Source organism: Xenorhabdus indica (genome assembly GCF_014467235.1).
Lineage (GTDB): Bacteria > Pseudomonadota > Gammaproteobacteria > Enterobacterales > Enterobacteriaceae > Xenorhabdus > Xenorhabdus indica.
Genome location: NZ_NKHP01000015.1, coordinates 57,672 through 114,204, shown reverse-complemented (window position 1 = coordinate 114,204; position 56,533 = coordinate 57,672). Strand labels below are relative to the sequence as shown.

46 protein-coding genes and 2 pseudogenes are annotated in these 56,533 nt (G+C 43.1%); 30 read left to right on the top strand and 18 right to left on the bottom strand.

Translation table 11 applies throughout. The features are described from left to right. From Xind_RS12910 to xerD, 7 genes and pseudogenes are all read right to left on the bottom strand, one after another. A partial coding sequence (locus tag Xind_RS12910) for an IS110 family transposase (RefSeq protein WP_187650185.1) occupies nt 1-817 on the bottom strand: 817 nt, incomplete at its 3' end. 208 nt (nt 818-1,025) lie between these two features. Then, nucleotides 1,026-1,175 (bottom strand): annotated as a pseudogene (locus tag Xind_RS12905) (transposase); the annotation flags it as partial. A 318-nt stretch (nt 1,176-1,493) separates the two neighbouring features. Then, nucleotides 1,494-3,008 (bottom strand): lysine--tRNA ligase, encoded by a 1,515-nt coding sequence (lysS, locus tag Xind_RS12900; RefSeq protein ID WP_187650184.1) that lies wholly within the window; start codon nt 3,006-3,008, stop codon nt 1,494-1,496. 9 nt (nt 3,009-3,017) lie between these two features. Continuing rightward, nucleotides 3,018-4,116, bottom strand: a protein-coding gene (gene prfB / locus Xind_RS12895) for a peptide chain release factor 2 (RefSeq protein WP_187650183.1) whose coding sequence is annotated in 2 segments (ribosomal slippage) — nt 3,018-4,040 and nt 4,042-4,116 — 1,098 coding nt in all. Because the reading frame shifts where the segments join, the coding sequence is not laid out codon by codon here. A gap of 218 nt (nt 4,117-4,334) precedes the next feature. Continuing rightward, complete coding sequence (gene recJ, locus Xind_RS12890) at nt 4,335-6,068, bottom strand: single-stranded-DNA-specific exonuclease RecJ (RefSeq protein WP_187650182.1); 1,734 nt, start codon at nt 6,066-6,068, stop codon at nt 4,335-4,337. A gap of 50 nt (nt 6,069-6,118) precedes the next feature. Continuing rightward, on the bottom strand, nt 6,119-6,820 hold the full coding sequence (gene dsbC / locus Xind_RS12885; protein WP_047681676.1) for a bifunctional protein-disulfide isomerase/oxidoreductase DsbC: 702 nt from the start codon (nt 6,818-6,820) through the stop codon (nt 6,119-6,121). A gap of 75 nt (nt 6,821-6,895) precedes the next feature. After that, nucleotides 6,896-7,834 (bottom strand): site-specific tyrosine recombinase XerD, encoded by a 939-nt coding sequence (gene xerD / locus Xind_RS12880; RefSeq protein WP_052189545.1) that lies wholly within the window; start codon nt 7,832-7,834, stop codon nt 6,896-6,898. A gap of 106 nt (nt 7,835-7,940) precedes the next feature. Between xerD and fldB the strand changes: the two genes are divergently transcribed. Continuing rightward, nucleotides 7,941-8,459 (top strand): flavodoxin FldB, encoded by a 519-nt coding sequence (fldB, locus tag Xind_RS12875; protein WP_187650193.1) that lies wholly within the window; start codon nt 7,941-7,943, stop codon nt 8,457-8,459. Between the two features lie 83 nt (nt 8,460-8,542). On the opposite strand, the gene Xind_RS12870 is transcribed toward fldB, so the two are convergent. Next, nucleotides 8,543-8,923, bottom strand: coding sequence for a DUF4354 family protein (locus Xind_RS12870; RefSeq protein WP_187650181.1), 381 nt, complete (start codon nt 8,921-8,923; stop codon nt 8,543-8,545). Nucleotides 8,924-9,132: 209 nt separating this feature from the next. Between Xind_RS12870 and Xind_RS12865 the strand changes: the two are divergent. Beyond that, nucleotides 9,133-10,153: pseudogene (locus tag Xind_RS12865) on the top strand (IS630 family transposase). Between the two features lie 91 nt (nt 10,154-10,244). Then, a complete protein-coding gene (galE, locus tag Xind_RS12860) occupies nt 10,245-11,264 on the top strand; it encodes a UDP-glucose 4-epimerase GalE (protein ID WP_047681912.1) in 1,020 nt (339 codons plus the stop codon). On the opposite strand, the gene Xind_RS20670 is transcribed toward galE, so the two are convergent. The 3 genes from Xind_RS20670 to Xind_RS12850 form a co-directional block, all read right to left on the bottom strand. Next, the gene (locus Xind_RS20670; RefSeq protein ID WP_222941796.1) at nt 11,249-11,353 is read right to left on the bottom strand and encodes a type II toxin-antitoxin system HicB family antitoxin; all 105 of its coding nucleotides are present in this window, start codon (nt 11,351-11,353) and stop codon (nt 11,249-11,251) included. The genes galE and Xind_RS20670 overlap by 16 nt on opposite strands. Nucleotides 11,354-11,412: 59 nt before the next feature. After that, the gene (locus Xind_RS12855) at nt 11,413-11,868 is read right to left on the bottom strand and encodes a membrane-associated Zn-dependent protease 1 (RefSeq protein WP_187650180.1); all 456 of its coding nucleotides are present in this window, start codon (nt 11,866-11,868) and stop codon (nt 11,413-11,415) included. Between the two features lie 64 nt (nt 11,869-11,932). Then, nucleotides 11,933-12,853: a lipase family protein gene (locus Xind_RS12850; protein WP_047681700.1), complete on the bottom strand. Its 921-nt coding sequence runs from the start codon at nt 12,851-12,853 to the stop codon at nt 11,933-11,935. A 287-nt stretch (nt 12,854-13,140) separates the two neighbouring features. On the opposite strand from Xind_RS12850, the gene Xind_RS12845 reads away from it, so the two are divergent. The 4 genes from Xind_RS12845 to Xind_RS12830 all read left to right on the top strand — a co-directional run bounded on the left by Xind_RS12845 (nt 13,141) and on the right by Xind_RS12830 (nt 17,121). Continuing rightward, a complete protein-coding gene (locus Xind_RS12845; protein WP_047681703.1) occupies nt 13,141-14,511 on the top strand; it encodes a pyridoxal-phosphate dependent enzyme in 1,371 nt (456 codons plus the stop codon). A 20-nt stretch (nt 14,512-14,531) separates the two neighbouring features. Then, nucleotides 14,532-15,686, top strand: coding sequence for a trans-sulfuration enzyme family protein (locus Xind_RS12840; protein ID WP_187650179.1), 1,155 nt, complete (start codon nt 14,532-14,534; stop codon nt 15,684-15,686). A 259-nt stretch (nt 15,687-15,945) separates the two neighbouring features. Further along, a complete protein-coding gene (def, locus tag Xind_RS12835; RefSeq protein WP_047681709.1) occupies nt 15,946-16,452 on the top strand; it encodes a peptide deformylase in 507 nt (168 codons plus the stop codon). 270 nt (nt 16,453-16,722) lie between these two features. Continuing rightward, nucleotides 16,723-17,121: a hypothetical protein gene (locus tag Xind_RS12830; protein ID WP_047681712.1), complete on the top strand. Its 399-nt coding sequence runs from the start codon at nt 16,723-16,725 to the stop codon at nt 17,119-17,121. A gap of 101 nt (nt 17,122-17,222) precedes the next feature. Here the strand turns inward: Xind_RS12830 and Xind_RS12825 are convergent, their stop codons facing one another. The 5 genes from Xind_RS12825 to leuA all read right to left on the bottom strand — a co-directional run bounded on the left by Xind_RS12825 (nt 17,223) and on the right by leuA (nt 24,301). Beyond that, complete coding sequence (locus Xind_RS12825) at nt 17,223-19,394, bottom strand: ornithine decarboxylase (RefSeq protein WP_187650192.1); 2,172 nt, start codon at nt 19,392-19,394, stop codon at nt 17,223-17,225. Nucleotides 19,395-19,956: 562 nt separating this feature from the next. Continuing rightward, the gene (gene mutH, locus Xind_RS12820) at nt 19,957-20,646 is read right to left on the bottom strand and encodes a DNA mismatch repair endonuclease MutH (protein ID WP_187650178.1); all 690 of its coding nucleotides are present in this window, start codon (nt 20,644-20,646) and stop codon (nt 19,957-19,959) included. 733 nt (nt 20,647-21,379) lie between these two features. Then, the gene (locus Xind_RS24595) at nt 21,380-21,589 is read right to left on the bottom strand and encodes a hypothetical protein (RefSeq protein ID WP_420856070.1); all 210 of its coding nucleotides are present in this window, start codon (nt 21,587-21,589) and stop codon (nt 21,380-21,382) included. Beyond that, nucleotides 21,561-22,682, bottom strand: coding sequence for a 3-isopropylmalate dehydrogenase (leuB, locus tag Xind_RS12810; protein WP_187650177.1), 1,122 nt, complete (start codon nt 22,680-22,682; stop codon nt 21,561-21,563). The genes Xind_RS24595 and leuB overlap by 29 nt, the downstream gene beginning before the upstream one ends. Nucleotides 22,683-22,684: 2 nt before the next feature. After that, complete coding sequence (leuA, locus tag Xind_RS12805; protein WP_187650176.1) at nt 22,685-24,301, bottom strand: 2-isopropylmalate synthase; 1,617 nt, start codon at nt 24,299-24,301, stop codon at nt 22,685-22,687. A gap of 1,053 nt (nt 24,302-25,354) precedes the next feature. Between leuA and leuO the strand changes: the two genes are divergently transcribed. The 21 genes from leuO (at nt 25,355) to lpxC (ending at nt 50,552) form a co-directional block, all read left to right on the top strand. Beyond that, nucleotides 25,355-26,308, top strand: a complete 954-nt coding sequence (gene leuO / locus Xind_RS12795; protein ID WP_047681724.1) for a transcriptional regulator LeuO — start codon at nt 25,355-25,357, stop codon at nt 26,306-26,308. A 209-nt stretch (nt 26,309-26,517) separates the two neighbouring features. Then, the gene (locus tag Xind_RS12790) at nt 26,518-28,317 is read left to right on the top strand and encodes an AMP-dependent synthetase/ligase (protein WP_420856072.1); all 1,800 of its coding nucleotides are present in this window, start codon (nt 26,518-26,520) and stop codon (nt 28,315-28,317) included. Between the two features lie 303 nt (nt 28,318-28,620). Next, nucleotides 28,621-30,348: an acetolactate synthase 3 large subunit gene (ilvI, locus tag Xind_RS12785; RefSeq protein WP_047681730.1), complete on the top strand. Its 1,728-nt coding sequence runs from the start codon at nt 28,621-28,623 to the stop codon at nt 30,346-30,348. Between the two features lie 2 nt (nt 30,349-30,350). After that, complete coding sequence (ilvN, locus tag Xind_RS12780; protein ID WP_047681733.1) at nt 30,351-30,842, top strand: acetolactate synthase small subunit; 492 nt, start codon at nt 30,351-30,353, stop codon at nt 30,840-30,842. Nucleotides 30,843-30,931: 89 nt separating this feature from the next. Next, nucleotides 30,932-31,939, top strand: coding sequence for a catabolite repressor/activator (cra, locus tag Xind_RS12775; protein WP_187650174.1), 1,008 nt, complete (start codon nt 30,932-30,934; stop codon nt 31,937-31,939). 647 nt (nt 31,940-32,586) lie between these two features. Further along, on the top strand, nt 32,587-33,045 hold the full coding sequence (gene mraZ, locus Xind_RS12770; protein ID WP_047681738.1) for a division/cell wall cluster transcriptional repressor MraZ: 459 nt from the start codon (nt 32,587-32,589) through the stop codon (nt 33,043-33,045). A 2-nt stretch (nt 33,046-33,047) separates the two neighbouring features. After that, complete coding sequence (rsmH, locus tag Xind_RS12765) at nt 33,048-33,992, top strand: 16S rRNA (cytosine(1402)-N(4))-methyltransferase RsmH (protein WP_047681740.1); 945 nt, start codon at nt 33,048-33,050, stop codon at nt 33,990-33,992. Then, a complete protein-coding gene (gene ftsL, locus Xind_RS12760; protein ID WP_047681743.1) occupies nt 33,989-34,309 on the top strand; it encodes a cell division protein FtsL in 321 nt (106 codons plus the stop codon). The genes rsmH and ftsL overlap by 4 nt, the downstream gene beginning before the upstream one ends. A gap of 27 nt (nt 34,310-34,336) precedes the next feature. Beyond that, nucleotides 34,337-36,091 (top strand): peptidoglycan glycosyltransferase FtsI, encoded by a 1,755-nt coding sequence (locus Xind_RS12755; RefSeq protein ID WP_047681746.1) that lies wholly within the window; start codon nt 34,337-34,339, stop codon nt 36,089-36,091. Nucleotides 36,092-36,120: 29 nt separating this feature from the next. After that, nucleotides 36,121-37,608: a UDP-N-acetylmuramoyl-L-alanyl-D-glutamate--2,6-diaminopimelate ligase gene (murE, locus tag Xind_RS12750; protein WP_187650173.1), complete on the top strand. Its 1,488-nt coding sequence runs from the start codon at nt 36,121-36,123 to the stop codon at nt 37,606-37,608. Next, complete coding sequence (murF, locus tag Xind_RS12745) at nt 37,605-38,987, top strand: UDP-N-acetylmuramoyl-tripeptide--D-alanyl-D-alanine ligase (RefSeq protein ID WP_187650172.1); 1,383 nt, start codon at nt 37,605-37,607, stop codon at nt 38,985-38,987. The genes murE and murF overlap by 4 nt, the downstream gene beginning before the upstream one ends. After that, the gene (mraY, locus tag Xind_RS12740; protein WP_047681754.1) at nt 38,981-40,063 is read left to right on the top strand and encodes a phospho-N-acetylmuramoyl-pentapeptide-transferase; all 1,083 of its coding nucleotides are present in this window, start codon (nt 38,981-38,983) and stop codon (nt 40,061-40,063) included. Before murF ends, mraY begins: the two co-directional genes overlap by 7 nt. 14 nt (nt 40,064-40,077) lie before the next feature. After that, entirely contained in the window at nt 40,078-41,448 is a 1,371-nt protein-coding gene (gene murD, locus Xind_RS12735) for a UDP-N-acetylmuramoyl-L-alanine--D-glutamate ligase (RefSeq protein ID WP_187650191.1), read from the top strand. Further along, nucleotides 41,448-42,641: a cell division protein FtsW gene (gene ftsW, locus Xind_RS12730; protein ID WP_047681757.1), complete on the top strand. Its 1,194-nt coding sequence runs from the start codon at nt 41,448-41,450 to the stop codon at nt 42,639-42,641. The genes murD and ftsW overlap by 1 nt, the downstream gene beginning before the upstream one ends. Next, a complete protein-coding gene (murG, locus tag Xind_RS12725) occupies nt 42,638-43,723 on the top strand; it encodes an undecaprenyldiphospho-muramoylpentapeptide beta-N-acetylglucosaminyltransferase (protein WP_187650171.1) in 1,086 nt (361 codons plus the stop codon). The genes ftsW and murG overlap by 4 nt, the downstream gene beginning before the upstream one ends. Nucleotides 43,724-43,813: 90 nt before the next feature. Continuing rightward, nucleotides 43,814-45,289 carry a UDP-N-acetylmuramate--L-alanine ligase gene (gene murC, locus Xind_RS12720; protein WP_187650170.1) on the top strand — a complete coding sequence of 492 codons (1,476 nt, stop codon included), beginning with the start codon at nt 43,814-43,816 and terminating at the stop codon, nt 45,287-45,289. Continuing rightward, a complete protein-coding gene (locus tag Xind_RS12715) occupies nt 45,282-46,202 on the top strand; it encodes a D-alanine--D-alanine ligase (RefSeq protein WP_187650169.1) in 921 nt (306 codons plus the stop codon). Before murC ends, Xind_RS12715 begins: the two co-directional genes overlap by 8 nt. A gap of 1 nt (nt 46,203) precedes the next feature. Further along, nucleotides 46,204-47,010: a cell division protein FtsQ gene (gene ftsQ, locus Xind_RS12710; protein WP_047681768.1), complete on the top strand. Its 807-nt coding sequence runs from the start codon at nt 46,204-46,206 to the stop codon at nt 47,008-47,010. 35 nt (nt 47,011-47,045) lie between these two features. Beyond that, nucleotides 47,046-48,302, top strand: coding sequence for a cell division protein FtsA (gene ftsA / locus Xind_RS12705; RefSeq protein ID WP_047681771.1), 1,257 nt, complete (start codon nt 47,046-47,048; stop codon nt 48,300-48,302). Nucleotides 48,303-48,368: 66 nt separating this feature from the next. Beyond that, on the top strand, nt 48,369-49,532 hold the full coding sequence (ftsZ, locus tag Xind_RS12700; protein WP_047681774.1) for a cell division protein FtsZ: 1,164 nt from the start codon (nt 48,369-48,371) through the stop codon (nt 49,530-49,532). A gap of 99 nt (nt 49,533-49,631) precedes the next feature. Continuing rightward, entirely contained in the window at nt 49,632-50,552 is a 921-nt protein-coding gene (lpxC, locus tag Xind_RS12695) for a UDP-3-O-acyl-N-acetylglucosamine deacetylase (protein WP_187650168.1), read from the top strand. Nucleotides 50,553-50,669: 117 nt separating this feature from the next. Here lpxC and Xind_RS12690 read toward each other — a convergent pair whose 3' ends face one another. Further along, nucleotides 50,670-51,221: a DUF721 domain-containing protein gene (locus tag Xind_RS12690; RefSeq protein ID WP_047681780.1), complete on the bottom strand. Its 552-nt coding sequence runs from the start codon at nt 51,219-51,221 to the stop codon at nt 50,670-50,672. Between the two features lie 36 nt (nt 51,222-51,257). On the opposite strand from Xind_RS12690, the gene secM reads away from it, so the two are divergent. After that, a complete protein-coding gene (gene secM / locus Xind_RS12685; protein ID WP_047681783.1) occupies nt 51,258-51,794 on the top strand; it encodes a secA translation cis-regulator SecM in 537 nt (178 codons plus the stop codon). 104 nt (nt 51,795-51,898) lie between these two features. Beyond that, on the top strand, nt 51,899-54,607 hold the full coding sequence (gene secA / locus Xind_RS12680) for a preprotein translocase subunit SecA (protein WP_187650167.1): 2,709 nt from the start codon (nt 51,899-51,901) through the stop codon (nt 54,605-54,607). Nucleotides 54,608-54,671: 64 nt separating this feature from the next. Here secA and Xind_RS12675 read toward each other — a convergent pair whose 3' ends face one another. Then, nucleotides 54,672-56,261 (bottom strand): ATP-binding cassette domain-containing protein, encoded by a 1,590-nt coding sequence (locus tag Xind_RS12675; RefSeq protein ID WP_187650166.1) that lies wholly within the window; start codon nt 56,259-56,261, stop codon nt 54,672-54,674. Between the last annotated feature and the right edge of the window lie 272 nt (nt 56,262-56,533).

Sequence of the window (56,533 nt, the reverse complement as noted above, 5' to 3'; positions counted from 1 at the left end):
AAGGATTAACGCCACAGAGCGCCGCTAATGCGGCTTCATTTTTTAGCCGTTCAGGATTATCACCCGCCACCGCAAGCAAAGTCGCCGCTGTCTGCGGGCCGACACCATACTGGCTCCGCAAATTTTTTGCATATTGTTTTGTGAGTTCATCCTGTAATTTATCCAGTTGAGCCACTTCGACAGCCAAGAGTTTCCATCTCTGTGCCAGCCCGCCCAGTATTTGCAATAAAATTTGTGAGGACAAAGAATTAGCCTGTTCAGTTTGCATTAAACACGCATTAACACATTCACGAGGGTTACTTTTCCAGAGCGCATCGCGGATATCTTGAGGAGCACTGACCAATAAGGCACGTATCTGATTGATAGCCTGTGTTTTAGCTTTGACCGCACTGCGTCTGGCAACGTCGGTGATCCGTAATGCCTCACAGATACCGGATTGTTGTTTAGGAATAGCCTGCGTTCTGCCTGCCAGCACCGTCCGGGCCGCACATTCTGCATCCAGTGGGTCAGACTTTCCATTCTGTCGTCGCATTGAACGATCTGGGCGCGTGATCTCCAAGACTTCAATACCCTTTTTGATCAAAAAACGGGTCAGGCCCGCCCCATAAGTTCCGGTTCCCTCGATGTCGGCCTGATTCACGGTTCCCCATGTTTGCGCCCAGCTCAGCAATTGCTGATATCCTGCCAGATTAGTTTCAACGGTTCGGGTACCGAGTAATTTGCCGGTACAATCGATAATCGCACCCACGTGCATCTCTAAATGGGTATCGACCCCCAAAATGACGCTGTCTTGCGGTTGTTGTGATGAATTCAACATACGGATCTCCTTTAATGAGAGCGGTATTACCATTCCCATCGTAGGACATGACACTCAGGGGGCAGGGGCAAGGCTCCTATTAGGTCACTGACTCTGGGCCCGGTAATCAGAGGAAACCGAAGTAAACGACAGGTCAACAGAAAGGCACGTAACCAATCCCAGCACGGGTCAGTTCACTCCGGTATTCGTCAGTACAGTAAACTGAGTGTCGCTCCTGTTTTAACTGGCGAACCCAGGACTCCATTGCCGATTTACTCACATTCATCGCCTTCGCAGCGTCTCTGATGCTGTAATATTGGTCAAGGACTAGCTGGGCAGATTCCAGTTTAAATTCGGGGCTGAAACGTCTTTTCATCATGTCACCTATTTGCGTGTTGAAGTGAGAATATCACCTCTATAACGGTGACCAAAATCATTGGACCACATCATTCCGTCTTGTGACAGTAACGACAAACCACATCAACTTTAGCCATCTTTCACCCATAATAAAAAACGGAAAGTTTATCACAGCATCTAATCATTGGACGCTTAACCGAATATAGTCATTTTGGCCTATTCAACGCACTACTGACACGCTACGCTTGCCTTTTCCTCACTTTTTATTTTCCTCACTGCAAAAACGCCCCGCTCAACAAACTGAGCAGGGCGTTATTTATTGATTTTAATCAAAAAACGATTATTTATTCGGACGCATAGCCGGGAATAAGATCACGTCACGAATGGTATGGCTATTAGTGAACAACATCACCATACGGTCGATACCAATACCCAAACCCGCTGTTGGCGGCATGCCGTGTTCCAATGCAGTTACGTAGTCATCATCGTAGAACATGGCTTCGTCATCACCTTCGTCTTTCTGACGAACCTGCTCTGCAAAACGTTCTGCCTGATCTTCTGCGTCGTTTAGCTCGGAGAAACCATTACCGATTTCACGTCCACCAATGAAGAATTCAAAACGGTCAGTAATGAATGGATTATCGTCATTACGACGCGCCAGTGGAGAAACTTCTGCCGGATATTCAGTAATAAATGTCGGCTGAATCAGATGGCTTTCCGCAGTTTCTTCAAAAATTTCACACTGAACACGGCCTAATCCCCAACCTTTTTCAACTTCAATACCAAGAGATTCAGCGATAGCAACAGCTTTAACCATATCATCCAGATCCGCCACGTTGGTTTCCGGGCGGTATTTGCAAATTGCTTCTTTCATGGTCATTTTCACGAAAGGTTTGCCAAAATCGAACTCTTGTTCGCCGTATTTGACCAACGTCGTACCCAACACTTCCTGAGTCAGTGTGCGGAACAATTCTTCAGTCAGAACGATCAAATCCTGATAATCAGCATAGGCCATGTAGAGCTCCATCATGGTGAACTCTGGATTATGACGTGGTGAAACGCCTTCATTTCGGAAGTTACGGTTGATTTCGAACACACGTTCAAAACCACCCACCACCAGACGTTTCAGGTAAAGCTCTGGCGCTATACGCAGATACATGTCGATATCCAGCGCATTGTGGTGAGTAATAAATGGACGCGCACTCGCTCCGCCAGGGATCGCCTGCATCATCGGCGTTTCAACTTCCATGAAGTTTTTGCTGATCATGAAATTACGCAACGCAGACATCACACGGGAACGGATCTGGAATGCTTTACGCGATTCATCATTCGAGATCAGATCCAGATAACGCTGGCGGTAACGGGTTTCCTGATCCGCCAGACCGTGGAATTTATCCGGCAATGGGCGTAATGCCTTAGTCAGTAAACGCAGTTCACTACAATGAATAGAAAGCTCGCCGGTTTTGGTTTTAAATAATTTACCGCGTGCACCTAAAATGTCACCTAAGTCCCATTTTTTGAACTGCTCGTTATAAATGCCTTCCGGCAGATCGTCACGGGAAACGTAGATCTGAATACGGCCGCCCATATCCTGCAAGGTCGCAAAAGATGCCTTACCCATGATACGGCGGGTCATCATACGACCTGCAATAGTTACTTCAATGTTCAGCGCTTCCAGCTCTTCCTGAGTTTTATCATCGTATTTTGCATGCAGATCTTCAGAAATGTTTTCACGACGAAAATCATTCGGGAATGCAATACCGTTGCTGCGCAGTGTAGCCAGTTTTTCACGGCGTGTTTTCAGTTCGTTATTTAAATCAGGAGCCTGTTCAGCCCCCTGCTGTTGTTGTGACATTTTAGTTCCTCATAGGCCAGCTTTTAAGCTTGCTTCAATGAATTTGTCCAAATCACCATCCAGCACAGACTGCGTATTGCGGGTTTCGATACCTGTACGCAAGTCTTTAATGCGGGAATCATCCAAAACATAAGAGCGTATCTGACTACCCCAACCGATATCCGATTTGTTCTCTTCCATAGCCTGTTTATCAGCATTTTTCTTCTGCATTTCCAGCTCGTACAGTTTGGCTTTCAACTGTTTCATCGCCTGATCTTTGTTTTTATGCTGAGAGCGGTCTGTCTGACACTGAGTAACAATACCTGTCGGTACGTGAGTAATACGCACCGCAGATTCGGTTTTGTTGACATGCTGACCACCCGCACCAGAGGCACGGTATACGTCGATACGCAAATCAGCAGGATTGATTTCGATATCAATGTCATCGTCAACTTCCGGGTAAATAAAAGCTGAGCTGAATGATGTATGACGGCGACCACCAGAATCAAACGGGCTTTTACGTACCAGACGATGTACACCAGTTTCTGTACGTAACCAACCGTAGGCATATTCACCGATAATTTTGATGGTAGCAGATTTCAGACCGGCAACATCGCCATCAGATTCTTCAATAATTTCGGTCTTAAAGCCTTTGGATTCCGCCCAACGCAAATACATGCGCATCAACATACTCGCCCAGTCTTGTGCTTCCGTACCACCAGAACCTGCCTGTAGATCCAAATAACAGTTTGCACTGTCATATTGGCCAGAGAACATGCGACGGAATTCAAGCTGGCCTAATTTTTCTTCCAATTGTTCCAATTCAGCTACCGCTTCATTGAAAGTTTCTTCATCATCAGCTTCAATGGCCAGTTCCAACAAGCCGTTTACATCTTCTAAGCCTTGCTCAAGCTGATCAATCGTTTCTACAATGCCTTCCAGCGATGAACGCTCTTTACCCAACGCCTGTGCCCGTTCCGGTTCATTCCAGACATCAGGCTGTTCCAATTCAGCATTGACTTCTTCTAAACGTTCTTTCTTGGCATCATAGTCAAAGATACCCCCTCAGAACTGCTGTCCGCTCAGACAGGTTCTGAATATGGTTTTTTACCGGATTAATTTCAAACATATTTCGTGTCTTATACGTTGTGTTTTTATAAAAAACGATGTTTTTTACAGAAAGATGATCGTATGGATATTTTCGAACCGCGTATTGTAACGGATCTGGCAAAGGGTTTATAGCATTTCAAGTGACTTGCCACATAATCATACGTGATTATGTGGCAATGGATAGATGGTTAATCACACTACCTTAGCCAATTGATCGACTCAGCCAGTAAGGCCAATTCAGTGAGGCCAGATGTGCTGGATTAAAAGCTGAACATCACGGTTACCGCGAAATTCGTTGATATCCAGTTTATAAGCCAGTTCCACCGTCTTAACGCTGTTATCTGGCCAGAATTTTGTATCGATGTTAAACGCAATACCATCCAACATCGGCCCTCCGTTTAACGGTTCAAGCATGACTTTCAGATGATTTTCACCAACAATCCTCTGTTGCAGGAGCTTAAATTTACCGTCAAATACCGGCTCAGAAAATGCCTGCCCCCAAGGACCTCCATCCCGCAGGATCTCAGCAACTTCCAGTGACAACTCTTTTAATGTCAGTTCACCATCACTCCAGATAACACCTTCAAGTTGAGCGACATCCAGCCAGTCTGCCACCAGTTCAGAGAAACGGCGCTGAAACTGGCCGAATTTATCCTGCTCAATCGATAACCCGGCTGCCATAGCATGGCCACCAAATTTCAGCATTAATCCCGGATATAAGGTTTCAAGGCGCTCAAGGGCATCTCGCATATGGAGCCCATTGACGGAACGACCTGAACCTTTTAGTGTTCCGTCTCCCGCAGGAGCAAAAGCGATAACCGGACGATGAAAACGTTCTTTAATACGAGATGCTAAAATGCCCACAACTCCCTGATGCCATTCAGGATGATAAATAGCCAGCCCGTAAGGTAATTCAGTATGAGTACGTTCAATTTGGTCACAGATCTGCAAGGCTTCCTGCTGCATACCCTGTTCAATTTCACGGCGAGTTTGGTTCAATCCATCTAATTCACAGGCAATTTGTCGTGCCTGTACAATATCATCAGTCAACAGCAATGCGACGCCAACGGACATATCATCCAGTCGCCCTGCTGCATTTAACCGTGGGCCCAGGGAGAATCCCAAATCACTGGCAACCAGCTTTCCTGATTCCCGTTTGGAAACCTCCAGTAATGCACGAATACCGGCACAACAGCGCCCTGCCCGGATCCGGTTCAATCCCTGATACACCAGAATACGGTTGTTGGTATCGAGAGGAACGACATCTGCTACTGTTCCCAATGCCACCAAATCAAGCAATTCTGCCAGATTCGGCAAAGGGATACCCTGTTGCTCAAACCACCCTATTTTACGTAGTTCCGCTCTGAGTGCGGACATCAGGTAAAAAGCAACACCAACACCGGCCAATGCTTTTGAAGGAAAGGAGCAATCCACCAGATTGGGGTTAATAATGGCATCTGCGGCTGGCAGTGTTTCCCCCGGCAAATGGTGATCTGTGATGATCACTTTAATACCGTACTGATGTGCTGCCGTAACACCCTCATGGGAAGAGATCCCATTATCGACGGTAATGATCAGATCAGTCCCTTTTTTGGCGACATCATTCACGACCTGCACACTTAATCCATAACCATCGTCAAAACGATTAGGCACAAAATAATCCAGATTCCGATATCCCATTGCACATAATGCACGGATGCTTAATGCGGTACTGGTTGCTCCATCAGCATCAAAATCACCGACAACAACAATGCGCCAATGTTGGTGCAATGCTGTAATAAGCAAGGAAACAGCCTCTTCAATGCCATTGAGAGATTGATAATTAAGTAACCCTTTCGCTCCGCGTTCTAACTCATCAGCCTGGCGTATACCACGTGTAGCATATAAGCGGCGTAATAACGGATGGATACTATCGGGAAGGTGGCTATCATCCGCCGCTGGGCGGCGGCGGAGTTGTGTTTTTCTATTCACTGGGCTTAATTCACTACCTGTTATTCACTAAATCAGGATCGGTTGGATGGTTATTCAGCATGCTGCGCTAATGCGTCAGCTAAATCTTTTGGCGGCATAAAACCACTAATCATACTGCCATCTTTGAGTATCATAGCTGGTGTTCCACTGACACCAAACTGTAAGCCGAGCTCATAATGTTTGGCAATATCCTTTTTACAACTTTCAATAGGTGAAATTTTCTCGTCTTTAAAAGCATCATCCAATGCCTTAGCAGGCTTCGCACTGCACCAAATAGATTGCATATCTTTCGCTGATTGGTGTTGCAGACCATGACGAGGGAATGCCAGATAACGGATAGTTATTCCCTCATCATTATATTTCTTAATATTTTCATGTAACTTACGGCAATATCCACAAGTAATGTCTGTAAATACAGTCACGACATGTTTTTCTTTTGGAGCCTTATAAATGATCATTTGATCTTTCAAGGCTTCCAGTTTTTTTACCAAAGCCTGATTAATCACTTGTTTTGGTACTTTTCCACTGAGATCGTAAAGTGGCCCCTGGAACAGATATTTACCGTCATTGGATATGTAAAGAGTCCCATGCGGGGTTAAAGCAGTACTTACCCCGGTAATATGTGATGGCGTGATACTTTCTGCCTTAAGTCCCATTTTTGACAATGAGTTATTAATCATGCTGTCGTCAGCAAAAGTATTGTTAGCAAAAGCAGTTAGTATTAAGGAAAGACAAAACGCAATTTTCTTCATTACTTTGTTCCTTTTTGCACCTTTCTTCGCAAACTATTCATAAACAGTGCTCAATGAACGGCCATTTATGAATTGTTATCCGCGAGGATGATGTTGTTGATGCAGCACTTTAAGACGTTCAGTTGCCACATGTGTATAAATTTGTGTTGTGGAGAGATCACTGTGTCCGAGTAACATCTGCACAACCCGTAAGTCAGCGCCATGATTGATTAAATGTGTTGCAAAAGCATGGCGTAAAACGTGCGGGGATAAACGCTCGGAATCAATACCAGCCAATACAGCATAATGTTTGATCCGATGCCAGAAAGTCTGGCGCGTCATCTGTGTTCCCCGTTTACTGGGAAAAAACACATCGGAAACTATGCCATTCAATAACCATGGGCGTCCATACTCTAGATATTGCTCCAGCCAGTAGAGAGCTTCTTCACCTAAAGGAACTAATCTTTCTTTGTTCCCCTTACCTATGATCCTGACAACGCCCTGACGTAAGCTCACATCTGATAATGTTAATCCAACCAATTCAGATACGCGTAATCCACAGGCATAAAGCACTTCAAGCATCGCTTTATCCCGCAGTTCTATTGGTTGCTCAGTCGAGGGCGCGTTTAGCAAATCTTCAACCTGTTTTTCGCTTAAATCTTTTGGTAAGCGCTTAGGTAATTTGGGGGCAGATAACAGCGCGGTTGGATCATCCGTCCGCATTTTTTCACGATAGAGATATTGAAACAATCTGCGCATGGCACTCAACAAACGCGCAGAGCTACTGGCTTTATAACCGCCATCTACCCGTTCAGCCAAAAATGATTGTAGTTCGATAGACTGTACAGAAAGCAAATCATAGCCACCATACACCAGCCAATTATTCAAAGATTGTAAATCAAGCCGATAAGAAGCCAATGTGTTTTCTGCCAGATCTTTTTCCAGCCAGATCGTATCCAAAAATTGTTCTATCAGGGGATTAGCCGATGGGCTCTGTTCCGATACATCAGTTTTTAATACGTGTTTGCTTGGCACAAGCCCTCCTTTATATCTGCGCCTTCCGATCGGCTATTATGCCTGAAAAAGCAATTCTTCTGTTACAATACCCCCTCTCATATTAGAAATTCTCTGATAAATAATGATGAAAATTGGTCTCTTTTACGGCTCTACCACTTGTTATACTGAAATGGTAGCAGAAAAAATACGCGATATTCTTGGTGAGGATCTGATCGACCTACACAACGTCAAAGATTGTGATCCTAAATTGATGGAAGAATATTCTGTCTTGATCCTCGGCATTCCTACATGGGATTTCGGTGAAATACAGGAAGATTGGCTGGCTATTTGGGATCAACTTCCATCACTGAATTTGACAGGGAAAATTGTTGCCATGTATGGCATGGGCGATCAAATTGATTACAGCGAATGGTTTCTGGATGCTCTAGGAATGCTGTATCACCATTTACTTCCTACGGGCGTGCAGTTTATCGGTTTCTGGCCGACTGAAGGTTATGAATTCACTAGTCCGAAGCCATTGACGGAAGATGGCAAACAGTTTGTCGGCCTTGCTCTGGATGATGTGAACCAGTTTGAAGAGACTGATGAGCGTTTGAATCAATGGAGTATACAGATATTGTCAGAAATGGAAGCACTGTTTTAGCATCACTTAAGTTTCCTTAAGAGTTCAGAGCGAGCCTGAAAAGCTAATCCAGATAAAGCAGCCAGGAAGGCTGCTTTATCTGGTTACTTGCAATTATCAGAAATTTTAATAAGAGCGGCTTTATGAACTACGTCATTTTCAGAAGCAAACACGGCAATGCCTTTGACGGATTTACCCGCTTTCAGTGTGCCCTGATTCAGCTCTTCATCAACCGTATCCAGCCTAAATTCTTTTTTATCAGGTGAGTAAGCTTTCAAACAAAGCTTTGACAAATCAATATCCTTACCGGATAAGTTCGCTACTGCAACTTCGAAGGATTTAGTGTAAGCATTTTTGCTACCCACTGACATAGAGCCGTTAGATTTCTCTGTAGAATAAACTACAACATTATCAAGAGTAGAGGCGTTTGCAACAAAGCAAAAGCCAGCCAAAGCAACTGATACAACAAGTGTGGAAACCTTCATATAAGTCCCTTCTTTAAGATGAAATTTCGTAATAACTGTACGTATGCAAGATACAATCTCAATTATAATACTACCTTTAAGTAACTAATCCATCAGAAAGTGGCATTTTAAATAAGCTTGCAAAATAGCAGATCACTGGGGGGAACTCAGTCCAATTTTTGCGATCTGATTAATCGCCAAACCAAAAAAATCCCAAAATTGACTGGGTGATGCCAATCATAGCACCAGTACCCCGAAGTGAACGACGTCAGATGAAAAAATTTATTCATAAAACCAGAGATAAAGATTATGCCCGCCGACTCATGGCACTCTTAATGTTACATGAAGGTCAGACCGTTTCTTACATCGCCGAACCCTTCATTGTTCACGTTCTTCCATTCATCGTTGGATAAATTGGTTGACGTTATATGGGCTGGAAGGATTAAAAAGCTTGCCGCGAGGAAGGCCTGCTCGATGGAATTTAGCCCCGCTTTTTAGTTTGCTGTCGTTCTTATTATCATATTCCCCGCAAAATTTTGGCTGTCTACGTTCACGCTGGAGTATTGAACTTTTGACTCAAATCATCAAATGAATTATTAGGATTATCACTGTCGAAAAGTACGCTTTATCGTTACTTTTGTCAGGTGGGTATTGTCTGGCGAAGAGCGGCGCCTGCCGTCAAAAAGCCTGATCCGGAGTATGACGAAAAAATGGCAAAAATCACCGAGGCCTTAACCAACGTATCGGAGCAACATCCTGTTTTTTTATGAAGATGAAGTCGATATCGCTCTGAATCCTAAAATCGGGGCAGACTGGTGTCTAAAAGGACAACAAAAACGTGTCATGACGCCGGGGAAAAACCAAAAACACTACCTTGCAGGCTGCCTTGATGCACGCACAGGTCAAATGACCTATGTCCGCGGTATAAAGAAAAACTCTGATTTATTTATCAATATGTTAAAGAAACTGAATAGCCAGTATCGTTCTGCAAAAAGCATCACGTTAATTTTAGATAATTATGGTATTCACAAAAGCCGGAAAGTCAGGGAGTAGCTAAAACAAAATCCTCAATTTAACCTGTTATTTTTACCGGTCTATTCGCCATGGCTAAATAAGATTGAACGCCTGTGGCAATCATTGCTGTCAGTCTATCTATGTGGCTAACTCTTAGCGTGCGTTGAAGGATTTATGACCGCATTTTCATTAGGACAACAACCGGGAGTGAGAAAAATGAGTGTATCATTATTATGAAAGCTATTTATATCGATAAGAAGCTGAAAAGCGATATTATTCTGTTGATTGTATGGATGTTTTAATCAGTCTAATTGAAAAAGAGGTAAATGTGGAAATATTAGTGACAGGTGGAATGGGGTACATTGGCAGCCATACCTGTGTCCAGATGATTGAAGCGGGAATGACGCCGATTATTGTCGATAATCTGTGTAATTCTAATTGTGAGGTTTTGAACCGTATTGAAGCACTGACTGGTGTCAAGCCGCTGTTTTACGAAGGTGATATTCGTGATGAAGCATTCCTGGATTCTGTTTTCTCCCGTCACTCAATTGAGTCAGTTATCCACTTTGCTGGCTTGAAAGCAGTTGGGGAATCAGTCGCAAAACCGCTTGAATATTATGATAATAATGTTAATGGAACGCTGGTATTGGTGCGTAGCATGCACAAAGCAGGTGTGAAAAGCATCATTTTCAGCTCATCGGCAACTGTGTATGGCGATCCTGCGATTGTGCCTATCACAGAGCAATCTGCGGTGGGTAATACCACAAATCCTTATGGCACAAGTAAATATATGGTGGAACGTTGCCTGTCTGATTTCCATCATGCGGAAAATGACGGGTCAGTGGTATTACTACGCTATTTCAACCCAGTCGGGGCACACCCTTCTGGTACGATGGGAGAAGATCCGCAAGGCATTCCTAATAATTTAATGCCGTATATCGCCCAAGTGGCGGTAGGGCGCCGGGAAAAACTGTCTGTTTATGGTAATGATTATCCTACACCGGATGGAACAGGCGTCCGTGATTATATCCATGTCATTGACTTAGCTGATGGACATATTGCGGCATTGAATGCAGTTGGCAGGAAATCAGGTTTGCATATCTACAACTTGGGAACTGGCAAAGGAACGAGTGTATTGGAAATGGTGGAAGCATTCGGTCAGGCATGTGGTAAGTCTGTTCCTTATGAAATTTGCCCACGTCGTCCGGGAGATATTGCTGAATGTTGGTCAAGCCCGGAGAAAGCTGAACGTGAACTGGGCTGGAAAGCAAGCCGTACCATTGTAGAAATGACCCATGATGCATGGCGTTGGCAGTCACGGAATCCCAATGGTTATAAGGCCGGATAACACATCGAATTAGCATCAAGTACAGAGGGCATAACCACGCTGTAAGCGTGGTTCGCAACACCAATTTCAATCGCAATAGGATATAACACTTATATTCCTCCCATAATTTTAAAAATTTAATGAGTGTGGAGTATCTTCTGCATTTTCTTCATTTATGAGTAACTTTTGTTTCTCGTGCCAACTGGCATGCCTTACGTTCATTGGGTTCACGATCTTTGATGATTTTGGCTGTTTCATCCACAGTGGGAAGAGAAAAACCCATGTCATCATAAGCCACAAAACCCATTAAATGATAACTACTGAGCGGGGTATCTACAGGAATGCGAAATGTCTTTTTTTCCTCAGGGGCCAGGGAATCAAATGAGTACACGATCAGGGATTGTGGTTCACATTGAATATTAAGAGGCAAAATCGCCAGGTAACCACCTGCTACAGGTTGATCACCTTTATTTTGCAGTGTTCCTCCCACAAAGAATTTTCCATTAGCTCCCAATCCCATGTGGAATAACAAATGAGTTTCCCCTTGTGCCCGTAAGATCGGGCTGAACAGAAAACTTGTCAGTAATATCAGTATTGTTCTGTATGTGTAACCACGCCCTCTCATTTTTCTTCTCCTGTTTATTAGGTTTTTATATCAATCAGTTGCCTATTGTTATTTTATTAGATGATTATGTTAATGAGATGCAAGACGATACCATTTTATGCTTTTCTGAATCTGGAGTTTTAGATTCTAAGATCAGGTGCCTGAATTGATTTGGATCCAATATTGCAATGTAACTGGCTAAATAATGATTACATCCCAAACTGTCAGCTATGTTCAGGCCATCTGGTGGTTTGAGTAAGGTCACTTTTGACAGGGATTCATATTCCAGTATGAGTGGAATATGCAGGGGAAGATGGGGAACCAGATCTTTTTCGTAGTTGAAGACTGCATAATTGGAGAAATGGTGGTCAATATAGGTAACAAATTCATGGTTTCCCGGTTTTGGGCTGGCGAATAAACAGGCTTTATGTTTATCACCAAGTAACGGAATATCTCTCATAAGATAAGCAGCAATGGTAGCGCCAAGGCTATGACCAAGTATGGTATATGGCGTGTTGATTCCGATGAATTGTGCAATTGCGTTGCAGAATCTGAGATATTGGAGATCACCTTTATATTCAGGATCAACAATATTAAGTTTTAATGAATTATAAATGCTATAGAAACCGATACTGACTTTTTGTTCCGGAGTATCTGCCCATGGTGAGGTGAAAACAGGAACAAGATCATGTAGAGCTTCAAATAGGTTTGAAATATCTGTCCCGCGAATAACAATAACATACTCTTTTGGCGTTTTTTTATTCTCTGCGATATATCCATAACAGACACTAACAGGCAACATAATTAAAAATTGCTTATTAGTTTTTGGATCTACAGAGAAGGACAGATCATTACCACTAATATAACCGACAAGTTTCCAGCCATCTTTTTCTATACGCGGGTCAGGAGGAGGAGTTGGATTATTGTAATATTGTATGTTCATATCTGCTGCGTACAGTATTAATGATGCCAATTGGGCTTCTCTGGATAATGTTATGTTATACATAATCTATTTCCTCTTTATCATTGTTGGCTGTGTGTATTATGCATATCTCTGACATACTGCAATTCGAATATCTTGCAGCATAAAAAGTATAAAAGGGATAATTTAAGCGTATATCATTCTGACAGAATTTCTGGGAATTTGATCGCGTTATGTTTTTAGCCAGAAATTAATTACATTTTGTTATATATAGTTTTGATTTGTTCTTTTAAATCTGCCGCTATGCAGCGTTATCCTTTATTAATCTGTAAGTATTATTTTTAAATATTACTGAATATTAAGAGGCTAATATGTCAGCACCACGTTCGGTTCTGGAACTGATTGGAAATACACCATTACTGGAACTGACCCATCTGGACACTGGCCCATGTCAGTTATTTATTAAGTTAGAAAACCAAAATCCAGGTGGTTCTATTAAAGACAGAGTTGCACTCTCAATGATTGAGCAGGCGGAAAAGCAGGGTTTGCTAAAGCCTGGTGGCACTATCATTGAAGCTACAGCGGGTAATACTGGTATCGGGTTGGCGCTGGTTGCTGCTATGAAAGGCTATAAGCTGATTCTGGTTGTACCGGATAAGATGAGCAGGGAGAAAATATATCACCTGAGAGCACTAGGGACGGATGTTCGTTTGACACGTTCTGATGTGTGTAAAGGACACCCGGAATACTACCAGGATTATGCCTTACGTTTGTCAAAGGAAATCAGCGGAGCCTATTATATCGATCAGTTCAATAACTTTTCGAATTCGCTGGCCCATACGACAACGACTGGCCCTGAAATATGGCAGCAAATGGAACATGACGTGGATGCGGTGGTTGTGGGAGTCGGCTCTGGTGGAACATTGGGCGGCTTAAGCCAATACTTCAAAGAAGTTTCTCCTAATACTGAATTTGTTCTTGCTGATCCCAAAGGTTCTATTCTGGCTGATTACGTTGAATACGGCCACTACGATGAAGCAGGAAGTTGGTTTGTCGAAGGTATTGGGGAGGATTTTATCCCTCCGCTTGGGGATTTCTCCCAGATTCGTCATGCTTACCGGATCATGGATGCAGAAGCATTTTCTTGTGCAAGAAAGTTGCTGTTACAGGAAGGTATCCTGGCTGGCTCTTCTTCAGGTACGTTATTGGCGGCTGCTTTACGCTATTGTCGTGCGCAAAAAGCACCAAAACGGGTGGTGACTTTAGCTTGTGACAGTGGCAATAAATATTTGTCCAAAATGTTCAATGACTATTGGTTATTGGAGCAGGGATTGCGTTCACAGCAGAAAGAAAACGATTTAAGCGATTATGTAACGTATCGTTACCGGGATGGTGCGACGGTTTTTGTTTCTCCACAGGATACCTTGCAAATTGCTCATGGACGAATGCGGTTGTATGACATTTCACAGCTCCCTGTGCTCGATAATGAGCAAGTTGTCGGCATCATAGATGAGTGGGATTTAATGCATGCTATTCAGGCTAATTCCCGTAATTTCTCTTTGCCTGTCAGTCAGGCAATGACCAGTCAGGTTAATACTCTTCATAAAAAAGCGCCATTAGAGCAGTTGGTTGCGACTTTTGATGCGGGTCATGTAGCGCTGATTGTTGATGATGGTAATCACTTCATCGGCCTTGTTACTCGTACGGATGTGCTGAACGCATGGCGTCAACAACTCAATTAACCTCTTTCAGGAATAAATTAATGACTAAATTTGATACTAAAAGCGTTCATGCTGGTTATATCCCTGACCATACTGGTGCTGTAATGCCTGCAATTTATGCTACATCCACTTATGCACAACCAGCACCGGGTCAGCATACAGGGTATGAGTATTCCCGCAGTGGGAATCCTACACGTGATGCTTTGGAGCGTGCAATTGCTGAGCTGGAAAATGGTAGCCGGGGTTATGCTTTTGGCTCTGGCCTGGCGGCCAGTTCGACTATTCTGGAATTGCTGGATAAAGACAGTCATATTGTTGCCGTAGATGATCTGTATGGCGGAACTTATCGTCTGCTGGAAAAAGTACGTCGCCGGACGGCTGGTTTGCGCGTCACCTATGTTGAAGCGGGAGATATTGAGGCATTGGAAGCGGCCATTCAACCAGATACCCGAATGATTTGGGTTGAAACACCCACAAATCCACTACTCAAACTGGCTGATTTAGCGGCGATTGCCTGGATAGCTCAACGCCATAAGATTATCAGTGTTGCGGACAATACATTCGCTTCGCCTTATATTCAACGTCCGCTTGATTTAGGGTTTGATGTTGTTGTTCACTCTGCGACTAAATATCTGAACGGCCATTCGGATGTTGTCGCAGGGCTTGCGGTGGTAGGTGATAATCCTGAACTGGCAGAGCAGGTTGCTTTTTTGCAAAATTCGATTGGCGGAATTCTTGATCCTTTTAGTAGTTTTCTTGTTCTGCGTGGAATACGGACATTGGCCCTGCGTATGGAGCGACATATCAGCAACGCAGAGAAGATTGCTCATTGGTTAGAGCAACAACCACAGGTAGAAAAAGTTTTTTATCCCGGTCTTATCGCTCATCCTCAGCATGAACTGGCGAAACGGCAGATGAAAGGGTTTGGTGGCATGATTTCTATCGTGCTGAAAGGTGATTATGGTTATACGAATAGGGTAATTAAGGCTCTGAAATTATTTACGTTGGCAGAAAGTTTGGGAGGCGTAGAAAGTTTGATTGGTCAGCCATTTACGATGACCCATGCTTCAATTCCGTTGGAAAAACGTCTGGCGGCAGGTATCACACCACAATTAATCCGTATCTCAGTAGGCATTGAAAATGTAGATGATTTGATTGCTGACTTATCACAAGCATTGGAAACAGCAAATCTGTAGAAAAAATATAATGTTACAATATAAGTAAATAAAAAATCGTATGCCGGCCGGGTTTCTCGGTTGGCATTTTTTATCACTATAATTTACCGATATTAATTAAAATTGCCTGTATCTTCTATCTTGAAATCCATTGGGTATAGCGTGCTTGCCTTTTAGTGGTAAAGTATTTTTCAATCCATCTGGATGGGAAGAGATACTACTTTTTCTGAATCAGACGTAAGAGGTGTTTTAGCCGCTTCGTGAATAAAGGAGAATGGTTATGGCTGTTTTAGATATACTCACAATTCCTGATGAAAGATTGAAGCAGAAATGCGTTGATGTCACTGATGTAGAGGATGTCCAAACTCTGATTGATGATATGTTGGAAACAATGTATGACACGGGTAATGGTATTGGGTTGGCAGCTCCTCAAGTGGGAAGAAAAGAGGCTGTGTTAGTCATTGATATTTCGCCGGAACGCAATCAACCTCTGGTTTTAATTAACCCTAAAATCGTTGAAAAAGAGCGTCGGTCTGTAAATCAAGAAGGATGCTTATCTATTCCCGGATATTACGCAGACGTAGAGCGATTTGAAAAAGTAAAGGTGGAAGCTCTGGATCGGCATGGTAAAGCGATTACAGTGACAAGTGAAGATTTTTTGTCTATCGTTATGCAACATGAAATTGACCACCTGCATGGTATTATCTTTATCGATTACTTATCGCCATTAAAAAGACAGATGGCGCTGAAAAAAGTGAAAAAGTATTTGAATAGCAGAGAAAACTAACTGATTGTTACCAGTGAAAATAGTATCTTTAGTTTCATTTTAAGACTATTAAATAATGTGATTTATATATTGTTATTATTTAAATTATTAATTATAAATATATATAAAAGGTTTAAAATCTATACTAATAGATTTCAAACTACATTGCTAAGCACAATAATACTGCATAATTTTATGCAGTATTTTGTACAGTTTTGAACCATCGCAGCAATAAAATGGTTTTGGTTTTTGAGTGATTGTTTAGATGGTGAAATAAACAGGGGAGTTATTGTGATTGAGACAAGTGAGATTGTATTTTATCAGCAATCTAATTTTATTATCAGCCTGAGCTTGATAGATACCACTGATGCTAAGGACGGTAATTATGTGATGATGATTGATGCAGAAGGTATTAATCATTTGAAGGTTTCTTCGGTTAAGACCGGAAATGACATCAAGTATGCCCACATTCCTTCAATAGCGAGTAGTAATCGAATCACCTGTTCTATTTATATTCAGAACAGAGAGAATGGCAGTTATCCACTGGTTGGAACTATTTATGTTCACTATCATCCATCTTCGGGACATATTGATATTACCGAAATCAAGATATTGCCCAACTCTCTGCTCGACTTAGCCATTGATCAAGTGGATAACACTAAATTTCATTTTATACTGAGAAAAAGATAGTGACTTTGGTTTATTATGTCGAAAGTTAAGTAAGGTGGTCATACACAGACCACCGCAGGATGATAATAAATCAGACAGAAAATAATCGTGTCCTTGTGAATTTAGCTTGTTTTGGGTTTTATAGCGTATCCATAAATACGAGTGGAGCCATCAGGTTCTTTTTGGGAATAAACCCCCTGCAAATTTTGTTCGAAACCTGGCAATTGATTGATACATTCTTCCAAAGTAAGAAAATAGCTTAATACAGAACCTCCCCAAATTTCACCAGGTACGATACAACATAAGCCAGGGGGATAAGGTATTGCACCTTCTGCTGCAATTTTCTTGTCAATATTTTGCAGGGGAATTAATTCCACATTATTACGGATAAACTCAATATTGGCTTGTTGAGGACTCATGGCTATTTTGGGAAAGTGAGATTTTCGGAATATCTCTTTTTGTAATTGTTTGACGTTGTTACGTACATATAGATCATGCATTTCCTGACATAATTGGCGAATAGTGTAGTTAAGATAGCGTGTTTTATAAGTGCGATAGAGTGTAGGTAACATAATTTCTAAGGGGGCATTTTGTTCCAACATGTGCTCAAAACGAGCAAGTTGGGAGACAAGGTGGGTCATTTTGGCCATATTTTCGGCAGGGGTGAGCACAAACAGGATCGAATTCAAATCACATTTTTCTGGAATGATACCATTTTCGCGCAGGAAGTATGCCAAAATAATCGCAGGTACACCGAATTGAGTGTATTCTCCAACATTGATATCAATTCCCGGAGTGATAAGTAAAAGTTTGCAAGGATCAACAAAGTATTGATGCTTGTCATGACTCTCAAATGAATGCCATTTTTCTCCCGGCAGAAAATCAAAGAAACGCAGGTTATTTGCGATTTCATCTGTATCATAATGCGCCCAATGACAGCCATCGATGGTATCTGGAATAAACGGTTTGATATGTTGACATTGTTGTAAGATCAATTTCCGTGTTTCAATGCCAATTTTCACGCAATCCATCCACATTTGCCGGCCACTTTCTCCTTCATGTATCTTGGCGTTGACGTCAAGGGCAGCAAAAAGAAGATAGAATGGGCTGGTAGATGCATGGGCGATAAAGGCGTGGTTAAACCGTTTGTGGTTTACATAACGTGGCTGTCCTTTGATGTGCCGATCTTTTTTATGGATCTGTGATGTCTGAGAGAAACCGGCTTGTTGTTTGTGGACAGATTGTGTGACCAGAATGCCGGGATCATTTTCATTAAGTTCCAATAATAATGGTGAATAATTTGCCATCATCGGAATGAATTGTTCGTAACCAAGCCAGGCAGAATCGAACAAAATATAATCACAAAGATGACCAATTTTATCCACGACCTGTCTGGCATTATAGACAGTTCCGTCATATGTCCCCAATTGGATGATGGCCAGACGAATTGGGCGTTTTTCTTCTGCTCGTTCAGGGGAAACTTCTTTTATCAAGTTACGCAGATAATCTTCATCAAAGCAATGAGCATCTATACCTCCAATCAGACCAAATGGATTGCGGGCAGTTTCCAGATAAACGGGCGTTGCTCCTGCCTGAATAAGAGCGCCGATGTGATTAGATTTATGATTATTTCTATCGAAAAGCACCAGATCACCGGGAGTTAATAAAGCATTCAATACGACCTTATTAGCAGAAGAAGTGCCGCTGAGGATAAAGTAGGTTTTGTCAGCATTGAAGACTTTCGCTGCATTCTTTTGGGCAGAGCAGGGCGCGCCTTCATGAGTGAGTAGATCTCCCATAAAAACATCGGAGCTACATAGATCTGAATGAAACAAGTTTTCACCGAAATAATTGAAAAATTGTAATCCAGTGGGATGACGGCGAAAAAATTGTCCGCCTTGATGTCCTGGGCAATCAAAGGCAGAATTACCCTGTGAAACATATTGGATTATGGCACCAAAAAAAGGAGGCAATAAGTTGTTTTCATATTTCTCTGCTTCTCTATCCAGTTGTTTCCCATAAAATTTTTCATTGCCTTTTTCTGGTTGAAATATACCAGTAATACGAGATAAAAGATTGGGCGGTATAGATTCATCCGGTGATATGACAAGATAAATAGGAAGTGGATAACCTGTTTTTTCAATACGTTTTAATTCACCATTTAATGTATCTTCCAATGAAATAACCACAGCGGATACATCAATAAAATTAGTTTCATTAATATTGATAGTTTCTCTTTCACTATTAAAAAAATCGCATACATTGTTACTGCATGCAATATTAAGTTTTTTTATCATTTCAATCTTCCTATATTAAATCTAAATCAAAACGGAATTATGGAAGAGTGGTATTAGGTATAATGATTAACTGTTTTATACTCTGCGTTTTTCCGGTTGCAGTTTCATGAGCTGTAATTACCCCAGTCATATTAGAGATACTGAAGGGGAATCCTTTGTGGTTGTACTGTATTTTGAAATTTATGTAGCCTTAAGCCAGAGAGTAAACCATAAGAGATAAATATTAATCTCTAATTAGTAATAAATAGTAAGTAGTGAAAAGTAATGGCTGAAAGAATGAGATTACTATGCCACAAGAAAAACTAAATAGCCAAAAAAATTATGTTAGTAAAAAATTCTGTTTTTATATGTATTCATTCAAATGTAAATTTATTAGAAATAGTTTCAAATACCTGACGAGATTATCAGATTGGTTTTTTATCAGTATAGATTATCTTATGTTTTATTTGGTTTTTATCAATATCAGGATACGAGAGATAAATATTATATAAAGTATTCTCCTATTAATACTCAAATATTGATACCCGTCATCTTTCAGGTTGCAGCTTTGTTGATTGCGTTAATCAGATCCTACGAAAAAATGACGGGCCAATAATGGTGCTGTAAAACTTTTCTTTAAATAGAAACCGCGGGGAAGTGTCATAATGGGTTGACCATATTCACCAATAGCTTCTGTTAATGCCCGGCTATTTGCCGCCTTCGGACGTAATTGGAGTACTTCACCGTGACGGGCGGTAATATTCTCAACTTTACCTAAGACGATTAAGTCCATTAATTCTTCCCAATCACATCTTAGTCGTTCTTCTTCAACCGGATTTGGGCTCCAGAGGAGTGGAGAACCAATGCGACGTTCGGAAAGGGGAATTTCTCTTTCTCCTTCAACAGGTACCCATAGAACACGTGACAGTTTGCGTCTGACATGGCAATTTTCCCATGTGATACCACTGTTACCGGTTAAAGGTGCGACACAGACAAAGGTTGTTTCCAGAGGTGTACCTTTTCTGTCCACTGGGATCGTTTTCAATTCAACACCGATATGCTCGAAATCCTGTTCAGGTTTACTGCCCGCATTTGCGCCCAGATAATATTCAAGCAACATGCCTACCCAACCTTTATCACGTTTCAAGTTAGGTGGTATAGGGAGATTGGCTTGTGCGGCTAGCTCTCCCAGGGTTAAACCTGCCAGAGATTGAGCACGTTCGAGTAATTGTTGTTCGTTTTCTGGTGGTGCCGGCGGTATGAATTGCATATTTATAAGACATATTTAATGGTGTTTAAAAAATGAACATGTGGTTGTGGAAGTTCATTATAAGTTTATTAGTACGCTGATTGACTTGATAATAGCATGATATAAAAGATTTTTTCAGGTGTATTTTCAGTATTGAAAATAGACTCATTATGATTGTTCACCTCTTCCCAGTGATAATAAACAGGATCTTACACCATGTTATCCACAGATTTATGGGATAAGTGGTAAAAAGTGGGATTACTGGTTTGATTTACAGCCTTATCAAAGGCGGTTTTCTACAAAAATAAGCAATTTTTGTTTAACTAAAAGGCATATCCTGTGGATAAATTCACCATTGATTGATATTTGCTCAGTGAGAGTGAGGCAAGAAATTGTGATGTATCGCACAGGTTGTGAAAAAGGGGAGTATAAACATTAACGTAATGAAAAATAATAGGTATTTATTTAATCTTATAAGGCGTTGTAAAATGTGAAAGAAAATTATACCTGTCTTACCCCTGACTTTTTCACATACATATCCACAGAAAAAGTGAATAAAATTATCATTGTCAGACTATAAATGTTTATAACTTTGGCTTTTTCTGTGAATTATCCTTCCGGAGGTGTAAACCATGCACATTTAAAGTCAAACCATCCAAAAGAGCTCATTTTTACTCCTCTCATACTGCACTGGTCTTGTAACTCAAGCCAGTGATGAAATTACAGATGTAATCAATGAGCATCGACAATTTTCTCACAATTCTTCGACATCCAGATTATTTTGCTTCCATAAAGCTATTTCCTTGGTTAAATCATTTCTCAGACATTTTTTCAACAGTGGAATTTCATAGAGAGTCGCCAGCCAGTAAGGTGACTTACTGGCTTTTTTCAATGTTAGCTCTTCTTCATTAAATTTAACGTTTAGCGTTTGACGCTTAGCGTCTTTCGGCAATATATCGGGCAATAATATCTCCCATTTTATCAGTGCTGACTGCTTTATCATTACCTGCTAAATCAGCCGTTCGATAACCCTGTTCCAGGGCATCATTGGTAGCAATCTCAATAGCATCTGCAATATCATCACGTCCAAGGCTATAACGCAGCAACAGTGCCGTGGATAAAATTTGGGCGATTGGGTTAGCGATATTTTTGCCAGCGATATCAGGAGCAGAGCCGCCAGCAGGTTCATATAAGCCAAATCCTTTTTCATTCAGGCTGGCAGAAGGCAACATACCCATTGAACCGGTGATCATGGCACATTCATCGGATAAAATGTCACCAAAAATATTAGAGCACAACAGAACATCAAATTGAGAAGGATCTTTGATCAACTGCATGGTGGCGTTGTCGATATACATGTGATTGATCTCAACGTCAGGATATTCCTTCGCAATTTCACTAACGACTTCACGCCATAAGACAGAGCTTTGTAAAACATTCGCTTTATCAATTGAAGTGACTTTATGCTGTCGTTTGCGAGCGGATTCGAAAGCAATTCGTGCAATTCGTTCTATTTCAAAGCGATGGTAGATTTCGGTATCAAAAGCGCGTTCGTATTTTCCTTCTCCTTCCCGTCCTTTGGGTTGACCAAAATAGATCCCGCCAGTCAACTCTCGCACGCATAAAATGTCGAAACCTGTTGCCGCAATATCATGACGAAGCGGGCAAAAAGATTCTAAGCCAGCATATAAACGCGCAGGTCGCAGGTTGCTGAATAGTCTGAAATGCTTGCGTAATGGTAGCAATGCGCCCCGTTCTGGTTGACTGGCTGGTGGTAAATGTTCCCACTTGGGGCCACCAACAGAGCCAAACAGGATAGCATCTGCTTTTTCACAACCAATGATTGTTGCTTCAGGTAAAGGGCTGCCGTGCCGGTCGATGGCAATTCCCCCAATATCGTATTCGCTGGTTGTGATGCGAATATTAAAACGATGACGGATAGCATCCAACACTTTGTAGGCTTGCTTCATGACTTCAGGGCCGATGCCATCACCGGGTAATACTGCAATATGGTGGTGAGTTGATGTTTGTTTGTTTGCAATAGAGTGGTTTGACATCGTTATTCCGCTTCCTTTGTAACGTTCTGAGATATATTTTTCTGGGAAATATTCTGGTTAATGTTTTTAGAAAGAAAGTCTTGTATACGTCGCTTTTCTTTTTTAACCTGTTCTGCCTGCCAAATATTGTTCAGAGCGTGGATCATCGCTTTAGCAGATGATTCAATGATATCTGTCTCCAAACCCATACCATGAAAACGGCGACCAAAGCATTCCACAATAATATTGACCTGTCCGAGAGCATCCTCCCCATGACCTTTGCTGGATAATTGATAGGAGATCAATTTCAATGGATAACCCGTAATGCGATTAATAGCATGATAGATAGCATCGACAGTCCCATTTCCGGTCGCAGCTTCAGATTTCATTTCATCACCACTCGCCAGACGCACAGTTGCTGTTGGGACAATATTGGTTCCGGATTGGATGCTAAAATAATCCAGTCGATAGTATTCGTTTTCCTGATGTTGTTGATTAATGAATACCAAGGCTTCCAAATCGTAATCAAACACCTGACCTTTTTTGTCTGCCAACCGCAGGAAGGCTTGGTACAGTGCATCCAGATCATAATCTTGTTCCTGATAGCCCATTTCAGTCATACGATGTTTTACGGCAGAGCGGCCAGAGCGGGAAGTCAGATTCAGTTGGGTATCTTTCAGGCCGATGGAATCTGGCGTCATGATTTCGTAAGTTTCGCGGTTTTTCAGAACTCCATCCTGATGAATACCTGACGAATGGGCAAAAGCATTACTGCCTACAACCGCTTTATTAGCTGGAATCGGAGTATTGCAGATTTGGCTGACTAATTGGCTGGTACGATAAATTTCTTTGTGATTAATGTTGGTATGCACTCCCAACATTTGTTGGCGGGTTTTGATTGCCATGATCACTTCTTCCAGTGAACAGTTTCCGGCGCGTTCGCCTAAGCCATTAATTGTTCCTTCAATCTGCCTGGCTCCGGCTTGAACTGCGGTAATGGAATTGGCTACTGACATGCCTAAATCATCATGACAATGGACAGAAATAATGGCTTGATCAATATTAGGCACCCGATTAAATAAGGTTTGGATAATACCACCAAATTGGTAGGGTATTGTATAACCGACTGTATCAGGAATATTGATCGTTGTTGCTCCTGCTTTGATAGCCTGTTCTACGATATGACATAAGTTATCGATATTGGAGCGACCGGCATCTTCACAGGAAAACTCGACATCATTGGTATAATTGCGTGCTCGTTTGATAGAGCGGACTGCCATTTCGACAACATCATCAAACCCTTTTTTTAATTTATGTTCGACATGCAGGCTGGAGGTGGCTAAAAACACATGCAGCCGAAAGTCTTCTGCAACTCTCAAAGCTTCAGCCGCAATATCAATATCATTGTCAACGCAGCGGGACAATGCACAGATGCGGCTGTTTTTAATCTCACGAGCAATAGTCTGGACTGATTCAAAATCCCCCGGAGAAGAAACCGGGAAGCCGGCTTCAATGATATCAACGCCTAGTCTTTCCAATGCATAAGCGATTTGCAGTTTTTCTTTCACACTTAAACTGGCCTGTAACGCCTGTTCCCCGTCACGCAGAGTTGTATCGAAAATAATGACTTGCTGGCTCATGTGGTGCTCCTGTCGATTGGCTGTCATGTTGAGTTTTAGAGCGCCGAGCCGGTATAAAAAAACCCGCGTACGGCGCGGGTTTTTTTATCTCTGGTAAAAAGTTAACTTAGAATTCAGTCTACCAGCATACCGCGCACATTAAAGGCGATTAGTAGTAGGCTTAGTAGACGGGAATTGTGAATCATGTAAGTCAACCTTTGAAAATCTGTTAAACGAGTATTATCGGTTCGATATATTTATTGATACGTTATCTGCAAAACAATGTCAAGCAGCATAAATAATGGCTTAAGAATAAATAATATTCATTGATAGTTCTTTTTTTGACCTGAATTTAGCCTTAGTGACTATTTTTTACATTTTTAGCGATGCTTTTATCTATTTTTCGTATCAATATATGAAGTAAAATCCGGCCTTAATGGATAATAGATATGATGTTTGTGTTTTTACACAGATGTTCATTGAAGAGACAGGGATGAAATGAATATTCACTATGGTTTTCTTAGACATATAAATAATAACTATATTTATAATTTACATATCAATAAAAATAAATTATTAATAATATTAAACAGTTATGCTGTTTATGGTTGGTATTTTTTCATTTTTATTAATGTAAATCATTGGCTTTTCTGAAAGCGATTTTTATAAAAATAAACTTTCTGAAAATGGTTATAGATATTAATTTCTGATAGACAGTTTATTCTTGATGAATTTTAGCGATATATAAAAAGTTGGTTTTAGCCTGCATAGGTTTGGTAATTGGAATACAGTCATTTACTATTGAATCATTTATGATTGTTATCCTGTTATTATCGACTGATTTTTATACCTACTTCGCTAAAGTGAATTGAAATTCATAGGGTATAGATAAGAATATGTTGTATGCATATTTCTTGTACAAGGAACAATCTCAATTAAATTATAACTAATTGGGTAAATGCTCTCATTAATTGATATGGCTTTTTAAAATGTTGAAATTTTGCATGGTAAAGTTGCCAATATTCATTCCTTAATGAGAACGCTGTAATAAATATAGTGGAGTGAAATTAAATAATGGCTGGATACAACTCAGTAACTACAGGTATGGGAAGAAAAGAACCCTGTGAAGTTCAATTGCGTAGTGTAGATCTCAATTTGCTTACTGTTTTTAATGCTGTTATGCAAATGCAGAATATTACACGCGCGGCTCAGGCATTAGGTATGTCACAGCCAGCGGTCAGTAACGCAGTTTCCCGCTTAAAAACGATGTTTGATGATGAGTTATTTGTGCGGCATGGGCGGGGAATTCAGCCAACAGCAAGAGCAAAGCAGCTTTTCGGACCACTTAAGCAGGCACTTCAGATTGTGCATAATGAATTACCCGGTGCCGGGTTTGATCCTGATAATAGCACAAGAACATTTAATCTTTCTATTTGCAGCCCACTTGATATCCGTTTAGCTGCTCAAATTGTTGGAGAAATAAAAAAACACTCTCCGAATATTGATGTGGTGATTAAAACACAAATTAGCGAAAATATTGAGCGGCAATTAAAATATCAAGAAATAGAATTCGTTATCAGTTATACCAAATTTGAACATCCTGATTTTCAGCATTTCCCATTATTTAATGACGAGTTGGTTCTGGCTGTTTCCCAAAAACATCCCAGAATTAGTGAATGTATCAATCAACAGCAATTGTTGGAGGAGAGACATGCGATTGTGACATTAGATAATACTGATTCATTCAGTAAACCTTACTACGAAAATAGTGAATTATTGGATTCGATCTCTTATCAGGGAACAGATTTAAATAGTGTTCTCAACATTGTGTCTCAGACTTATTTGGTTGCTATAGCGCCTAAATGGATGGTTGAACACTATTCCAAACAATTAAATATACGGGCAGTATCGCTGTCCAATAGTAACATTTCTTGTCCTTGTTATTTAATATGGCACGCTTCTATGAACAGAGATAAAGGGCACCAATGGATGAAATCGTTACTAAGAGATCTTAGTGAGCAGGTATAAGGTGGTATTTAGTTCTACATATCTATAGTTATCTGATAAATCCTGCAAACTTCCCCCGTCAGGGGGGAGAAGATCTTAAAAATATTCTTCCCCCTTTCATCAGGAATGGGTAGACTGCGCGAAAATAGCTAACACATGTAAGCTGAAAAGTAGTCAGTTATCTTTGCTGAATATGATGAACCGAAGATTTAGAACAGGAATATATTGTGATAACAAATTCTTTGCACTCTTATCACTTGATCACGCGATTACAGCAGCAAATCAGCAAGTATCCTGAAAAGATTGCATTTCGCCAATGGTCACCATCAGAACAGTTTGAAATGAGCTGGCAGGATGTCGATAGGAAAACAAAATCTATCGCAAAATCCTTGTTATCGCTTGGTGTGGAGATTCAGGAAAAAGTCGGTATTTTTGCGCATAACTCAATGGCATGGTCATTGGCAGATCTGGCTATCTTACAGCTACGTGCTGTCACTGTACCGCTTTATTCCACCAGTAGCCGTGATCAGGCTGCATTTATTCTTAATGATGCTGGTGTACGGGTATTATTCGTTGGAGGACAGGAACAATATGATGTTGCGGTGACTCTGATAGCGTTGTGTCCGCAGCTTAATCATCTGGTTGTACTGGATGAATCTGTTGATTTGCAGGAATGTCCGCAAGCGTTGTATTTATCAACATTTATTGCGACCGATTGGTCACAATATCAATCTGAACTTGATAACCGTATCGCAGGGCAGAATTTGCGTGATCTCTTTACTCTGATTTATACCTCAGGCACAACAGGAGAGCCTAAAGGTGTCATGCTGGATTACCAGAATGTGGCTGCTCAACTTTATCTGCATGACCAGCGATTGACGCTGACTGAGCAGGATGTATCTCTGAGCTTTCTGCCGTTATCTCATATTTTTGAGCGTGCATGGAGTTATTACGTCATGCATACAGGCGCTTTGAATGTTTATCTGACTGACACAAATTTTGTGCGTGAAGCGATGGTTGATGTGCGACCGACAGTGATGTGCTCTGTCCCGCGTTTTTATGAAAAAGTGTATAGCGCAATCCTTGAAAAAGTTTCCCGTGCGCCGTTTTGGCGCAGAATGATTTTTCACTGGGCAATCAAACGGGGTGAAAGTCGTTGGTTACGTCAATTAAACAGTAAGAAAGGGTGTCCGTTCTCTTTATGTGGCGAAAAACTGGCAGATCGGTTGGTATTGGACAAACTTCGCCAAATATTGGGAGGCCGGATCCGTTTTCTGCCAGTCGCGGGAGCACGCCTTGACGATTCCATTATGCGTTTCTTCTTGTCTGTTGGACTCAATATCAAGTATGGCTATGGTATGACAGAAACTTGTGCCACCGTTTCCTGTTGGGAAGAAAAAAATTATCTGTTAGGTTCGATTGGTAGTCCATTACCCGGAATCGATGTTCGTATTAGTACTGAGGGAGAAATTCAGGTTCGTGGCCCAATCGTGATGAAGGGATATTTTAACCGGCCGGAAGACACTGTTCATGCCTTCACCGAAGATGGTTGGTTGCGCACCGGAGATGCAGGAGGGATAGATGATAAAGGCAATTTGTTCATTACAGAACGCCTGAAAGATTTAATGAAAACATCAACAGGAAAGTATATTGCTCCACAATTGATTGAGGGGACGTTAGGTCAGGATCGTTTTATTGAACATATTGCTGTTATTGCTGATACCCGTCAGTTTGTTTCTGCACTGATTGTACCTAGCTATGAAGCGCTGGAGGATTATGCAAAATCCATTAATCTCCATTATCACAGTCGTTTTGAGTTACTGCGTAATCATCAGGTTATCGAGTTATTTGAACAACGCCTGAAAGAATTACAAAAAAATATTGCGAAGTTCCACCAGGTGAAACGTTTTACTCTGTTGCCAGAGGCTTTTTCCATGGAAAAAGGTGAATTAACGCCAACACTAAAATTGCGGCGCAAAGTAATCTCACAGCATTATCAGAGTGAAATTGAATCTATGTATCGGGATTGAAAAGAAATGACAAAAAAGATTATTGAAAATAAAGCATAAAAACACGGTAGTTTCTGGTTCAAATTAGCTCAATGCCAATATCTTTATTAAAAAAATGTTTTTAGTATGTGAATTGATGTTTGATAACCTTGGTATCTAACGTTATGTTAATGGTTCAATGTATTCATGAAATGAACATGATTAAGTACGCTTATTACATATTCATTTTATATAAATAAGAAATGGAATAAGTAAGGTTGTTTCTTATGATGGCCTTATGAAGTTCTGACATTAACTTGCAAACAGAGCCTGGAGGCAAACTCGATGGAGATGTTGTCAGGAGCCGAAATGGTCGTCAGATCGTTAATCGATCAGGGCGTTGAACATGTATTCGGTTATCCGGGTGGGGCAGTTTTGGATATTTATGATGCCCTGCATACGGTTGGGGGAATAGAGCATATTCTGGTTCGTCATGAACAGGGAGCTGTTCATATGGCAGATGGATATACTCGTTCAACGGGAAAAACAGGGGTTGTATTAGTCACTTCAGGACCAGGAGCAACCAACGCTATCACGGGAATTGCAACAGCCTATATGGATTCAGTACCGATGGTCGTGCTGTCTGGTCAGGTGCCTAGCTCTCTGATAGGTAATGATGCTTTTCAAGAATGTGATATGGTAGGGATCTCGCGTCCTATCGTAAAACACAGTTTTCTGGTGAAGAAAGCAGAAGATATCCCAAGTACAATCAAGAAAGCCTTCTATCTGGCGGCAAGCGGTCGGCCAGGGCCTGTTGTTATTGATTTTCCTAAGGATACTGTCAATCCAGCACTGAAATTTCCCTATGTTTATCCAGAAAAAATCAGTATGCGTTCTTATAACCCCACGATACAGGGGCATAAAGGACAGATTAAGCGTTCGCTGAAAACACTGCTGGATGCGAAAAAGCCAGTGCTGTATGTGGGCGGTGGTGCCATCAGTTCAGGGTGTTCACCGCAATTGCTGAAACTGGCAGAGCATTTTCATCTTCCTGTTGTCAGTTCGCTGATGGGGCTTGGTGCTTTTCCTGCGACTCACCGGCAGAGTCTGGGAATGTTGGGAATGCATGGCACGTTTGAAGCCAACAAAGCAATGCACAATTCTGATGTTATTTTTGCTGTGGGGGTGCGTTTTGATGATCGTACTACCAATAATCTTGCTAAATATTGCCCGAAAGCGACGGTATTACACATTGATATCGATCCAACATCAATTTCCAAAACTGTAACGGCTGATATTCCGATTGTGGGTGATGCCAGACAGGTACTTGGTCAAATGCTGGAGTTGTTGGATACAACGGAAGATACACAAGACCCGGATGCCATAAAAGATTGGTGGCTTTCCATTGAACAGTGGCGTAGCCGCAAGTGCCTTGATTATGATCGCACCCGTCCGAAAATAAAACCGCAGGCGGTGATTGAAACCCTCTATCGCCTGACCGAAGGAAAAGCCTATCTCGCATCAGATGTCGGCCAGCATCAGATGTTCGCCGCACTGCATTATCCATTTGATGAGCCAAGACACTGGATTAACTCCGGTGGCTTAGGCACCATGGGATTTGGTTTGCCGGCAGCACTGGGGGTTAAGCTGGCGAAACCGGAAGCGACCGTAGTATGTGTGACAGGAGATGGCAGTATTCAGATGAATATTCAGGAACTGTCCACTGCATTACAGTATGGTTTGCCGGTGCTGGTACTGAACTTAAACAACCGTTTTTTAGGGATGGTGAAACAGTGGCAGGATATAATTTATGCCGGTCGCCACTCTCAATCCTATATGGAGTCACTACCTGATTTCGTCAAATTAGCAGAGGCTTATGGTCACATTGGTGTATCTATCCGAACGTATGATGAACTGGAAAGTAAACTGACTCAGGCTTTGCGTGAAGTGACTGAAAACCAGCGTCTGGTTTTTGTTGATGTTACCGTTGATGAAACAGAACACGTTTATCCAATGCAGATCCGGGGTGGAGCAATGGATGAGATGTGGTTAAGCAAAACAGAGAGGACCTGATCATGCGCCGGATTTTGTCTGTATTACTTGAAAACGAATCGGGCGCATTGTCTCGTGTGGTCGGGCTGTTTTCCCAACGTGGCTATAATATTGAAAGTCTGACAGTGGCACCAACGGAAGACCCAACTTTGTCACGTATGACTATTCAAACCAAAGGCGATGCTAAGGTATTAGAGCAGATTGAAAAACAATTACATAAGCTGGTGGATGTTCTACGGGTCAATGAGTTAACTGCCGGTGCTCATGTTGAACGTGAAATTATGCTGGCGAAGTTACAGGCCAGTGGATATGGCCGTGAAGAAATCAAACGTAGCACAGATATCTTTCGCGGGCAGATCGTTGATGTCACTTCAACGTTGTATACCGTTCAGTTGGTGGGTACGAGCGAAAAACTGGATGCATTTCTTGATGCTGTGCGAGAGGTTGCAGAAATCGTGGAAGTGGTACGTTCAGGTATTGTTGGTGTCAGCCGTGGTGAGAAAATTATGCGATGAAAGATCGCAATATGCGGATTAATATACAGATATTTACCGGGCCCTACTGTAAAGTAGGGCTTTTTCTATCATATTACTGAGGGGTTAATGTGAAACTGGATGAGATCGCCCGTTTAGCAGGGGTTTCACGTACTACGGCCAGTTATGTTATCAATGGTAAAGCCAAACAGTATCGTGTCAGCGATAAGACAGTAGAAAAAGTGATGGCAGTGGTCAGGGAGCATAACTACCATCCTAATGCTGTTGCCGCGGGTCTTCGGGCGGGGCGCACCCGTTCAATTGGTTTAGTGATACCGGATTTGGAAAATACGAGCTATACCCGCATTGCCAACTATCTTGAACGTCAGGCACGGCAACGCGGGTATCAGTTATTGATAGCCTGTTCTGAAGATCAGCCAGATAATGAAATGCGTTGCGTTGAACATCTTTTGCAGCGACAAGTGGATGCTATTATTGTTTCCACCGCTCTTCCTCCTGAACATCCATTTTATCAACGTTGGGCAAATCGCTCTCTGCCGATTATCGCACTTGATCGTGCATTGGATAGTGAACATTTTGTCAGTGTTGTCGGGGATGATCTCGAAGATGCGAAAATGCTGGCACAGGAATTGCGTCAATTCCCGTCAGAATCTGTTCTTTATTTGGGTGCACTGCCTGAATTATCAGTTAGCTTTTTACGCGAGCAAGGATTCCGCGAAGCATGGGAAAATGATCCGCGTAAAGTGAACTATCTTTATGCGAACAGTTATGAACGTGAAGCCGCCGCAGAAGTTTTTGCTTCATGGTTGGAAAATAATCCAGTGCCTCAGGCGTTATACACAACTTCATTTGCCTTGCTCCAGGGAGTGATGGATACCATTCTTAAACGCAGTGGACGATTGCCGGAGCAATTGGTCATTGCAACGTTTGGTGACCATGAATTACTCGATTTTCTTGAATGTCCGGTGTTATCAGTGGCACAACGCCATCGTGATGTTGCCGAACAGGCTCTGTCGCTAGTATTAGCCAGTCTGGATGAAAAACAGAGACCCGCTCCGGGAATGACACGTATGCGCCGTCATTTATGTCGCCGCGGAAGTTTGAGCCGTAAAATCTGATTGTGTGCCCTCATGTAATATGAGGGTACTTATCATGTATCTAAAATCATTAAAATGGGTTCGTTGACTTAATTTTGAGATTATTCTGACTAAAATTTTTCTAAACAAAAATCCATGAGTAAAAAAATGGCTGACCTGCTATTGAAGATAAAAAAATAGATTTTTTCTTTTAAAATGGCACTATAAATGAATGTTATTTCTTTAATGGAAGAAAATATTCTATTTGATTGATATTAAAATAATTGTAGTTTCTGGTATTCTATTTTATTTCATTTTATTATTACTTTTTATACTATTTTAACTTGAGTATATTTTTATTATTGATAGATTACCACTGATTAACAATTGGGCAATAATGCGATATGGATTACATAAATTAATTTAAGTGGTAATTATTTGCCCTAAAAAATTTTTTTCAGATTAGCCCCGTCAGCATCATTAAATAATTCATATTTATCATAGTGTTATATTTTATAAATATTACCAAATCTGAAAAATCCTTCTTTTTCTCTCTTAAATCTTTCTGTAAATCTAGCTAAAGCACATCGGCTCTGGCTTGACAAGGTTTTCATACCATCCGTAAACTCTTAATTGTGGTGATTTGTGGGATAATGTGGAGATTTGGGCCACCAAGGGGTAACCTGAGTATGTTTCGTGGAGCAACGCTGGTTAATCTCGATACTAAAGGGCGACTTACTGTACCTGCCCGATATAGGGAAACACTGAATACGGAATCAAAAGGTCAAATGGTTTGTACAATTGATCTTCATCAGCCGTGTCTGTTGCTCTATACATTACCCGAATGGGAAATCATCGAAGAAAAATTATCTCGCTTATCCAGCATGAACCCAGCCGAACGTCGCGTTCAACGTTTGTTATTAGGACACGCTAGTGAATGCCAAATGGACAGTGCAGGGCGTCTTCTGTTAGCCAATACATTGCGTCAGCATGCAGGGCTAACAAAAGAAGTCATGCTGGTTGGGCAATTTAATAAATTTGAATTGTGGGATGAGCAAGTCTGGTATCAGCAGGTACAGAGTGATATTGCGACTGAACAATCCACACATGAACCTTTATCAGCAAGGCTACAGGATTTATCACTATAAACATGGCAAATAGTCATTTTAAGCACACCAGTGTATTACTGGATGAAGCTGTCAATGGACTGAATATCCGGGAAGATGGAATTTATATTGATGGAACATTCGGGCGAGGGGGACACTCTCGCCTGATTTTATCAAAGTTGGGGCCGAATGGTCGTTTGATGGCAATAGATCGCGATCCGCAGGCCATTGAAGCATCAAAAACAATTACTGATTTGCGTTTCTCTATTACTCATGGGCCATTTTCAGATTTGGCTACTTATGTAAGAGATGCAGGTCTGGCTGGAAAAATCGATGGTATTTTGCTGGATTTAGGGGTGTCTTCACCGCAACTGGATGATCCTGAACGTGGTTTCTCATTTATGCGTGATGGGCCTTTGGATATGCGGATGGATCCCACCCGGGGACAATCAGCCTCAGAATGGTTGATGAAGGCTGAAGCAGATGATATTGCGTGGGTACTGAAAACTTTTGGTGAAGAACGTTTTGCCAAACGAATTGCGAGAGCCATTGTTGCTCGCAATCAGGAAGAACCCATCACGCGGACCAGAGAATTGGCAGAGCTAATTGCTCAGGCGAGTCCAATTAAGGAGAAACATAAGCATCCTGCGACACGCAGTTTTCAGGCTATCAGGATCTACATTAACAGTGAACTGGAAGAAATAGAACGTGCATTGGAAGGTGCATTACAGGTTTTAGCACCACAAGGGCGATTATCAGTCATCAGTTTCCACTCGTTGGAAGATCGCATAGTGAAACGCTTTATCCAGCAACATAGTCAGGGGCCACAGGTTCCAGCAGGTTTGCCTCTTACCGAAGTGCAATTAAAAGCATTAGGGGGGCGTAGTCTGAAATCAATTGGCAGGTTGAAACCCTCAGGGGATGAAGTGGCAACCAATCCGAGAGCGAGAAGCTCGGTATTGCGATTTGCTGAAAAGGCAGGTGAATAATGGCAGGTGAACGTCATGGATTAGTGGGAGTCATTGGCAGCGATTTAATCCGCAATGCCAAAATCCCATTGATTTTACTGGTGGCTGTAGTGATTTCAGCGATCAGTGTTGTGACGGTCACCCATCAGACCCGCTTATTGACTGCGGAGAAAGAACGTCAGGCAATTCAGATTGATGCCCAAGATATTGAATGGCGTAACTTGCTCCTTGAAGAAAATGCATTGGGTGACCACAGTCGGATCGAATCTATAGCGACTGAAAAATTTCATATGCAACATGTCGATCCGGTACAAGAAAATATTGTGATTACTCAATAAGTCCAGTTGACAACTAAAAGGTAGGCGATGAAAGCTGCACGCTCTTTAAAGTTGAAAAAACAAGAAGATAAAGCCAGTTTTGTCAGATGGCGTTTTGTCTTACTGTGTGGAGGCATTTCGCTTGCTTTAATCGGGCTTTTGATTCGAGTGGCTTATTTGCAGATCATTAATCCTGATCGTTTGGTGAAAGAAGGGGATTCCCGCTCTCTGCGTGTCCAATCTATTCCGACTGCCCGTGGCATGATTAACGATCGCAATGGACGCCCATTGGCAGTCAGTATACCTGTAGATGCTGTCTGGGCAGATCCCAAAGAAATCTTTGAAAAAGGCGGTATTACGGATGACACCCGTTGGCAGGCGTTAGCTGATGCGCTCTCCATTCCTCTTGATCAATTAACCAGTAAAATCAATGAATATCCTAAAGGGCGTTTTGTTTATCTTGCTCGTCAAGTTAATACCTCTATTGGTGATTATGTTGGAAAACTGAAACTTCCGGGTATCTATTTGCGCCAGGAGTCCCGCCGTTATTATCCGGCAGGGCAGGTGACTGCACATATTATTGGTGTGACCAATATTGATGGCAATGGTATCGAGGGGGTGGAAAAGAGTTTCGATAGCTGGCTGACAGGTAAGCCGGGAAGCCGGACTGTTCGTAAAGATCGCACCGGGCGAGTTATTGAAGATGTTTCATCTGTAGACAGAAAAGCTGCTCATGATTTGGCTCTCAGTATTGATGAGCGTCTTCAGACTTTGGTTTATCGGGAATTGATGAAAGCTGTGGTACTTAACAAGGCGGAATCTGGCTCTGCCGTATTGGTAGACGTTAACACTGGCGAAGTGTTGGCAATGGCAAACAGCCCGTCTTATAACCCGAATAATCTGGCGGGAACGCCAAAAGATGCCATGCGTAATCGTACCATTACTGATATGTTCGAACCCGGTTCTACAGTGAAACCGTTGGTTGTGATGAGTGCGCTGAATAGTGGCATTGTTAAAGAAAATACCGTGTTGGATACCAGACCTTACCGATTGATGTATGGTTCGAGAGGACATGAAATCAAAGACGTAGCGCCACGTCCTGAGTTAACCATCACGGGGATTTTACAGAAATCGAGTAACGTTGGTGTTTCTAAACTGGCGTTAGCGATGCCTGCCTCGGAGCTGGTAGATGTTTATTACCGCTTTGGGATGGGAAAACCGACCGATTTGGGGTTGGTCGGAGAAAAGAGTGGTGTATTTCCAAAAAATAGACAACGGTGGTCTGATCTTGAGAGGGCCACCTTCTCTTTCGGCTACGGGCTGATGGTAACACCGTTACAGTTAGCGCGAGTCTACGCAACAATAGGCAGCTTCGGTATTTATCGTCCTTTATCAATTACTAAGGTCGATCCCCCAGTTCCGGGTACTCGAGTATTTCCTGAGAATATCATGCGCACAGTGGTGCACATGATGGAGAGTGTGGCATTGCCTGGTGGAGGTGGGGTACGTGCGGCAATAAAAGGTTACCGCATTGCAATCAAAACCGGTACGGCGAAAAAAGTCGGGCCGGATGGCAAGTATGTCAATAAATATATCTCTTATACCGCAGGAGTTGCGCCTGCGAGTAACCCACGTTTTGCACTGGTTGTGATTGTCGATGATCCACAAGCAGGTAAATATTATGGCGGTGCAGTTTCAGCGCCTATTTTCGGCAACATCATGAGTAGTGTTCTCCGTACGATGAACGTCGAGCCTGATGCATTGCCTGCGGACGATAAAAAAGAGTTCGTGGTTAATAACTAATTTGTGATGAATAAATAAAGAGGATAAAAGTGGAAGATCGTAATTTACGCGATTTATTGGCTCTTTGGGGAGTTGATGCTCCTGAGCTTCCGCTGCGAGAAATGACATTGGATAGCCGCAAAGCGGCTGCCGGAGATCTGTTTGTTGCGGTTAAAGGGCACCAGGCAGATGGTCGAAAATACATTCCTCAAGCTATCGCTCAAGGGGTCGCTGCGGTGATCGCTGAAGCGAAGGGAAAAGCGGATAACGGCACTATTCAGGAAATACACGGTGTTCCAGTTATCTATTTTGATGATTTAAATAATAAACTGTCGAAATTGGCAGGTGAATTTTATCAACATCCAGGTAATAAATTAAAACTGGTAGGTGTGACGGGCACCAACGGTAAGACCACGACAACACAATTATTGGCACAGTGGAGTCAAGCTCTTGGAGAAACCAGTGCGGTAATGGGTACGGTAGGGAATGGCCTGCTAGGTATGACAGTTCCCAGTGAAAATACCACAGGCTCCGCCGTTGATATTCAACTTGATTTACAACAGCTCGTCGATCAGCACGCAACTTTTGCAGCAATGGAAGTTTCTTCACACGGTCTGGTTCAAGGGCGAGTAGCTGCATTACCTTTTCAGGCTGCTGTTTTCACTAACTTAAGCCGTGATCATCTTGACTATCATGGTGATATGAAAAATTACGAAGAAGCCAAATGGTTGTTGTTTAGTAACCATGAAGTCAAACAAAAAATTATTAATGCCGATGATGAGGTTGGGCTGAAATGGCTCTCTTGTCTGCCAGAAGCCGTTGCTGTCACGATGGAAAATCGTTTGCCGGAAAGTTGGCAGGGGCGTTGGTTATCCGCGGAGGAAGTTCGTTATCACAATAAAGGTGCCTCCATTGCATTTACCTCTAGTTGGGGGACAGGAACTATCAAGAGTCCTCTGATGGGGGCCTTTAATGTCAGCAATCTGCTATTGGCGCTTGCAACGCTATTATCACTGCAATATCCATTGGAAAAATTGCTGAAGACGGCGTCTTGTCTGATGCCCGTCTGTGGGCGTATGGAGGTCTTTTCGGCATCAGCTCACCCTACGGTTGTCGTGGATTATGCCCACACTCCGGATGCATTGGAAAAAGCGCTGGTTGCTGCACGGTTGCATTGTAAGGGGCAGCTCTGGTGTGTATTTGGTTGTGGAGGAGATCGCGATAAAGGCAAACGTCCACTGATGGGAGGCGTTGCAGAACAAGAGGCTGACCGAGTTGTTGTTACTGATGATAATCCCCGTAGCGAAGAACCTCAGTCTATTGTTGCGGATATTTTGGCGGGTTTCATCAACCCGGGAAGTGCAATGGTTATTCATGGGCGTGTTGAAGCTGTCACCAGTGCCATCATGCAGGCGGGTGAGGAAGATGTTGTGCTGGTAGCAGGTAAAGGCCATGAGGATTATCAATTAGTGGGTAATCGTCGGTTGGATTACTCAGATCGCCTGACGGTTGCACGTTTATTGGGGGTGACCGCATGATCCCATTGACACTACAGCAACTGGTCCAAGTCACCGAAGGAACGCTACATTGTGTTTCTGAACAGCAGGCTGTTACCACTCAGATTCGGTCTGTAGAAACTGATAGCCGTAAAATAGTTCGTGGTGATCTGTTTATTGCTTTAAAAGGGGAAAACTTTGATGCCCATCACTTCGCGGCGGATGTTGCGAAACGGGGAGCAGGGGCATTATTGGTTAGCCGACCTCTTGATGTTAATTGTCCTCAAGTGATCGTGCAGGACACCCGTTTGGCAATGGGCAAACTGGCAAGTTGGGTTCGCCAGCAAAGTAATGCGCGAGTTGTTGCATTGACTGGTTCTTCCGGCAAAACATCGGTGAAAGAGATGACCGCAGCAATTTTGCGTCAATGTGGTAATACGCTGTATACCGCAGGGAATTTCAATAACGATATCGGTGTGCCATTAACCTTATTCAGACTCACTCAGGAACATCAGTTTGCCGTGATTGAGTTGGGCGCTAACCACATTGGTGAAATTGCTTATACCACTGAAATGGTACGTCCTGAAAGTGCATTGGTAAATAACCTGTTTTCTGCTCATCTGGAAGGATTTGGCTCGTTGGCGGGAGTTGCAAAAGCAAAAGGTGAAATTTTTGCAGGGCTTTCACCAACAGGAACCGTCATTATCAATCTGGAGAGCAATGACTGGCATAACTGGCAGCAGGCTAGCAGTGAGCAACAGACAGTGTGGCGTTTTTCTATTACCCCGACAGCAGAAGCTGATTTTTACGCGACAGATATTCAAGAGCAGTTATTGGAAACGCATTTTTGTCTGCATACGCCAATTGGAAGTTGTAACGTTATGTTACCGCTACCCGGCAAACATAATATTGCCAATGTGTTAGCTGCCAGTGCGCTGGCGATTTCTGTAGGGGCTTCCCTCGATAATATTCACGCTGGCCTATTGGCGTTGAAAGCGGTTCCGGGGCGTTTATTCCCTGTTCATTTGGCCGAGGGAAAAATGGTTTTGGATGACACCTATAATGCCAATCCGGGTTCTATGATTGCCGCAGCGCAAGTGTTGTCCCGGATGCCCGGCTATCGCGTGATGGTTGTCAGCGATATGGGGGAATTGGGAGAACAGGCGGTTGAATGTCACCGTCAGGTTGGTGAAGCCATCGCCTCTACAAACATCGATCAATTAATTAGCGTCGGGCCTTTAAGTGTATATATCTCTGATGCAAGTGGCCGGGGGCAGCATTTTGCAAACAAGGCTGAATTAGTTGCAGCTCTGCTTCCTTTACTGAAAAAACACGAAACGATTTCTGTATTAATTAAAGGTTCACGCAGTACCAAAATGGAAGAGGTAGTGAACTCATTGAAGGAGAACTTCCAATGTTAGTTTGGCTAGCCGAATATCTGGTTAAATATCACACCGGTTTTAACGTCTTTTCCTATCTGACGTTCAGAGCCATTGTCGGCTTGCTGACTGCACTGTTTATTGCGCTGTGGATGGGACCAACTTTAATTGCTTACCTGCAAAGATTACAGATCGGACAGGTTGTGCGCAATGACGGGCCAGAATCCCATTTAAGTAAGCGCGGAACACCGACTATGGGCGGGTTGCTGATCCTGTTCTCCATTACCATTTCTGTTCTGCTATGGGCACGTCTGGATAATCCTTACGTTTGGTGCGTACTGGTCGTTCTGCTTGGTTACGGCATCGTAGGATTCGTTGATGATTATCGAAAAGTTGTTCGTAAAGATACCAAGGGGTTGATTGCCCGCTGGAAATATTTTTGGCAGTCCGTACTGGCACTGGGTGTGGCATTTACAATGTACAGCATTGGTAAAGATACACCCGCGACACAACTGGTTGTGCCATTTTTCAAAGAGGTGATGCCGCAGCTTGGTCTGCTATATATCCTGTTGACTTATTTCGTGATTGTGGGCACCAGTAATGCGGTTAACCTGACAGATGGTCTGGATGGACTGGCAATTATGCCAACAGTTTTTGTAGCAGCCGGATTTGCATTGGTGGCGTGGGCGACAGGTAATGTTAATTTCGCTAACTATCTACACATTCCCTATTTAAGCCGTGCAGGGGAACTGGTAATTGTTTGTACCGCAATTGTCGGAGCAGGATTGGGTTTCCTGTGGTTTAACACTTATCCGGCACAAGTATTTATGGGCGATGTTGGCTCATTGGCTTTGGGCGGGGCACTGGGAACCATTGCGGTATTACTGCGTCAGGAATTCCTGCTGGTCATTATGGGCGGAGTATTCGTTGTAGAAACGCTGTCTGTCATTTTGCAAGTTGGTTCGTTCAAGTTACGAGGGCAGCGTATTTTCCGTATGGCACCTATTCATCACCACTATGAACTGAAAGGCTGGCCAGAACCGCGGGTTATTGTGCGTTTCTGGATTATTTCTTTGATGCTGGTGCTGATTGGTCTGGCAACATTAAAGGTACGTTAATCATGACGGGCTATATGACTAACAACACAGCGCCTAACTATATTGCTCCTAACTATATTACTCCTAACTACATGGGTAAAAAAGTTGTCATAGTTGGATTGGGGTTAACCGGACTTTCTTGTGTCGATTTTTTCATGGCGCGTGGTGTGACGCCACGTGTGATGGATACCCGTAGCCTGCCGCCGGGAATTGATAAGTTAGCTGATAACGTTGAATGTCATACAGGCAGTTTCAATACACAATGGTTGATGGAAGCTGACTTAATTGTCTCCAGCCCAGGTATTGCACTGGCAACACCTGAATTGCGGGCAGCGGCTGACGCCGGAGTTGAAATTGTCGGAGATATTGAACTGTTTTGTCGTGAAGCAACAGCACCAATTGTGGCTATTACCGGTTCAAATGGCAAAAGCACAGTGACCAGTCTGGTTGGTGAAATGGCAAAAGAAGCGGGATGGCAGGTTGGTGTAGGTGGGAACATCGGCATCCCGGCTTTATCGCTGTTAAAACAACCGACTAAACAGCCATCGTACCAGCTATATGTGCTGGAGCTTTCCAGTTTTCAGCTTGAGACGACTTACAGCCTGCGGGCAGCCGCAGCGACAGTTTTAAATGTCACTGAAGACCATGTGGTTCGTTACCCTGAAGGATTAGCACAATACCGTGCAGCAAAACTGCGTATCTATGATCAGGCAAAAGTATGTGTAGTGAATGCACAGGATGAGTTGACCTTGCCAATGGCAGGTAAAGATAGCCGTTGTATCAGTTTTGGAATAGATCGGGGTGATTATCAACTTGATAATGAACATCAGCAATTGGTCGTCAATCAACAATCACTGTTGTCCACACAGGAAATGTGTCTGACCGGGCAACACAACTACACCAACGGACTTGCAGCATTAGCACTGGCGGATGCTGTAGGTATACCTCGTGAGGCGAGCCTGCGGGCACTGCGAACATATCAGGGGTTGGCACATCGTTTTCAGGTAGTACATATGAGAAAGGGTGTTCGTTGGGTAAACGATTCTAAAGCAACCAATGTAGGCAGTACCCAGGCTGCGCTGAGTGGTCTGACCCTGGAAGGTACACTTTATCTTTTAGTGGGTGGAGATGGAAAAGAGGCAGATTTCGCGCCACTCAGACCTTATGTATTAGGGAATAACATTCGCCTTTACTGTTTTGGTCGTGATGGTAATCAGTTGGCACAATTGCGCCCGGAAGTATCCAGATTGACGGATACGATGGAACAGGCGATGCGGGAAATTGCACCGAAATTGATTACCGGAGATATGGTGTTATTGTCACCGGCCTGTGCGAGCTTTGATCAGTTTAATGGTTTTGAACATCGGGGGTGTGAATTCGCCCGTTTGGCGGAGGAGCTAGGCTAATGACCATTCCAGGCCTTGGTAAATTTAAACATTGGCTGGCGGATAATGTGGAGACAGATCCCACAGATATCGTCATGTATGATCGTACCCTGGTCTGGATGATATTGGGGTTAGCCGTGATTGGTTTTGTGATGGTGACATCAGCTTCAATGCCGGTTGGTCAGCGCCTTGCACAAGATCCATTTATCTTTGCGCGTCGCGATGCCATTTATCTGATTCTGTCGTTTAGTCTGTCACTTATCACACTACGTATTCCGATGGAGTTTTGGCAGCGTTACAGCAACGTCATGTTATTGATGACGATCATGATGTTGATCGTGGTGTTGTTTGTTGGTAGTTCAGTTAATGGAGCATCACGTTGGGTAGCAATTGGCCCCCTGCGTATTCAGCCAGCGGAATTGTCGAAGTTATCGCTTTTTTGTTATCTCTCCAGTTATTTGGTGAGAAAAGTGGAAGAGGTGAGAAACAACTTCTGGGGATTCTGTAAACCGATGGGGGTCATGATTGCGCTGGCTATCTTACTGCTGGCACAACCTGATCTGGGAACGGTGGTAGTACTGTTTGTGATAACACTGGCTCTGCTGTTTCTGGCAGGGGCAAAATTATGGCAATTTCTTGCCATCATTGGCTGCGGGATCTTTGCCGTCGTCGTGTTGATTGTGGCTGAACCATACCGGGTACGCCGGGTAACCTCTTTCCTGAACCCGTGGGATGATCCCTTCGGCAGTGGTTACCAGCTCACACAATCCCTGATGGCATTTGGCCGTGGAGATTTTTTTGGACAGGGGCTGGGGAATTCTGTTCAGAAGCTGGAATACTTGCCGGAAGCCCATACTGACTTTATTTTCTCTATTTTAGGAGAAGAATTAGGTTATTTGGGTGTGGTTTTAGTGTTGGCAATGGTATTCTTCGTCGCTTTCCGCGCAATGATGATTGGCCGCCGGGCATTACAGCTTGATCAACGTTTTGCTGGTTTTCTGGCATGTGCCATTGGTATCTGGTTCAGCTTTCAGGCATTTATCAATGTCGGCGCTGCTTCTGGAATGTTGCCGACAAAAGGGCTGACATTACCCCTTGTAAGTTACGGTGGTTCGAGTTTGCTCGTGATGTCAACAGCCATCGTTTTATTATTGCGAATTGACTATGAAGTGCGTCTGGCAAAAGCACAGGCGTTCGTAAGGAGCCCTAAATGAGTGGCAAAAACCGGCGGTTAATGGTAATGGCAGGCGGTACTGGAGGCCATGTGTTTCCGGGATTGGCGGTTGCCCATTATTTAAAAGAACAAGGCTGGGATATTCGCTGGTTAGGAACGGCTGATCGCATGGAGGCTAATTTAGTTCCGAAACATGGCATAGATATTGAGTTTATACAGATTTCCGGATTGCGCGGTAAAGGGATAAAAGCGCAGCTTGCCGCTCCTGTCAGAATTTTTAAGGCGATCCGGCAGGCTAAAGCAATTCTCCAACGCTATCAGCCGGACGTGGTGTTGGGGATGGGGGGATATGTTTCGGGACCAGGCGGCATTGCCGCATGGTTGTGCGGTATTCCGGTTATTCTGCATGAGCAAAATGGCATTGCCGGTTTGACTAACCGCTGGCTGGCGAAAATTGCGAAAACAGTCTTACAAGCATTTCCGGGAGCATTTCCTGAAGCACCTGTGGTTGGTAATCCGGTGCGTAAAGACGTATTGGCACTACCTGTGCCGGAAGAGCGTCTTGCAGGCAGACAAGGTCCTGTCCGTGTGTTGGTTGTTGGGGGGAGCCAGGGCGCGAGGATCTTGAACCAGACCATGCCGGAAGTGGCTGCCCGCATGGGAGACAGCATCACGATATGGCATCAGGCAGGGAAAGGTGCGCAAGAAGAGACGCAGAAAAAATATGGGAACGCAGCCAACTCTGAATTCAAAGTGACTGAGTTTATTGATGATATAGCGCAGGCTTATGCGTGGGCTGATATCGTAGTATGTCGTTCCGGCGCATTGACCGTCAGTGAAGTATCAGCGGCAGGATTACCCGCGATTTTTGTGCCATTTCAGCATAAAGATCGTCAACAATACTGGAATGCCTTACCACTGGAGAAAACAGGGGCGGCAAAGATACTCGAACAACCCCAATTTACGGCTGATGCTGTGGTGGAATTGCTGAAACAGTGGCAGCGCTCGCAATTGCGGGAAATGGCAAAAAAAGCCCGCTCCGTTGCCATTATTAATGCAACTGAACAAGTGGCTGCGGCATTAATTGATGCTGCTGAAAAATATTCAGGCCGTTCTAAATAGTTCTATATGTTCTGAACACATGTTCTGAATACCAGGTGTTCTGAATAACAGTAGAACAATGATGTAAACATAACGAGTGAAGATTAAAACGTGAATATACAACAGTTGGCGAAACTAAGAGCTTCAGTGCCTGAAATGAGAAAAGTCAGGCATATCCACTTTGTTGGCATTGGTGGTGCTGGCATGGGTGGTATCGCCGAGGTGTTGGCTAATGAAGGTTACCAAATAAGTGGTTCTGATCTGGCTCCCAACCCTGTCACACAACAGCTAATTGCTCTGGGAGCAACCATTTATTTTCATCACCGAGCGGAAAACGTGCGTAATGCCAGTGTCGTTGTTGCATCTACTGCAATTCCTGCTGACAACCCAGAAATTATTGCTGCTCGTGAAGCACGTATTCCGGTTATCCGTCGTGCAGAAATGTTGGCAGAGCTGATGCGTTATCGGCATGGGATTGCAGTTGCAGGAACACATGGCAAAACCACGACAACGGCGATGATTGCAGGCATCTATGCTCAGGCCGGCCTTGATCCTACATTTGTCAATGGTGGTTTAGTCAAAGCAGTGGGGACTCATGCGCGTCTCGGTACTAGCCGTTACCTGATTGCAGAAGCGGATGAAAGCGATGCTTCTTTCCTGCATTTGCAGCCGATGATGGCCGTTGTGACTAATATTGAGCCGGATCATATGGATACCTATCAGGGCGATTTCGAAAACCTGAAGCAAACATTTGTCAACTTCCTGCATAATTTGCCGTTTTACGGTCGCGCGGTGATGTGTGTCGATGATCCGGTTGTGAAGGCGTTAATTCCTCGCATCGGGCGTTATGTCACGACTTATGGCTTCAGCAAAGAGGCTGATGTTCGTATTACCCATTATGAACAAAAAGGGGCACAGGGCTTTTTCACGATCAGCCGTGAGGATTCGCCTGAACTTCATGTAGTTCTGAATGCACCTGGGCGACATAACGCGTTGAATGCCACTGCCGCGGTTGCGGTTGCGACCGAAGAAGGAATAGATGAAGCCGCTATTCTGGCATCATTGGCTGAATTTCAGGGAACCGGCCGTCGTTTTGATTTTCTTGGAGAATTTTCCCTCAGGAACATTAATGGCAAAAATGGCGGTGTGATGTTGGTGGATGATTATGGCCATCACCCGACCGAAGTTGATGCCACGATTAAAGCTGCACGAATGGGTTGGCCGGATAAACGTATTGTCATGGTATTCCAGCCTCATCGCTATACGAGAACGCGTGATCTGTATGATGATTTTGCCAACGTTTTAAATCAGGTGGATGTTTTATTAATGCTGGATGTGTATTCGGCAGGAGAAACGCCGATTCCGGGGGCGGACAGCCGTTCCTTATGTCGTACCATCCGAAGTCGAGGGAAGTTAGACCCTATATTTGTGTCAGAACCGGAACAAATTTCAGTCATATTGTCACAAATAATGGAAAACAACGACTTAGTATTAGTACAAGGTGCCGGGAATATCGGTAAAATAGCGCGCAATTTGGCTGAAACAAAATTACAGCCATCTTTTAATGAGGGGGAACATCATGGTTGATAAGGTCGCTGTTCTGTTTGGGGGAACTTCTGCTGAGCGTGAAGTTTCACTGCAATCGGGGCAAACTGTTTTGGCTGGGTTGAGAGAAGCAGGTATTAATGCACATTCAGTCGATACAAAATACGTTGATGTGACTAAACTCAAAGAAGAAGGGTTCAGCAAAGTCTTTATTGCTCTGCATGGGCGTGGTGGAGAAGACGGTACATTGCAAGGTTTACTAGAATTTTTGCAGATCCCCTATACCGGCAGCGGTGTAATGGCATCCGCCTTATCAATGGATAAATTGCGCACAAAACTGTTATGGCAGGGAGCAAAACTGCCCGTTCCTCCTTATGTCGTGATTAATTCTCAAAAATTTGAACAACTTAATGATTTTCGAATCAAAGAATATGTTCAAGAATTAGGGTTGCCACTTATGGTGAAGCCAAATCTGGAAGGTTCCAGTGTTGGCATGACCAAGGTGAATGACTATTCAGAACTGCGCGGCGCATTGGAACTGGCGTTCCAATATGACACAGATGTACTGGTTGAGAAGTGGCTGTTTGGCCCTGAGTATACAGTGGCATTTCTTGGTGATGAGATTCTTCCCTCCATCCGAATTCAGGCACCGGAAGTATTTTATGACTATGAAGCTAAATATATTTCCAACGAAACGAAATATTTCTGTCCAAGTGGTTTGAGCACAGAAAAAGAGCAGGAGTTGGCTGATATTGCATCAAAAGCTTATAAGGTGCTGGGCTGCTGTGGCTGGGGACGGGTTGATATTATGGATGATGGTAATGGCAATTTCTATTTATTAGAAGTGAACACTTCTCCAGGTATGACAAGTCATAGCCTGGTGCCTATTGCTGCACGTCAGGCAGGCTTAAATTTTTCACAGTTAGTCGCGAGAATTCTGGAGCTGGCCGATTGATATGTCACAGGCAGCCCGGAATACGCGGGAGATTGAAGTTAGAAGCTCCCGCCCCAGTAATGGTTATTATCTGGCTGGGATCCTTTTCTTCTTGATAGTGGTTGGCACTATCACATGGGGAGGCTGGATGACATTAGAGTGGATGAAGGATTCAAACAGGCTGCCACTTTCAAAACTGGTGTTAACTGGTGAGCGGCATTACACCACGAATGATGATGTCAGACAGGCCATTCTGTCACTGGGAACGCCTGAGACATTTATGACACAGGATGTGAATGTCATCCAGGAACAGATAGAGCAACTACCATGGATTAGGCAAGTCACTGTACGTAAACAGTGGCCTGATGAACTGAAAATTCATTTGGTAGAATACGTGCCTTATGTGCGTTGGAATGATACACGCATGTTGGATACGGAAGGAAGGGTGTTCAGTTTACCGATTGAGCGTAGTGCCGGGGGACATTATCCCATGCTCTATGGTCCGGAAGGTAAAGAAAAAGTCGTATTGGCAGAATATCGCACGATGGCTGTACAGCTTGCTGCACATAAAATGAAATTGAAAGCAGTGATCATGACGGCGCGTAATTCTTGGCAACTGGTACTGGATAATGACATCCGGTTGGAATTAGGCAATAAAGATCAAGAAGAACGAATTCAACGTTTTATTGAACTTTATCCTGTGTTGCTGAAAAACACGGGAAAACGTGTCGCCTATGTGGATTTACGTTATGACAGTGGTGTTGCGGTAGGTTGGGCTCCTTTATTAACTGATGCACCGGCTTTAATGAACGGGCAAGAAAATAAATAGTGACTGGCAATAATACAGAGACAGGCAGAATAACGATGATCAAATCAACGGACAGAAAATTAGTAGTTGGCCTTGAAATCGGGACAGCAAAGGTATCTGCCCTGGTTGGTGAAATTCTGCCCGATGGTATGGTTAATATTATCGGAGTGGGAAGTTGTCCATCCCGCGGCATGGATAAAGGTGGTGTCAATGATCTTGAGTCAGTCGTTAAATGTGTCCAGCGTGCGATTGACCAGGCTGAATTAATGGCTGATTGCCAAATATCTTCAGTTTATCTGGCGCTATCTGGCAAACATATTAGTTGTCAGAATGAGATTGGCATGGTGCCAATTTCAGAAGAAGAAGTGACACAGGATGATGTGGACAGTGTAGTCCATACCGCCAAATCAGTTCGTGTTCGCGATGAACACCGTATTTTGCATGTAATCCCACAAGAATACGCTATTGATTATCAGGAAGGGATCAAAAACCCGGTTGGGCTTTCTGGCGTGCGGATGCAGGCCAAAGTTCATTTGATTACCTGCCATAACGATATGGCGAAAAACATTGTAAAAGCTGTTGAGCGTTGTGGTTTGAAAGTTGACCAGCTTATTTTTGCAGGATTAGCAGCAAGTTATGCTGTTTTGACAGAAGATGAACGTGAATTAGGCGTTTGTGTCGTTGATATCGGCGGCGGAACGATGGATATCGCTGTATATACAGGCGGTGCATTGCGTCATACCAAAGTGATCCCATATGCAGGAAATGTTGTTACCAGTGATATTGCCTATGCATTTGGTACACCTCCGAGTGATGCTGAAACCATCAAAGTGCGCCATGGTTGCGCGTTGGGTTCGATAGTTAGCAAGGATGAAAGCGTCGAAGTCCCAAGTGTGGGAGGGCGTCCTCCCCGTAGTTTACAACGCCAGACATTGGCTGAGGTTATTGAGCCACGTTATACCGAACTGCTGAATTTAGTAAATGATGAAATTTTGCGATTGCAGGAGCAGTTGCGTCAGCAGGGAGTAAAACATCATCTGGCCGCAGGTATCGTTTTAACAGGCGGGGGTGCTCAAATAGATGGATTGGCCGAATGTGCTCAACGGGTATTCCATACTCAAGTACGTATTGGTCGTCCCCTGAACATTACCGGCTTGACAGATTATGTGCAGGAGCCTTGCTACTCAACAGCAGTCGGCCTTCTGCATTATGGCAAAGAATCCCACCTTGGCGGAGATTCTGATGCTGAGAAAAGAACGTCAGTGGGCGGCTGGTTCAAAAAAGTCAGTAGCTGGCTGAGAAAAGAATTTTGATTTTTTATACAGAGGCCGTGAAAATGACGCAGGCCTCGACATAAAGGCACAAAACGGAGAGAAATTATGTTTGAACCACTGGAATTAACCAATGACGCGGTGATTAAAGTCATCGGCGTCGGCGGTGGCGGCGGTAATGCTGTTGAACATATGGTGCGTGAGCGGATTGAAGGTGTAGACTTCTTTGCGGTTAACACTGATGCTCAAGCATTGCGCAAAACAGCTGTCGGTCAGACTATCCAGATTGGCAACGGCATTACAAAAGGATTAGGCGCTGGTGCAAACCCTGAAGTCGGTCGTACAGCGGCGGAAGAAGATCGCGAATCATTGCGTACTGCCCTGGAAGGGGCCGACATGGTGTTTATTGCTGCTGGTATGGGCGGTGGTACAGGAACTGGTGCTGCTCCTGTTGTGGCTGAAATTGCCAAAGAACTTGGTATCTTGACTGTTGCTGTTGTCACCAAACCATTTAATTTTGAAGGCAAGAAGCGTATGGCCTTCGCGGAACAAGGTATCACTGAGCTGTCCAAACATGTGGACTCATTGATTACCATTCCAAATGACAAATTACTGAAAGTACTAGGGCGTGGTATCTCTTTGTTGGATGCGTTTGGTGCAGCCAATGACGTACTGAAAGGCGCGGTTCAGGGTATCGCTGAACTGATTACCCGTCCTGGACTGATGAATGTTGACTTTGCTGACGTTCGTACCGTGATGTCTGAAATGGGTTATGCCATGATGGGCTCAGGTATTGCACAAGGTGAAGATCGTGCAGAAGAAGCGGCTGAAATGGCCATCTCCAGCCCATTGCTGGAAGATATTGATTTGTCCGGAGCGCGTGGTGTTCTGGTCAATATTACCGCAGGTTTTGATTTACGTTTGGATGAATTTGAAACGGTCGGTAACACCATCCGTGCATTTGCTTCTGACAATGCAACGGTGGTTATCGGTACGTCATTGGATCCAGATATGAATGACGAGCTGCGTGTCACCGTTGTGGCTACCGGCATTGGGATGGATAAACGTCCTGAAATCACACTGGTGACTAACAATAAATCATCTCAATCAAATACATTGGATCGTCGTTACCAGCAGATGCCTGGTGGAATGTCGCCATTGTCTGATGAGAATAAACCTGCTGCCAAAGTGGTTAATGATCAAAATACACAAACAAGTAAGGAACCTGATTATCTAGATATTCCGGCATTTTTGCGCAAGCAGGCTGATTGATAGCTAAAGAATTGGTTTCTCCGCTTTTTGTGTTAAAATATTCTGCCAATCATATTTTATAGTGGTTGGCAGGATCGGTAACATTGCGAGATATAAACGATGATCAAACAAAGGACATTAAAGCGTATTGTTCAGGCGACAGGGGTCGGTTTGCATACCGGTAAAAAAGTCACATTGACAATGCGTCCAGCGCCGGCTAATACCGGGGTCATCTATCGTCGTACTGACTTGAATCCTCCGGTAGATTTTCCGGCAGATGCCAAATCCGTGCGTGATACTATGCTCTGCACTTGTCTGGTAAATGAACAGAATGTGCGGATTTCAACCGTTGAGCACTTGAATGCGGCATTGGCAGGTCTGGGTATCGATAACATTGTTATTGAAGTTGATGCACCAGAAATTCCAATTATGGATGGTAGCGCCAGCCCATTTGTTTTCCTGCTGTTGGATGCAGGTATTGAAGAGCTGAGCGTTGCGAAAAAATTTGTGCGCATGAAGGATACAGTACGTGTGGAAGATGGTGATAAGTGGGCTGAATTGGCACCATATCACGGTTTTAGTCTGGATTTTACCATTGACTTTAAACATCCCGCTATTGATTCCAGCTCTCAGCATTATAGTCTGGATTTCTCTGCGGACTCTTTTGTTCGTCAGATTAGTCGTGCGCGTACTTTTGGATTTATGCGTGACATTGAGTATCTGCAATCTCAGGGCTTGTGCTTAGGTGGCAGCTTTGATTGCGCAATTGTGGTAGATGATTACCGCATACTTAATGAAGATGGCTTGCGTTTTGAAGATGAGTTTGTCCGACATAAGATGTTAGATGCCATCGGTGATTTGTTTATGTGTGGTTATAACATTATCGGCGCATTTACTGCATTTAAATCAGGTCATGCATTGAACAATAAATTGCTGCAAGCAGTTCTGGCACAAGAAAGTGCTTGGGAATTTGTCACATTTGAAGATGAAGCTGAAATGCCGTTGGCTTTCCGTGCACCATCTACAGTGTTGGCATATTAATACAAATGTTATTGATATAAACGTTATTGATAAAATATGTATTGAGAATATTCTTATGATTCATCAGTGGGTTATGTTATCTATTACACTTCTCTCGCTGATGTTTTTTATTCAGCGCTAGTCCTTCATCTTGGCTGTACTGGTACTCTCTCCGGCCAGCGCAGCCAATCGTTCTAATTTCCTTTTCAATTTTTCAGGGCAGCGTTCGGCCAATACCATCAATGTTTCTGCACTTTCATGGCTTAACTGGCGCATTGATAAATCCCGATTATCATTATTAAGTTTTTTTGCTGAGATTTTTTCAACATTCTGCCCATTATTACGACCATTAACCATTAATGATGGATTAATCCTGATGTCGATAGAGGATAAAGATGGTAGAATTTCGCATCTTAGTGCTGAGAGTAAGATAGGGATTTCATAGTAAAGTCTGGTTTTCCAACTGGCATTACCTGCTTCCAGTACCAGAATTTGTTTACGATAATTGGCGACTCGGCACCAGGGACGTAGTTGTACGGGAAGCAAACTGAGGACGGTACGATTGAGTTTTAGTAATGCAATGGCATGCCGCTGAATGGTTTGGAGCGGGCTTTTGCCAGCAGTTGCCGCATCTTCAAATGATGTTTCAGACAATAACGTTTCTAGTGATTGTGGGCGGCTATCTCGCATAATGAAGATGGTTCCGTATTTATTAATGAAGGGTTAATGAGTATTTTAAATCTTTGGCGACAATTTGGTAGGCGTTATTTTTGGTCTCACCTTTTACTGGGCATGGTCGCTACAGGAATCGGTGTGCCTCCTGCTCTGGCAAGTGTGACAGAAAATATTCTCCATACGAATACCTTATCTGCTCAGAGAAAACACCATCAGGTGCTTTCGTCATTTGAACATTTATTTCAATTACAAAATTCTCGGTGTCAACCTTCTAATTATTTAAATTATTGGCAGCAACATGCTGTCCGCAATGTCATTCGCCGGCTTTCTTTTGCTTTTTCCATTACTGAACTTGTCAGGAACGAAGAAGCAAAAGAAAGTATCCGAATTGCCATGCCATTCATGCAACAATTAATGCTGGATACGTTACATGCTATGCTGATACAAGCACCAACCCGATTTAAATCTGCGGTTGATGTTGCAATTGTGGCAGCAATTTCTCCTGACATCCATACACCAGCACTTTGGGTTGCTCAAATTCAAGGTATTCGGGCCGGGCCTCTGGCTAACCATAGATCTTTATCTTAATGTGTCTGCCTGATTTCTGAATGAATAGGGCAGTCATGAAATATTAGTCATAAAAAAGACAATTGGTTGGCTACAACTGTGGCCTTATCTGAGATGTATTAATTATGTTGATTAAATTACTTACTAAGATTTTTGGTAGCCGTAATGACCGTACTCTGCGCCGTTTGCGTAAAATGGTTGATGTTATTAATCGTATGGAGCCTGATTTCGAAAAGCTGTCAGATGAAGAGCTGAAAGCAAAAACTGATCAATTCCGTGCCCGGCTCAAAGAGGGAGAATCACTGGATAAGATCCTGCCGGAAGCTTTTGCTACGGTTCGTGAAGCCAGTAAGCGTGTATTTGGTATGCGTCACTTTGATGTGCAATTGTTGGGCGGTATGGTACTCAATGAGCGCTGTATTGCAGAGATGCGGACCGGTGAAGGTAAAACTCTGACAGCAACGCTGCCGGCTTATCTGAATGCGTTGAGTGGACGTGGTGTTCATGTTGTTACCGTGAACGACTATCTGGCGCAACGTGATGCTGAAAATAACCGACCGTTGTTTGAATTTTTGGGTCTGAGTGTTGGCATCAATTTGCCGGGTATGTCGGCTCCGGCTAAACGTGCAGCCTATGCGGCAGATATTACTTATGGCACCAATAACGAATATGGTTTTGACTATCTGCGCGATAACATGGCATTTAGCCCGGAAGAGCGGGTACAACGTAAACTGCATTATGCTTTAGTGGATGAGGTTGATTCCATCCTAATTGATGAAGCCCGTACTCCATTGATTATTTCCGGGCCAGCGGAAGACAGTTCTGAACTCTACATCAAAGTAGATAAGCTGATCCCTAAATTAGTTCGTCAGGAAAAAGAGGATTCGGATACCTTTCAGGGAGAAGGGCATTTCTCTGTTGATGAAAAAACACGTCAGGTTAACCTTACCGAGCGAGGTCTGGTTCTGATTGAAGAACTTTTGGTGAATGCTAAGTTGATGGATGAAGGTGAGTCTTTATATTCACCGACCAATATTATGCTGATGCACCATGTTACGGCTGCATTGCGTGCCCATGCTCTGTTTACCCGTGACGTGGACTATATCGTCAAAGACGGTGAAGTCATCATTGTTGATGAACATACTGGGCGTACTATGCAAGGACGCCGTTGGTCTGATGGTCTGCATCAGGCAGTGGAAGCCAAAGAGCATGTTGAAATTCAGAATGAAAACCAAACGCTGGCTTCCATTACTTTCCAGAATTACTTCCGTCTGTATGAAAAATTGGCAGGTATGACAGGTACTGCTGATACTGAAGCCTTTGAATTCAGTTCTATTTACAAATTGGATACTATTGTTGTACCGACAAATCGTCCGATGATCCGCCAGGATTTGCCTGATTTGGTTTACATGACTGAGGCGGAAAAAATTGATGCGATCATTGAAGATATCAAGGAGCGTACAAATAACGGTCAGCCGATATTGGTGGGGACTATCTCAATTGAGAAATCAGAACTGGTTTCCAACGCACTGACAAAAGCAGGTATTGAGCATAACGTTTTGAATGCGAAGTTCCATGCAATGGAAGCAGATATTATTGCACAGGCCGGACAAGCAGGTACTGTAACTATCGCAACTAACATGGCAGGACGTGGTACAGATATCATGCTGGGGGGAAGCTGGCAAGCAGAGGTTGCTAAGCTGGAGGAACCTACGGAAGAAAAAATTGAACAAATCAAAGCAGCATGGCAAGAGCGTCATGATGCAGTACTGGCAGCAGGTGGTTTGCATATTATTGGTACAGAGCGCCATGAATCACGTCGTATTGATAATCAGTTGCGTGGACGTGCTGGACGGCAGGGGGATGCGGGTTCTTCACGCTTTTACCTGTCAATGGAAGACTCTCTGATGCGTATTTTTGCTTCTGAACGTGTTACAGGAATGATGCGCAAATTGGGTATGCAGCCAGGTGAAGCCATTGAACATCCGTGGGTGACCAAAGCCATTGCAAATGCTCAGCGTAAAGTCGAAAGCCGTAACTTCGATATCCGTAAGCAATTGTTAGAATATGATGATGTTGCCAATGATCAACGTCGCGCGATTTATGCACAACGTAACGATCTGCTCGATGTGAGCGATGTCAGTGAAACTATTTCCAGCATCCGTGAAGATGTCTTCAAAGTCACTATTGATGCTTATATTCCACCTCAATCTCTGGAAGAGATGTGGGATGTGGCTGGCTTACAGGAACGTTTGGTCAACGACTTTGATTTGGCTCTGCCTATTAAAGAGTGGTTGGATAAAGAACCAGAGCTGCATGAAGAAACGTTGCGTGAGCGTATTCTTGAGCAGGCAATTGAAGTTTACAAACAGAAAGAAGAAATTGTCGGCACAGAAATGATGCGTAATTTTGAAAAAGGCATCATGTTGCAAACACTGGATACATTGTGGAAAGAGCACCTGGCTGCGATGGATTATCTGCGTCAAGGGATTCACCTACGTGGTTATGCGCAGAAAGATCCAAAACAGGAGTATAAGCGCGAATCTTTCGCTATGTTTGCCAACATGCTGGAATCACTGAAATACGAAGTGATCAGCACCTTGAGCAAAGTTCAGGTCAGAATGCCAGAAGAAGTGGAAGCACTTGAGCAGCAGCGTCGTGCGGAAGCAGAACGTCTGGCAAGACAACAGCATTTAAGCCATGAAATTGAGCAAGGTGCTTTGATGTCAGAAGCCGAAGCACAAATGGCAAGCGGTGTCCGTAAAGTTGGACGAAATGATCCTTGTCCATGTGGTTCAGGTAAAAAATATAAACATTGTCACGGTCGTTTATAATTAAAATTAGTCATAAACAGCCAGCGATATTTCATCGCTGGCTACTTTGCTCAACTTTAAGAACTTATTTCCCCAGTATCAATTCTTGCATATTGCCAACAGCCTTAAGAAATTGGTCGTCATGGGAAATCAATATCATGGCACCAGTATAATCATGCAATGCTTGTTGAAGTAATTCTCGTGACTCAATATCCAGATGATTATCCGGCTCATCCAACAGCAGCAAGGCTGGTGCGGAAGGCCCACAAAATAGGCAAGCAAGAGCTACCTTAAGTTGTTCACCTCCGCTCAGATAACTGACAGGTTTTAATGCTTCTTCTCCACGCATACGTAGTTGTGCCAGCCGAGTACGGTAACGATCTTCAGTCCAGCCTGGTGACTGTAATTGAAAGTTATACAGAGCTGACTGTGTCTTATCCAGAAATGAAAAGTGCTGATCCATCAGATTATGTGAAGAAGTTACTCGGCAGATACCTTTTCTTGGTGCTAATAGCCCTGCCATTACCTTTAATAAGGTCGATTTTCCGCTACCATTTTTGCCAGTAATAGCGAGACGATCACCATTATTTATGGTTAAACTAATAGAGGAGTCGGAACCAAAGGGCAAAATGACATCTTGTAAATAAAGCAACGGAGAAGTTGCTGCTTGTGGTATTGCAACAGCGATTGACAGTGGATCGATAATTTCCAGTTTTGCACTGGCTTCAGCGGCTAATGAAGAGCTGCGTTGCAATCTCTCTTCATTCTGTTTTGCTATCCGTGATAACGTGACTTCTGAGCGTCCAAGTGAATAATCAAGAAGGAGTTTAGCTTGGTTGGCATTTTCCCTACGCTGCTTACCCTGACTTTGCCTTTTATCAGTTTTTTCCCGATCTCTTTGCTTATCGCGCAAAGCTTGCTTGAGGTTTTTTCTGGTCTGGTCAACATCACGTTGTATACCCAACCGGAGCTGTTTTTTACTCTCCTGCCATGTTTCCCAACCACCAGTACTACGGGATAATCCTAACCCACTGAGTTCATAAACAACTGACACATGCTGTAATAGTTTAGTGTCATGTGTCACCAGCAAAATACCGCCATTGAATGTTGTTAGCCACTGAGCTAACCAAAGGCGTCCTTGTCGATCAAGATGGTTACTTGGTTCATCCAGGATCATAAAACCCGCTCCTCGTCTTTTAAGTGCCAACAATCGAAGACGAGTTTGTTCTCCTCCACTCAGTGAATCGAAGGGCTGGTTTAATATCTCCGGGGCCAGCTCACCTTCTGCCAATAAGGATTCGATTTGAAATTGCCAATCCCAATTTCCCTCCATAATGTCAAAATCAACCGTTTCACCAGCGCCAGCGAGGATGCGCTCATTGGCATTTATAATATTAGTCAGTCCGAGCATATCTCCAGCGTTGCCGGTAAAAGCAGACAGGCCTTGTGACAAATAACCGACATCACAAAAATGTTTTACATTTCCTTCTGAAGGCGAGACTTGTTGTGCCAATATTGATGCTAACCAAGATTTGCCAATACCGTTACGGCCCTCTAAAGCGTGTTGTTCTGTATGCAAAAAAATATCAATATTAGAAAATAATGGATTGATTTCACCAGAAAATTGATAGGTTATTTGCCTTGCTTCGATTAATGGTTGATCTTCATATTGCATGAATGATTTTTCCTCAATCTTTAAGATGTAAAATGCTTATTTTTAATTATTGGGCAGAGCCTTATTTGCAATTTTTTCTGTTCATTTCCCAAGTTACCTCACAGTTATATCTTACTATTATTGTATTTAAATCAAATAATTACCTATGGTTGTGTAGTGGTTACCACTATGATGTAATTCGAAATCTGTTGAGTATCTGTATACATAATACTCTCTTATCTGTGGAAGGTTTGGTAAAAAGAGATAAGAAGTGACTTAGATCTCGTGATATT

Coding starts and splice junctions, on each gene's coding strand:
- leuA (WP_187650176.1), bottom strand. CDS start 24,301: ATGAGCCAGCAAGTCATTATTTTCGATACAACTCTGCGTGACGGGGAA.
- leuO (WP_047681724.1), top strand. CDS start 25,355: ATGGCTGGATACAACTCAGTAACTACAGGTATGGGAAGAAAAGAACCC.
- Xind_RS12850 (WP_047681700.1), bottom strand. CDS start 12,853: ATGTATAACATAACATTATCCAGAGAAGCCCAATTGGCATCATTAATA.
- mraZ (WP_047681738.1), top strand. CDS start 32,587: ATGTTTCGTGGAGCAACGCTGGTTAATCTCGATACTAAAGGGCGACTT.
- Xind_RS12675 (WP_187650166.1), bottom strand. CDS start 56,261: ATGCAATATGAAGATCAACCATTAATCGAAGCAAGGCAAATAACCTAT.
- ftsZ (WP_047681774.1), top strand. CDS start 48,369: ATGTTTGAACCACTGGAATTAACCAATGACGCGGTGATTAAAGTCATC.
- dsbC (WP_047681676.1), bottom strand. CDS start 6,820: ATGAAGAAAATTGCGTTTTGTCTTTCCTTAATACTAACTGCTTTTGCT.
- murG (WP_187650171.1), top strand. CDS start 42,638: ATGAGTGGCAAAAACCGGCGGTTAATGGTAATGGCAGGCGGTACTGGA.
- fldB (WP_187650193.1), top strand. CDS start 7,941: ATGAAAATTGGTCTCTTTTACGGCTCTACCACTTGTTATACTGAAATG.
- Xind_RS12870 (WP_187650181.1), bottom strand. CDS start 8,923: ATGAAGGTTTCCACACTTGTTGTATCAGTTGCTTTGGCTGGCTTTTGC.
- murD (WP_187650191.1), top strand. CDS start 40,078: ATGACTAACAACACAGCGCCTAACTATATTGCTCCTAACTATATTACT.
- def (WP_047681709.1), top strand. CDS start 15,946: ATGGCTGTTTTAGATATACTCACAATTCCTGATGAAAGATTGAAGCAG.
- mraY (WP_047681754.1), top strand. CDS start 38,981: ATGTTAGTTTGGCTAGCCGAATATCTGGTTAAATATCACACCGGTTTT.
- ftsW (WP_047681757.1), top strand. CDS start 41,448: ATGACCATTCCAGGCCTTGGTAAATTTAAACATTGGCTGGCGGATAAT.
- rsmH (WP_047681740.1), top strand. CDS start 33,048: ATGGCAAATAGTCATTTTAAGCACACCAGTGTATTACTGGATGAAGCT.
- Xind_RS12845 (WP_047681703.1), top strand. CDS start 13,141: ATGTCAGCACCACGTTCGGTTCTGGAACTGATTGGAAATACACCATTA.
- ilvI (WP_047681730.1), top strand. CDS start 28,621: ATGGAGATGTTGTCAGGAGCCGAAATGGTCGTCAGATCGTTAATCGAT.
- leuB (WP_187650177.1), bottom strand. CDS start 22,682: ATGTCAAACCACTCTATTGCAAACAAACAAACATCAACTCACCACCAT.
- lysS (WP_187650184.1), bottom strand. CDS start 3,008: ATGTCACAACAACAGCAGGGGGCTGAACAGGCTCCTGATTTAAATAAC.
- murF (WP_187650172.1), top strand. CDS start 37,605: ATGATCCCATTGACACTACAGCAACTGGTCCAAGTCACCGAAGGAACG.
- Xind_RS12855 (WP_187650180.1), bottom strand. CDS start 11,868: ATGAGAGGGCGTGGTTACACATACAGAACAATACTGATATTACTGACA.
- mutH (WP_187650178.1), bottom strand. CDS start 20,646: ATGCAATTCATACCGCCGGCACCACCAGAAAACGAACAACAATTACTC.
- lpxC (WP_187650168.1), top strand. CDS start 49,632: ATGATCAAACAAAGGACATTAAAGCGTATTGTTCAGGCGACAGGGGTC.
- secA (WP_187650167.1), top strand. CDS start 51,899: ATGTTGATTAAATTACTTACTAAGATTTTTGGTAGCCGTAATGACCGT.
- Xind_RS12715 (WP_187650169.1), top strand. CDS start 45,282: ATGGTTGATAAGGTCGCTGTTCTGTTTGGGGGAACTTCTGCTGAGCGT.
- ftsA (WP_047681771.1), top strand. CDS start 47,046: ATGATCAAATCAACGGACAGAAAATTAGTAGTTGGCCTTGAAATCGGG.
- Xind_RS12755 (WP_047681746.1), top strand. CDS start 34,337: ATGAAAGCTGCACGCTCTTTAAAGTTGAAAAAACAAGAAGATAAAGCC.
- Xind_RS12690 (WP_047681780.1), bottom strand. CDS start 51,221: ATGCGAGATAGCCGCCCACAATCACTAGAAACGTTATTGTCTGAAACA.
- ilvN (WP_047681733.1), top strand. CDS start 30,351: ATGCGCCGGATTTTGTCTGTATTACTTGAAAACGAATCGGGCGCATTG.
- ftsQ (WP_047681768.1), top strand. CDS start 46,204: ATGTCACAGGCAGCCCGGAATACGCGGGAGATTGAAGTTAGAAGCTCC.
- Xind_RS12840 (WP_187650179.1), top strand. CDS start 14,532: ATGACTAAATTTGATACTAAAAGCGTTCATGCTGGTTATATCCCTGAC.
- secM (WP_047681783.1), top strand. CDS start 51,258: ATGAGTATTTTAAATCTTTGGCGACAATTTGGTAGGCGTTATTTTTGG.